Genomic DNA, 55,730 nt, shown 5'->3' with positions numbered 1-55,730 from the left:
TAGCGCCCGGGAACATGCCGGTCGATCGCGCCGTCGATCTGCGCGGCCAACGGCTGCCCGGCGTCGAGCGAGTCCGTGCGAGCGGCCAGCATCGCGGCGGGGGAGCCGGGAACCGTTGCCGGAGAAGGACTTCCCGCTATCAGCATCGGCCGGTCCAGCGCCGCGGCGTAGAGCGACACCGAACTCTCGTCGCCGATCACGCACGATGACGCGGCAACCGCGGCCTGCCACCCGGTTTCAGAGGGAATCACCAGCAGCCCAGCCTGTTTCGCTTCGGCGAGCCACGCGTCGAGCTGCCACGAACTGTGCGCCGCCGCGATGCCCGGATGCAGGATCGCGCACACCGCGGCGGTGTCGACCGGCAGCTCGGCGACGAGCCGGAGCGGAAGGTCGGGATGTTGCCCGAGAACCGACGCCGCACCCCAGGTGGACGCGATCGTCACGAGCCGTTTGCCCCGCCCGGCCAGCGCCGCGCGGTACTCGGCCGCCCGGTGCGCGCCGGCCACGAGCCGGTCCAGGCACGGGTCGCCCACCACCTCCGCCCGCTCGGCCGCCTCCGGGCTCGCCGCCCGGAGCTGGTCGCGCTGCTCGGCGTGCGCGACGGCGATCAGCGCCGGGACCACCTCGCCGTCGTGGACGAGCCGTTCCGGGTTGAGCCCGGCGACGACCGAGCTGCCGGGGTAGTACTTCTGGTGCCCGATCCCGTGCGGCAGCAGGACCACTGGGGCGCGCAGCAGGTGGAGATCGTCGTTCTCGCTGGCCGCGATCGCGAGGTCGAACTCGGTCGCGACCGCCTGCTGCCAGGGGATGACCGCGGCTCCCAGCTGTTCCAGCAGCCGGGGGACGCCCGCCCCGAGGATGGCCGGGCGCTCCCGGTCGAAGGTGAACACCGTCTGGACCCGGTGGTCGCCGCTGAAGAGCGTGAGCACGTCCAGCAGCCGGTTGAGCGTCGTCACGGTCCGCACAACCACCAGGACCCGGCGCTCGAAACCGACGGTCAACCAGTGGTCAAACCCAGGATCCACGGGCACTCTCCGTGACAAAAGTCCGGGGGGGGGGGAAGGTATTTGCCATCAAACTGGGCACATCACCTGGCGAAACACTGGTGAAGCCTACCCGCCGCCCCCGGCCCCCGCGGGACTGCTCGCGACCACCGGCCGTGGTTACGAGGTCTTCGGAGTGGCCCGCATGCCGATGTAGACGCACGGGCTCCCGTCGGCGAGCGCCGAAAACACCACCGGCACCGGGTTCGCGCCGAAGGACTCCCCGCAAGCGGCGAACACCGTGTCGGTCACGGGAACCAGCTCGGCCTCCAACGGCGGCGACAGATCCTTCATCCCGTCCACGAACTCGTACCTGATCCGCGCTTTGCCGTCGTCCGCCCGGCTGATCGTGGTGATCACGCCCTCCCGCGCATAGGTCCCGACCAGCGGCGTGACATCCACCTCGGGCGGGTTGGCCGGCGGCGCGAACGGCTCTGGCATCTCAACGCCAGCCAATTCGGCGAGCAGTTCGCTGAACAGGTCGTGGTAGAGCCGGTCGAAGTCGCCGCCGTTGGTCAGCAGCACGACTGCCACCCCGGCGTGCGGCACGATCCGCAGGAACGAATGCTGGGCGACGGAACTGCCGTCGTGCCCGAAGCCGGCGACGCCGTTCCAGTCGTACAGCGTCCACCCGAGGCTCCAGCCGTCGGCGGAGACGGTCCATTTGTCCGGGCTGTCGATCACCCGGCGCTGCATCAGCTCGACCGCTTCGCTGGAGAGCACCCGGGTGCCGTCGGCCGCGACGCCGCCGTCCAGGTGCATTTTCGCGAAGCGCGCGACATCGCCGGCGGAGATGATGACGCGGCCGTACGGTCCGGCCGAACGCGGCATCAAATCCCAGACCGGCGTCGGCTCCTCGCCGAGATGGCTCATGGCCACCCGGAAGCGCAGCGCTTCCTCGGGAAGCGTCATCGAATGCGTCAGCCCCAGCGGCGCGAACAGCAGGTCTTTCATCGCCTGATCCCACGTCTTGCCGGTGACGACCTCGATGATCCGGCCCAGCACGGCGTACCCGAGGCTGCTGTAGGACAGTCCCGTGCCGGGCGGGCAGTCCAGCGCCACTCCGGCGGCGGCCTCGACGTAGCGGGCGAGGCAGTCGTCGCCGCGACCGGAGTCGTAGGTGAAGTCGCAGGTCAGGCCGCTGGTGTGGCTGAGCAGCTGCCGGACGGTGATCGCCTCGGTGGCGGCCGGGTCCGGCGTCGCGAATTCCGGCAGCAGCTTGACGACCGGGGTGTCGAGGTCGAGCGCGCCCGCGTCGACCAGGTTCAGCACGACGGTGGCGGTGTAGGCCTTCGCCAGCGAGCCGGACAGGAACACCGAGTCGGTGGTGACTTCCACGCCGGTCCCGCGATGCAGGACGCCGCTCGCGAGTTCGCGCACCTGACCGTCGGCCAGCACTGCCAGCGAAGCGCCCGGGACGCCGTGGGCGGAGCGAAGAGTGTCGAGCCGCTGCTGCCAGTGGGCATGGTTGAAGGACATATCAGTTCTCCCCAGTGAAATCCTGCGGGCAGGATGAAATCGCCTGACGGGTTCGCCAGGCGCGTGGTGAAGCCGGATTTACTTGCGGTGCAAGGCTTCGCGCCGAGCCCGCCATTCGACGGCGAGTTCGGGCATCCGCTCGGCGAGGAATCGGGCGAACTCCGCCAGTTCCTCCAGCCTCGCCCTTCGTTCGGCGGGCTGGCCGGCCGTCAGCTCCAGTCCCCGGCGCGCCAGCGCGCCGAGCGAGGCGTACTCGGACTGGTTGTCGAGCAGGTGCAGCCACACGTCCGGAGCGAGCCGCACGCGGTCGACCCGTTCCCCGGCCGTGCGCGTGCGCTGGATCCAGGACCACTCTTCGAGTTCGCTGATCGCGCCGGTGACCGCGCTGCGGCTGGCCCGCAGAGCGGTCGCGAGCTCGGCGATCGTCTGCTGCCGCGGTTCGCACAGCAGCAGCCAGCCGATCACGCGCCCGGTCATCGGCGTCATGCCGTACTGCCGCGCGAAGTGGCGGCCGGCCTCGTCGGCGAACGCGAGTTCCCAGTCCTCGTCCATGCGGCTCAAGTTACCGTAATGACTGAGATAACACAAATCTCCGTCATTTCAGATGTCGTGGCTCCTTGCGCGCCACCCCGGCGAGCATCAGCGACTCGCTGGCCGCGGCGAGGGGGAGTGCCTTCTCGTCCGGGCTGGCCTCCTCCGGATGCCACAGCGGGGTCCAGGTGACGCCGGGATCGAGCAGGGCGAAATCCCCGAACAGCCCGGTGATCTCGGCCCGGCCGCGGTAGAGGAGATCGGTGCCCGCCTCGGCGTACCGCTCCTTGCCGTCGGCGAGCAGCTGCGCGCAGTGCGGCGGGACGCCCTCGTCGGTGACGTGCGACAGCGCGAGATACGACCCGGGCACGAGGAGATCGCGGTACTCCGCGGTCAGGCTCGGCCCGAGGTCCGCGGTGCTTCCGCTGCCGGGCGCGGGCGGCTGCTGGATGTGCAGGACGCAGATGAGCAGCAGCGCGATCGGCTGGTCCAGGTCGATGACGCCCGATTCGGCGAGCAGGGACCACAGCCGCCGCGGGTCGCGCAGATCGGCGTGCAGGGCGACGTGCCGCGCGGGGTCGCCTTTTTCCCGCAGCAGGCTGGCGGAATGCGCGACAGCGACCGGTTCGCAGTCGACGTACGCGACTTTCACCTCGCCCGGCGCGATCTGCTCGGCGATTTCGTGCGCGTGCCCCATTGTGGGGAGGCCGGAACCGAGGTCGACGATTTGCCGGATTCCCTTGCGCACCAGATGCCGGACGACGCGGTGCAGAAAGCGGCGATTGGCCCGTGCGATCGGGCGCACCATCGGATAATCGCGCAGCATGCGCTCGGCGAACTGCCGGTCGATTTCCCAATTGGCGGTGCCGCCGAGGTAATAATCGTAGACGCGGGCCACGCTGGGATGGCTGAGATCGATCCCCGGCGGAGGAAAAGGCTCTTGATCCAGGCCAGTCACAAGCGTCTCCTTGTGGTCGACGGCGCGGGATCAGCGTAGCCGGTCTCCGGGCCGGTCGGCAGCGGGCGTACGGGTGCTGATCAGATCCGCTTCGGCCTCTTCGAGGAGAATAGCCGATTCCTGCTCCGAAAGGGCGACACTCGAAAGGGATTCCCACGATTGCAGATCGGTGTCGTACGTTTCGGTGTCGTTCATGAAAGCCTGGACGCCGTTGGACGTTTCCGCGAACGAACGGTCGAGCTTGCTGTTGACGAACTGCAAAATCGTGAAATCGGGCCCGACGTGCAGCGGGCCGTTTTCGAACGGCACGAACCGGATGGTCGCGGCGGGATGATTCCGGGCCAGATCGAGCAGATGCCGGACCTGGCCGAGCGCGACGTATTTGTTGTCCGTGTGCGCTCGCGTCAGCCGGTGGACCGCGCTTTCGCTGAGGATGAACTTGTACGTCCGCTCCGGATGGTCGTCGAGGAGCTTGGCCCGCAGCTTGCGTTCGTGCACCGCGTTGTTCACGTCGGTGCGGCCGTAGGCCTGGAACTGCTCCATCATGTAGTCCTCGGTCTGCAGCATCCCGCTGATGCGCTCGCCGGTCCACTTCAGGATGATCGCGGCCTCCTGCTCGGCCTCGAACACCGGATGGAACCAGGCCGGGCTGGCCGCGAGACGGCGGGCGTTCCACACCCGGTCGGCGCGGGCGGCCTGGTTGTACTGCCGCATCGGCTCCGCCTCGGCCGGGCCGATCGCGAGGACGTCGATCCATTTGTCGAGCAAATGCGGATGGATCCGGGTCTTGCCCCGTTCCATCTTGCTGATGTTCGGCTGCGTGTAGCCGAGGGCGTCGCCGAGTTCGCCCTGCGTCAGCCCGCGTTCGACGCGGGCGGCGACGAGAATCTTGCCCAGTTCGACGAGCTGGGCCTCGACGGAAAGCCTGCTCACGAGGAGCGAGCCGTCCGATCGGAGGAGGGGACCACACCATTGCCGGGCACGAATGCATAGTAGTCCTAGCTTTACCGGCGGCCAAGGCAGACGGGCTGACCCGCGCCGTGGCCCGGAAGGGGCCGGGAAGGCGATCCGCGCGGGTCAGCGGTCGAACTGCCCCTCGCGCAGCGCGCCGGCGAACGCCGCCCATTCCTGGTTGCCGAAGACGAGCGCGGGGGAACGGCCGATCTTGGAATCCCGCACCGCGACGACGTCGGGATCGCTGAGATTGACTTCGACGCAATCGCCGCCGTTGCCGCCGCACGCCGACGGCCGCTGCCAGGCGGTGTCGTCGAGCGAAGAACTCACGGTGTTCGGATCGTAAGAACTCATGGTTTCGTCCTTGTCAAGCCGATGAACTTTTCCGGAATATTCAACTTCAGGATCAGGGATGGAATATGCCGGGGCAAGGCGCGGACTTGCTTAATCCCGAAATGGACCGTTAGGTTCACCTGTTTGGCGTCGGACCGGTTTTCTCGCGGTGATCGGATCGTGAACTCTGTCCCGTTCCTGGCCGGTATTTGTCCTGTGCGGCGACGTTATTGGCTGGGCGGCAGTTTTCCGGCGATCCGTATCCGGGGCACCCGGGGCCGCGTTGGCTGGACATGTCAGAATATTCTGTCTCGGCCCGGCAGTCATGCATATTCCAGTCGGCAGATGCCGCGAGGCATGCGATGAGCGGGAGTGTCCCGCTGGGGGTTGGCTGAATGCCAATTTCCCCTTCGTTCCGGTTTTCGCGGGAAAATCACTGGTCAGGGCTCTCTGTGGCGGAGGACGGCGCTGCGGTAGCGGGTCTTCGTGATCATTTCTCGGCAAGCACAGGTTACCACTCGTGTGAGTGATGAAAAACCGTTCCCGATGCGCTAGAAATCGCCGCCGTCTGCCGGTTCGAGGAGTGTCCGTGCAATGCCGGAGTCCGCGCGTACGCGGTTTCTCTCGGCTGTTTGTGCAGGTGAGAGCGGGTCGGAACTGGCTGGGACGCGCGCGTACCGGAGTTCGGCCCGAGAGTTCGTTTCGCTGAAGTTCCCGGGACTGCCGGGCAGAACCGGTGGACTGATATTGCGCACGGTAGTTCACCGTGTCTCTTTACCGTTAACCGACAGCTGCGTGCCGCTCGGCGAGACGACCGTCAGTGGGTCTCGAGGTCTCCGCGCAGTCTTCGCCAAGATAAGAACTATCGAACTGGGTCGCGCGCCCGGTGAAAAAGATGTGGCCCCCTGCGGGAACAGGGGGCCACGGGATGTCTGACACCCGCTTCGAGGCTTAGGAGCAGACCGAATGACTCTACCGCTGGAGAACACCGGCCCGCTAGGCGACGACCGCGCCGGACGGGTGGAACGCGTCGAATTCGGCGCGGCCGTCGCACCGGCCCGCGGCGGACGCAGGATCGCCTCCCGCGACGAGATGCTGGCCGCGGCGACGAAAGTCTTCGCCCGCCGCGGTCCGGGACGGCACCGCAAACCGGTCGCGCGGTGCCGGTGGGTGTGCGCGGCGTCCGACGCGCTGGCCTGGCTGACGCCGGCGTTCTGGGCCTGCTTGCAGCTTTTCTTCGCCGCGAGCGTGATCAGCGCGGTGGTGCTGCTGGTCAGCCCGGTGGTCGGGGTGGCGGTCGCCGGGCTGGTGCTGATCTGCAGCACGGTCCTGTTCAACCACGCCCGGCCCAGCCATCGCCGGTAGCGGCTCCGGGGATTTTCCCGTGCCGGCAGCCGATCTCCGCTACAGTGGACCCGTGCCGGAGTTCAAGCTGCCGCTCTACGGAGCCGACCTCGACCGTGGCGACCTCGCTCCCTGAGTCGTCCCGGTTTTTCCTTTCTCCGCCGCCTTTTCACTCTCCAGGGAGCCTTCTCATGCCCGGCGAAAGCCTGCGCGCGTTCATTCATGCCCTGCCCAAAGCCGAACTGCACGTCCACCTTGTCGGATCAGCCAGCGTCGACACCGTTCTCGCCCTCGCCCGCCGCCATCCGGAAGCGGGCGTGCCCGCGGACCGCGCGGAGCTGGAACAGTTCTTCGCGTTCCGCGATTTCGCCCATTTTCTCAAGGTCTACTGGGCCGTGCAGTCGATGCTGAAAGACCGCCACGACATCCGCGCGCTCGTGATCGGCCTCGCCGCCGAACTCGCCCGCCAGAACGTCCGCTACGCCGAAGTGACTGTCACGCCGTACAACCACGTCATCGACGGCATGCCGGGCGACGAACTTCTCTCCGGGCTCGTCGAGGGCCGCGCCGTCGCGAAGGCGGAGCACGGGGTGGAATTGGCTTGGTGCTTCGACATTCCGGGGGAGAAGGGCGTCCGCGCCGGACGGGAGACCGCGGTGTTCGCGCTGCGGGAGCGTCCGGACGGGCTGGTCAGCTTCGGTCTCGGCGGCCCGGAGATCGGTGTTGGCCGAGCGCAGTTCGAGCCGTTTTTCACCGCCGCGCGCGAGGCGGGCTTGCACAGCGTGCCGCACGCCGGGGAAACCAGCGGCCCGGCCACGATCTGGTCGGCCGTGCACGACCTCGGCGCGGAGCGGATCGGCCACGGCACCAGCTGTGCGGCGGACCCGGCGCTGCTGGCTTATCTCGCCGGACACCGGATCCCGCTCGAAGTGTGCCCGACGTCGAACGTCCGGACCCGCCAGGTGCCCTCGATCGCCGCCCACCCGGTCCGGCGCATGCTCGACCACGGTCTCGTCGTCACCCTCAACACCGACGACCCGCCGATGTTCGGCGCGACGCTGGAAGGCGAGTACCTGGCGGTGGCCACGACGCTCGGTTTGCAGGCGGCGGAGGTGGCGGCGCTGGCGAAGAACGCGGTGGAAGCTTCGTTCCTGGACGCGGCGGCCAAGGCGGCGATGCTCGCGGAGATCGAGCTGGCGACCGTCAGCGAAGCGAGCGCGGAGGTTTGACCGCTTGAGGCGGCGAGTCGGGTGCGCGCTGATGCTTCTGGCCGCTGATCTGCCGCAGCAACGTCAACGCTTCCTCTGAGGCCGACCCCGCCGGAGTGGTGCACACGATCAGCACCTGCTCCGGCGACCGGGCCACCGACAGCGTCTGCTGCGTCACCGTCACCCGGCCGACCAGGGGATGCCGCAGTTCGTACGAGTCGGCGTCGCACGGACCGACCCGGTGATCCCGCCACAGCGAGACGAACTCCGGGCTCTTCATCGTCAGCTCGCCGATCAGCTCGGCCAGCAGGGGGTCGTCCGGATGCTTCCCGACGGTGACGCGCAGGTTGCCGACCACCGCGCGGGCCTTGCGTTTCCAGTCGGCGTACAGCTCGCGGCAGTGCGGGTCCAGGAACAGCATCCGGCTCAGGTTGGGACGCTGGGCCAGGTCCAGGTGCCCGGCCAGCAAAGCGTGTCCGAGGGTGTTCCACGCCAGGACGTCCGTCCGGCGGCCGAGCACCAGCGCGGGGACGCCGTCGACCGCGCGGAGGAGGTCGCGCGTTTCGTCGGCGAGCTTCTCCGGGCGTGGACGGCGCGGCTGGGGCGTGCGGCGGGCCGCTTCGGCGAGCCGGTCGAGGTGGGCGCGTTCGTGGGGGTCCAGGTGCAAGGCGCGGGCGATCGCGTCGAGCACCTCGGTCGACGCGCCGCGGGAGAGGCCCTGCTCCAGCCGGGTGTAGTACGAGACGCTGACTCCGGCCAGTTGCGCCAGCTCCTCCCGGCGCAGGCCCGCGACCCGGCGGCGCGGACCGAGGTCTCGGAGCCCGACGTCCGAGGGACGCAGCCGGGCGCGTCGCGCGTGCAGGAAGTCTCCCAGCGGGCCAGCGGTCATGGCTTCCACTATCCGCCGCGTGAGATATCAGTGCCACACCCTGCGCGGGGTAGGAAAACGCGGGAGTGGTCCGGGCGTTCCGGGCCGCTCAGGCTCGGGGGCATGGACGAGATCATTCTGGGCGACGTCACGGTCGCCCGCGTCAAGGAGTTCCGAGGTTCGGTCGAGATGAGCCCGGCCGAGTTCTTCCCGGACAGCCCGGCGGGCTCGTGGGACGAGCATCGCGGCTGGCTGGCCCCCGATTTCTGGGATCCGGAGACCGGCGACTGCCAGTCGGCGATCCAGTCCTGGCTGCTGCGCAGCGAGGGCCGCACGATCCTCGTCGACACCGGCGTCGGCAATCACAAGGACCGGCCGTACGCGCCGCTGTGGAGCCGCCTCGACACCAGCTACCTCGACCACCTCGCCGCCGCTGGTGTATCACCCGAGGACGTTGATGTCGTCGTCAACACTCACTTGCACATCGACCACGTGGGCTGGAATACCAGGCTCGACGGCCGCACCTGGGTGCCGACCTTCCCGAACGCCACGTACCTGATGCCGGCGCGGGACTTCGAATTCTGGAACCCGGCCAATGAAAACGAGTCCGTGTTCGGACGCGGGAACCAGAACGTCTTCGAGGACAGCGTCGTCCCGGTGCACGAGGCGGGCCAGGTCCGGCTGTGGGACGGGACGTATCGGATCGACAAGAATTTGCGTCTCGACCTCGCGCCGGGGCACACGCCCGGTTCGTCCGTGCTGAGGCTGGATTCCGGCGGCGACCGGGCGCTGTTCGTCGGCGACCTGGTGCACACCCCGTTGCAGATCGCGGAGCCGGAGACCAACTCCTGTTTCTGCGAGAACCCGGCCGAGGCCCGGGCGACCCGGCGCGCGCTGCTCGGCCAGGCAGCCGAGGACAACGCGCTCGTCTTCCCGGCGCACTTCCCCGGTTCGGGGGCGGCGGAGGTCGAGCGGGACGGGACGAAGTTCGCGATCACGAAGTGGGCCGGGTTCTCCCGGATCTCCTGAAGGAAGTGATTCTCGTGTCTCCGCAGGAAAATCCGGTGGTCGAGACCGCGGCGGGCGCTGTCCGCGGCCTTCGCGACGCGGCGGGCGAACTGTACCGGGCCGTTCCCTACGCGGCGGCCCCGATCGGCCGCGGCCGGTTCGCTCCGCCCGAGCCGCATCCGGGCTGGCCGGGAGTCCGCGACGGCACCCAGCCGTCGCCGACCGCTCCGCAGCCCGGCCGCGACTTCGGCCGTCTCGACCTGACCCCTTACTTCGGGCCGGGCTGGGTCCCCGGCGAGGAATATCTGACGGTCGACGTTCGTACGCCAGCCGCGGACGCTGGCAACCGTCCGGTCCTGGTTTTCGTGCACGGCGGCGGGTTCGTCACCGGCTCGACCCGCGCCGCGCTTTACGACGGCAGTGCCTTCGCCCGGGACGGAGTCGTCCTCGTGACGGTGAACTACCGTCTCGGCATCCCGGGATTCCTTGCCCTGGAAGGCGCTCCGGACAATCGCGGGCTGCTCGACGTCCTCGCGGCCCTCCGGTGGGTACGTGATTCGATCGCCGCGTTCGGCGGAGATCCGGGGAACGTCACGGTGTTCGGGCAATCCGCGGGAGCCACGCTCACCGGTGCGCTGCTCGCGACGCCGGAGGCCGAGGGGCTGTTCCGGCGCGCGATTGTCCAAAGCGGAAGCGGTACGGGCGCGTTCACTCCGGAGCAGGCGCACCGGGTCACCGCGGCTGCGGCTGCGGCCTTGGGCGTTGAGCCGACTGCAACGGCGTTCGGTGAGATCTCAGACGAGAGGTTCCTGGATACCTTGCCCGCGCTGGCCGGATTGGACCTGAGCACCGCCACCGCGGCGGATCCGCTCGCTGGGCTCAGCCCGTTCAGCTTGGTCCTGCCGGTGCAGCCCGCGGACAGTCTGGTCGGCGGTGTCGACCTGATGATCGGCACGAACACCGAGGAGGGGCGGCTTTACCTGGTGCCGCAGGGAAAACCGGACGACCGCGCCGAGGAGCTGGGCGAGGTGCTGTTCGGGGCCGGCACTGCTCGCATGGCACAGGCGCACGCTGAGATCTCACCGGGCCGCACTTATGTCTATTCGTTCGGCTACCGCTCGACCGCCTTGGACGGACGGCTCGGTGCCGCGCACACCGTCGAGCTGCCGTTCGTCTTCGATCTCGCTGAACGACCCTGGCTGCACGGCGACACCGGACTGCTCGGCCCGGACGCCGCTCCGGCCGGTCTGGCGGAGGAGATGCACGGCGCGTGGGTCGCGTTCGCGAGGACTGGAAACCCGGGCTGGGCGGCGTACGACGAGCAGGCTGAGGTGCACCGTTTCGGCGGCTGACGGTCACCGGGCCGTTCTCGCCTGACGCCGAAGCCCGGCCTGATAGCTCCCCGGGGTCTGGCCGAGGATCGCGGCGAAGGTTTCGATGAAGCTGGTCGGGTTGGCCCAGCCGCAGCGCAGCGCGGTGTCGGTGACCGAACGGCCCTGCCCGAGATGCACCAGTGCGTGCTGGATGCGCAGCTGGGAGCGCCACTGCGAGAAGCTCATCCCCAGTTCGACCCGGAACAGGCGGCTGAGCGTCCGCTCGCTGGCCCCCACCTCCCGGCCGAGTTCGCCGAGCGTGGCGGTCTCGGCCGGGTTGCCGCGCAGGAGAGCGGTGACCGCGCGGAGGCGGTCGTCGGCTGGTTCGGGCAGGTACGTCGGCTGCTCGGGGAGTTCGGTCAGCTCGTCGACCAGCACCCGGAGCAGCCGGTCGCCGGCCTCCGGCGGCAGGATCGCGCCGCCGGTCAGCTTCATGACCGCGGCGCGCAGCAACGCGGAAACGGTGAACACGGTCGGGGTGTCGGGGAGCGCGGAGCACAGCTCGGCGGGCACGTTGAGGATGCTGAGCTCGGTCTCGCCGTAGGCGCGGTGGCCGTGCTCGAAGCGCGGCGGAGTCCACGAGATGCGGTCCGCCGGCGCGACCCAGGTGCCCCGCTCGGTCGTGGTGGCCAGCAGCCCGTTCGCCGCGTACAGCAGTTGTCCCTGCGCGTGCTGATGCGCGGCGACCCCTTCCCCGTGGGCCAGCGACCAGCGGCCCTGGACAGGATCGTCGCCCGACCAGCAGAAGTGGCGGAGTTTCGGCATCAGCTCCGAGGATACCGGCGATCGGCCGGGCAGTCCCGCAGACGATCTTGGCGGGATACCGGTATCCGCTGTCCGGCGGGCGGTGGCAGCGGGTCCTTCGCCGGGCGGACGCTGGTTGAGCAGCGTCTTCGTTTCCGCCCGAGAAGAGGAGGTTCCTTGTGCCGGAAGAACTCCGCACCGCCGACCGTCAGGCGATCACCGATCTGATGACCGGCTGGATCCATCGCGACCGGCAGGACTGGGACGCCCTGGCGAGCCTCTTCCACGAAGACGCGACCCTGACGATCCTGTGGTTCTCCGGTCCGGCCAAGGAGTTCGTCGACGGATCGCGTCAGATGAGCGAAGGACCGTTGCGCAGCAAGCACTTCATCGGCACCCCGGTCATCGAGGCCGTGGGAGACCGCGCCTTCGTGGAGACCAATGCGATGCTCGTCGCCGACCACCGTGAGCTGGGAATCGGCGTGACTGTCCACAATAGATTCCTCGATCGGGTCGACCGCCGCGACGGCGTTTGGCGCATCGCGCGCCGCGATTCCGTCTACGACATGGGCGGCTTCACCTATCCCTATGGAATCCGTCCCGCTGACGGCCTCGATCCGCATCGGCACCCGCGCGAGTACGCCGCACTGGCCTATCTGCTGGAACACAGTGGACACCAGGTGCCCGCTACCTGTCCGACCCGCTTCAGCGCGCGGGAAAAAGAAATCATCGAAGAAGCCCACGCCTGGTTGACGGGAGTCTCCGCATGACCGAGGTCCACCGTCCGCTCCGCGATCCGGTCGTCAACGCCGTCCTCGACAAGCTCGTTGCCGCACAACAATATCCGGCTGACGACCCGCGCTCCGGCCTCGAACGCGACCCGCACGAATACGGCGAATACGGTTTCTCGATCTCTCCGGACCAGGGCGACCTGATCTATCTGTTGTGCCGGGGCATTCGCGCCACCCGGACTGTCGAATTCGCCACCTCGGTCGGCAGGTCGACGCTCTACGCGGCGGCTGCGGTGCGCGACAACGGGGGAGGCACGGTGATCGGCGCGGAGCTGGTCCCGGCCAAGGTCGCCGCGGCCCGCCGAAACCTGGCCGAAGCCGGATTGTCCGACTACGCCGAAATCCGCGAAGGCGACGCCCGGGACACTTTGCGCGATCTCGGCGGCGAGGTCGACTTCGCCCTCATCGACGGGTGGCTGGGCGTTGAACCGTCGCTCGCCCGCGAGGTCATCGAGTTCGTCGCGCCGCAAATCCGGATCGGCGGTTACGTCCTGAACGACAACGCTGAACCCGATTTCCTGGACTATGTCCGCGATCCGGCCAACGGTTTCGTGTCGGTCTCGCTGCCTTTGCACGGTGGCACCGAACTGTGCGTCAAGGTGGCCGAGCGGCAGGCATCCTGAGATGGGCAATCTCAACGGCAAAGTCGCCCTGGTCACCGGTGGCAGCCGGGGCATCGGCCGAGCCATCGCCGAACGACTGGCCCGGGACGGTGCCCTGGTCGCGGTGCACTACGGCAGCAACGAGGCAGCAGCACAAGAAACGGTCGCCGCCATCACCGAGGCTGGCGGACGTGCCTTCCCCGTGCGTGCCGAACTCGGCGTCCCCGATGATGTCTCTACCCTCACCGCTGCTTTGGACGCGGGACTGAACGGGCGCGAGGACATCGACATCCTGGTGCACAACGCCGGTCTCTATGTCCTGCGGCGGCCGATCGAGGTCCTCGCCCCGGAGGAATTCGACAAAATGTTCGCGGTCAACGTCAAAGCGCCGTTCTTCCTGACCCAGAGTCTCGCGCCCCGCCTGCGCGACGGCGGACGGATCATCGCCGTCTCGTCGGTCGCCACCCGGGTCGCCGCACCGGACGGCATCGCCTACCCGATGACCAAAGGCGCGCTGGACGTGTTCAGCCGAACTCTGGCGCAGCACCTGGCTCCCCGTGGCATCACAGTGAATTCCGTCGGAGTCGGCTACACCCGGACTGACATGACTGCGAGGCTGCTTGAGATACCAGAGCACCGGGAGCGCACCATCAGCCGGACCGCGCTCGGCCGCGTCGGCGAGGCCGGGGACATCGCGGACGCAGTCGCCTTCCTGGCCTCCGAGGACGCCCGCTGGATCACCGGGACGAAACTCGACGTCTCCGGCGGGGTCGGCTTGTAGCGGTCACGAATCCGCGGGTCCGAGCTCCAACGGCGCGGCCGACCCGCTGGCGAGCAGCTGCTGGTGGGTGACGGCATGGTCGAGCTGTCTTGCCAGATGCGGGACGTTCGCCGAGGTCAGATAGGTCTCCGCGCCGGCGTCGAGCAGCCGCCGGACCGGGCCGTGATAGCTGACGCCCAGCTCCGCGTCCTCCACCTCGGCGAGGACGACCCGGGCCTTCGGGAACTTCGCCCGGAGACCCCCGATCAGCTGCGGGCTGACTGGCGGCACGAGCAGCACGTCGGCGGTGGCCGGCGCCGAGTGCAGGTCCAGCACGAGGTAGTCGGAGCCGAGTTCGGCGGCCAGCGACGTCCGGGCCGAGGCCGACAGCTTCATCGCGGTGGCGACCACCGTCACGTCGGCACAGCCGGTTCGCGACGGTTCGGGCCGGGAGCTGGTGCTCGCGATCATCGCGACCGGCTTGCCGTCCCTGGTGAGGACCAGGGGTTCGCCCGGCCCGAGGGCGTCGATGAGATCCACGACGTCGCTGGGAAGACGACTGACGTCGATCTGCCGCGCACCCGGCACGGCTCGCTCGCCAGTCATGACCGGGCCGATCTGCCGGACGCCTCACCGGAGCCCGGCGGCTCGAAGCGGACGGCGGGCACAAGCGGTGGCGTCGTCATGGAACTCGATCATCCCACAACCGCGGCACCGCTGTCCGGTCCTCCGCGGGCGCTATGGGTGATGGCGTTTTCTCGCCAGCGCTCCCCGCCCCGCGCTTCCTACGCTCGGCCCGTGCATTCAGATATCACTCCGCGCCTTCGAGGCTCGGTCGTCGGGTTCGTCTCGCTCGCCGCCGCATTGGGCACCGCGGCCATCTACCCGTTGCAGCCCGCGATCGCCGAGGTCGGCGGTGCGCTCGGCGCCTCGCTCGGCTCGGTCGGCGTCGCACTGGCCTGCGGGCCGGTCGGCTACCTGTGCGGGCTCGCGCTGCTGGTGCCGCTCGTCGACCTGTTCCCGCCGCGATACGTCTTGGCCGCGCAGTTCGCTGCGCTCGCCGCCGCGCTGGGGGCGAACGCGATCGTCGGCCAGGTGTGGTTGCTCGGCCTGGTGCTCGGCGTCCTCGGCGCGTGCTCGTCGGTCGGCGCCGGATTGAGTTCGGTGACCGCCCGGCTGGCGAGCCCGGACCGGCGAGCTACCGCACTCGGGATCGTCACCGCTGGTATCTCAGCGGGGATCCTCGCGGGCCGCATCGTCGGCGGCTGGCTGGCCGACTTGATCGGCTGGCGCGCGATGCTGGGCGTTTTCGCCGCCAGCTGCGCGGTGGTCGCGGTCGCGGTGCTGCTCGTGCTTCCTTCGGTGACCGGTTCGAACAACCGCGGCTACCTCGCCACACTGCGCTCGATTCCCGGGCTGTACCTGCGTTATCCGGCTCTCCGGCTCGCGGCGGTCCGCGGCACGCTCTGGTTCTTCGCGTTCTGTGCGGTGTGGTCCGGGATCGCGGTCGCCCTGTCGAAGCCGCCCTTCTCGTATTCCGCCGAACGCATCGGGCTGTACGCTTTCGCTGGAATACTCGGCATCTTCGCCACCCGGATCGCGGGCGCGTGGACCGATCGCGTGGGCGCCCGCCGGGTCATCCTCTGCGGTCTTGGCCTCGCTGGTCTTGCCAGCGCGGTACTTGCCGTCGCTCTGCCGAGCACTGTTTCGACGCTGCTCTGCCTGGCATTGTTCGACGCGGGTCTTTTCGCTGCCCAGGTCGCGAATCAGAGCACGGTTCTGGCGATCGAGCCAAGCGCGCCGGCACGGTTCAACAGTGCCTACATGATGGTGTATTTCGCTGGAGGAAGCCTCGGAACCGCATTCGGCGCGACGGCGACCGAGCGGATCGGCTGGCCGCTGACGGCGTTCGTCACCGCGGCAGTGATCGTGGGCGCGGCTGTCGTCACCTTGCTCGCTCGCTCCCAGAACACGAGTGCCGGACATCTCCCGGAGGACGCGGAATCGGTTGCGGCGCGGAGTTAGGAACGCACCCCGCGCGCGGCACGTCTGATAGCCGTATCCGCCGTCCGCGCCTGGGAAGGACCCCTTGATGAACGACGACTCGCCCGAGCAGGTCAACGGCTGGGAACTCTCCCGGCACGATCGGGTCGAGGCTTACCGCAAACGTCTGGCCAACAATGTCACGGTCGCCGCGACCTGGGACGACGGTCTCGGAACCGGCCGGGTGGAGGCCTACGTCGAACCGGCCGGGAGCGGACGAACCTTGAGCCGGAGCCGCAAGGACTTCCGCGACAAAGAGGCGTTCTGGACCGCTGCGCACTCCGTAGCCGAGATGGCCGCGAATCTGCCGTCACTGGGCCAGGGACACGAAAGCCCCGCCGAGACAGTGCTGTTCGGGGACGTCGCGGGGACCGTCGAAGCGGAGCCAGGCAGCGCCGGAGTTCCGGAAGCGGAGCTGACGTTCACACTGCTCGACGGCCGCAGCGTGACCCTGCGCTTGACCGACGAGCAGGCGTTCGACCTGTGCCGCCGCATCGAGCGGCTCGAGGACCATGTGTGGTCCGAAGAAAGGGAGGAAGCCGAGCCCGCTGCGGGTCCCCAGACCGTCGCCGAGGTGCCGGACGCGAGCGAGATCCAGTCGGGTCCGGACACCGGCCACGACGTGGTCAGCCTCCTGGACACGCGGTTCGGGGTCACCGAGGACTGCCTCATGGCCCACGTCGACTGGTCGGCTGTGATCGTCGTCGGCGAATCCGCCGTCAGCTCCTTGATCGAGCGGGGCGACGAGCTGATCGCTGCGGTGCGGCCGCGCTGGCAGCCCGCGGTCGTCGACCGGCCGGGGGAGCGGTGGGTCGTGCTGCGCCGCGCGCTGAACTGACGCTTTAACGCCCCGGGCGCAGATAGGTCAGCGTGTGGTGGGAGACCTGCCGCCCGGCCTGGTCGGTGACTGTCGCGGTGCCGTAGATCGTCCGGCGTCCGGTCCGGGTCAAGGACGATTCGCAGGTCAGGTCCGACCTCGCGGCGCCGAGGAACGCGGTGGTCATGTTGACGGTGACGGCCGGTTCGTCGGGGCCGACGGCGGAGAGGATCGCGATCCAGCAGGTGACGTCGGCGAGCGTCATGGCGCAGCCGCCCTGCAACACGTCGCCGGGGCGGAAAAACTCCGGCCGGGCCGGCAAGGAAAGCGTCGCGACCCCCTCCCCGACGGAGTCCACCGTGAAACCCCACCACGGCCCGAACGGGCTGTTGTCGATGATCTCCTGAGCCCGCACCGTATCCATTCCCAGAAACCTAACATGATTAGGTATGTGCATGCGGAGAACGAACGAGGAGCGGTCCCGGACCACCCGCCACGACCTCGTCACGGCCGCGCGCCGGCTTTTCGCCGAAGAGGGTTACGCGGGCGCCTCGCTGGCCCAGATCGCCGCCGAGGCGGGAACCACCACCGGCGCGGTTTATCACCACTGGGAGAACAAGCAGGAGCTGTTCCACGCCGTCGTCGAGCAGGTGCACGCCGATCTGCATCGGGTGCTGCGCTCTCGGTCCGGCGGCACGGGAACGCCGTCCGACCGGCTCAAGGCGTCCGGCTCGCTCTTTCTCCGGCGGTGCGCGGACCCGGCCGTGGGACGGATTCTTCTGGTCGACGGCCCGTCCGTGCTGGGTCAGGAAAGGTGGCGGGCCCTGGACGAACAGTGGTGGCGCGAGCCGACCGTCGCGCTGCTGCGCGAGGCAGGCAGCTCCGGAGGCGGTCTCGAAGAACTAGCGATCGCTTTGCTGGGATCGCTCACCGCACTGGGGCAGGAGATCGCCGCCGATCCGCGTCCGGCGCGGATCCGCCGATGCCAGCTGGTCTATCGAACGCTGGTAGATGCGGTATCAGCTCAGGCTGATTGAGATATCACGAAGCGGCGAGAAGAAGCGCGGCCTGCACCGCCTCCTCGATATGCGCGTCCACTGTCCTGCCGTGCCGCAGTGCGTTCTCGGCCAGCTTTTCCAGTCCTCCGAACAGGATCAGCGCGCGGACCCGCGACAGCGGAACACCTCCGGACTCGCGGAACGCGGTGCCGGCCGAGATGGCGCGGGCGACGTCGACGTACGCCTCGTGGTTCAGATCGGCGGAGATCGGGGCGTCCAGCAGCGGGACGTCGCGGATGTAGCTGAGCATGACAGCGGGCCGGGCGTCGACCACTCCGAGCCAGGCCGTGACGAGCTGGCGGAGTTGCGTGTGCCAGGGCGCGGTGCGGTCGACGGCAGCGGACACCTGCGCGGTTCCCGTTTCGGCCGCTTCCGCGAGCAAGGCGAGCAGGCACGCTTCCTTGGAATCGAAATGCTCGTAGAAGCCGCGGCGGGAGGTGTGCGCCCGGCCGACGAGGTCGCCGATCGTGATCTTCGGGAACCGTTTTTCCGCCAGCAGCGACTCCAGCGCGCCGGTGAAGCGGCTCCGGTAGGCGCCGGGACGCTCAACGGGCGTTTCCGGCTCAGCAGCGCGTGACACCGCGCGGGTCCTTCCTGTCCGCGGTTGTCCCGCGATTCTACCAGTCCGGAGCGGCCGGTATTCCGGAACGGAGGCCGGATATTCGCCGAATTCCCGGAGGAAAGAGAACGGTGGCATTCGGCGGTGTCGCTTGGTCTGGGTGGCAGCAAACGATGCGACGCTCCGGGATCGGCTACGCCATCTCAGTGACGTCACGGAAAGACGTTTGTCCGATTGCGGGTACGTTCGGTAGTGTTTGTTTCAGCGTCGGATTGGGGAGTCGAGCGCTAGGGGGATTCAGGTGTTTTCACCGCTTTTTTTCGCGCCGCGCAGGAGATCGCGCGCTCGCGGCGGTCTGTGACAGGGCAGCTTTCACCGCGGTTCAACGGCTTTGCGGCGGCTGCGCGCGTTCGCGGGTTCCCCGATCGGCCGCGTGCCCGACGGAATGGTTCGGCGCACGGCGTTCCGGCGGCGTCGGGGCCGAGGGGGCTGGTCCCGTCCGGCATTGCCGTGCGCCGGAGGTAAACCTGAGTGGTTTTCGTTTCGGGGGCGCTCGGGGGAAAAGAATGGGAAATCATGAAAATGGGGGCTGCGTCTCTGAAGATCGCCGGGGTGGCTTCGGTCGCGGTCGTCCTGCCCGCGGGAATTTTTTCGGCCGCGAATGCCGCGCCGTCCGGAGGCGGCGGTACGCCTCGGCTGGGCCCGCACCTGCTTTGCGCAATACCACCCCAACGCGTGATCATGGCCTGACGTCGCGGGCATGGTCACCACGATGCGGTGCCGGGCCAACGGAGTCCCGGCACCGCGTCTCCACCGCAGCGAGCACGCGTCAGCGGCGAGAGCGAGCTAGCCGTGCTCGGGCAAGCCGATCATCGTGGCGACGCACGGCGAGGCAATGGCTGAACGATGTTCTCCGGTGGCGGATCGTTCCGGACTTCGGGCGGAGCCAGCACCGGCCGGAGCGCTGCCGGTTGCGCTGAAGCACAGCCAGGCTCGTCGATAGGCGGCAGAATCTCCGCCGGATCCGCGCACACGCCGCGGATCACGTCCGCGACCCGGAGCAGCAACCCGAGCCGCGGGTGATGCGGCGGCCAGGCGATCCCGATCTCCCTCGGCGAGACGATCTCGCTCAGCGAGAACCGCGTGACACCGGGATGGCGTTGTCCCAGCGCGAGCTGCGGCACGATCGAATACCCGACGTCAGCGGCGACGAGCGGTTCGACGACGTGGATCTTGTCCGTGCCGAAGACCCAGTTCGGTTCGATGCCCTGCCGGCGGAGTTCGGCGGCGACCTCGAGCTGTTCGCTGGTCAGGCACACCATGGGCAGGCCGCGCAGGTCCGCCGGGCGGACCCGGGGCACGGCGGCGAGCGGCGCTCCCCTCGGCGCGAGGAGGATGAACGGATCGCTGAACAGGCCAAGGCCGTGCGCTTCCCCGCTCTGCAGCGGAAAGATGACGAACGCGATGTCGATTTCCCCGAAGCGCAGCAGTTCCTGCAGGCGGACGTCGTCGTCGACCTCGACGGGTTTGATCCGGCAGGGCAGGTGCTGGGTGCGCGTCGCGGCCAGCACCAGCGGCATCACCCGCACCGCGACGCTGGAGAACACGCCGATCCGGACGGTCGGTTCGCGGCCGTCCCGCATGTCCTGCACGTGTCTCGTCGCGGTGCGGAGGATGACCTGCACCTGTTCGGCGGCGTTGACCAGGACGATCCCGGCCTCGGTGAGCCGCACCTGGCGTTGTCCGGACATCCGGCGGACCAGCACGACGCCGAGCCGGCGTTCGAGCGAGGCGATGCGCTGGCTGACCGCGGGCTGGCTGCAGCCGAGCGCCACCGCCGCGGCCGCGAAGGAGCGTTCGTTGGCGACCGCGTAGAGCGCTCTCAGCTGCAACAGGGTGAGACGGCCGCCGTCGGACCAGATGGCGTCCAGCACAACCCGGCCGAGCCGGTTCCGTCGTTCCGCGCCGATCATGTGCCGACCTCCTTGCCGGGGGTGGTGCCGCGCGCCGGAAGCTCAGAATCCCGGCGGAGATAAGGGAAACGGGCTCATCGGGTTCCTCCGGCGAGGCAGAACGCGGCGGCGAGATCGATCGTGCTGGCCAGGTCGGCGAGATCGGCCACTTCGCCGGAGCTGTGCATGTGCCGGAGTGGGATGTTGATGACGCCGCACCGGATCCCAGCGGCGACAGCTGCCATGGCATCGGCGTCCGAACCGCTTTCGTCGCCGTAAGCCTCGATGGTGTAAGGGATTCCGAGTTCTTTGGCCAGCTTGCGCAAGCTGCGCGCCATGGGTTCGTCGGTGACGGCTCCGCGGCCGATCGCCGGGCCGGAGCCGAGCCGGTGGTCGCCGGTCTTGTGCTCGATGCCGTCCTCCGGGATGTCGCTGGCGAACGTGGTGTCGATCGCGAGCGCGAAATTCGGTTCCGTCGCGTACACGGCTCCCATCGCGCCGTGGTAGCTCGTTTCCTCGCGCACGCTGGCGACGACGGAGATCTCGGCGGTGACCGACGCCGCGGCCGCCGCGCGAGCCGCTTCGAGGACGGCCAGCGCACCGAGCCGGTTGTCCAAGGCGGGTGCGGCGATCCGGCCGTTGCGCAGGCTGACCGGGGACGCGCCGAGCACCACCGGGTCGCCGACCGTGATCACCGATTGCGCGTCGGCTCGGCTGGTGGCTCCGATGTCGATCCACAGATCGGCCAGTTTCGGCGTCGAATCCCCGTTGTTCAGATGCGGCGGCGCGGTTCCGATCACGCCCGGCACCCGGCCGTCTTCGGCGAGGACCACGACGTGCTGGCCGTACAGGATCGCGGCGTCCCAGCAGCCGATGCTCACCGCCCACAGCCGTCCGGCGTCGTCGATGTGGCTGACGCTGAGCCCGATCTCGTCGATGTGCCCGATCAGGGTGATCCGCGGGGAGCCGCCCGGATTCACCACCGCGTGCCCGCTGCCGAGCGGATCGACGTGCACTTCCGCGAATTCCTTCGCCAGGTCGGTCCAGGCGCGCACCGGTTCGTCCTCGTAGCCGGACGGCCCGCGCGCGGCGAGCAGCGGAAGGAGACGCTGGCGCAACGTGGCGGCGTCCGGGGCGTATCGCGGGGAACCGTCGGGGTTCGGCATGCCACTCCTTTGCGGAACACGGGTTTTCCGGGCGGGTCAGCGCAGCCAGGCGACGCCGGGCAGGAACCCGTACTGGGCGCTGAACCGGTAATTGCCGAGCCGCGCCGAGGTGAAATCGATCCATTTCGGCACGTACATGGAGACCCACGGGGCCTGGTCGGTGACGGCGCGGTCCACCTCGGACCACAGCGCGTTCGCCGCGTCCGGGTCGGTGTTGGCGAGCCGCAGGGCTTCGGTCATCCGGGCGTCGACGGCCGGATCGCAGAAGCCGCCGACGTTCGGGCTCGCGTCCGAATTCGGCACGAACGCGGCACAGGACGTCAGCACCTTCAGGAAATCGCTCGGCGCCGGATAGTCCTGGGACCAGTCGGTCAAGGCGACTTCGACGTGGTTTCCGGAATTCTGGACGAAGGGGTATTGCAACCCTTCGTCCATCGGTTTCAGGGTCGCCCGGTAACCCAAATCGGTCAGCAGCGTCTGCATGTATTCGCCCATCGCGACATGCATCCGGTTGTTGCCCGGCACCACCGAAACCGCGGCCCCGGCGGTGCCGGATTCCGCGATCAGCCGTTTCGCTTTCGCCAGGTCAGGACCGCGCCACGGGCCGAGCCCGTTCGGTGCCGGATCGCGCGTCCACGGGCAATACTGCTGGTAGCCGGGGATTTTCGGCACCAGCACCTGGCAGGTCGGGATGGCCAGTCCCGGACCGCCCGCCTGCAGCACGGCCGAATTGCGGTCGAACGCGTAATTGAGCGCCTGCCGGGCCTTGAGATTGTCGAACGGCGGGATCCGGGTGTTCAGCGCCCAGTACCAGACGTGCCCGAGCTGGTCGAGATGCAATTGCTCCGGATGGTCGACGCTGATTTCGTTCAGCCGGTCCGGCGGCGGCTGGTCGACCGCGAGATCGGCCTGGCCGTTGATCACCGCGGTGATCTGGTCGGTCGGTTCGAGGCCGAATTTCTGCACGATCTGGTCCGGATACCCTTCCGGGGCGGCCAGCGGCGACCAGGAACGGAAATACGGATTGCGTTTCAGCACGACCCGGTCGGTCGGATCGTAGCTCGCCCAGTAGTACGGCCCGGTCGAGCGCAGTTTGGACACGTCGGAGCCGACGTCGGCGGGCGGGGTGTCCGCGGGCAGGATCGACGCGAGCGGCTGGCCGAGCTGCTGGGGGAGTTCGGGATCCGGTTCGGTGAGGGTGAACGTGATCTTGCGGGTCGCGTCGTCGATCGCGATTCCGGCCGACAGATCGCAGGTTTCCGGGGTGTCGAGGCATTCCTTCGCGCCGGCGAGCACGTCGAACTGCGAGGACGTCGTCGGCCCGTGCACCTTGAACATCCGCTCGAAGGACGCTTTGACGTCCTTCGGCCGGACCTCGCGGCCGTCGCTGAACCGGATCCCGGACCGCAGGGTGAAAGTCCACTTGAGACCGCCGACGGTGGGTTTCGGGATTTCGGTGACGAGATCCGGGGCCACGTGCTGGCCGGTTTCCGGCCCGGATTTGGTGAACGCGGTGAGCCCGTCGTAGGTCGCGGTGAAAAGCGTCCAGGACGAGGTCGAGAAGTTGACCAGCGGATCGGCGGTGCCGACGTTGCCGGACGACAGCAATACCTCCACGCCGCCCTGATGTCCGCGGTCGCCGGGCGCGACCGACGCCAGGTCCAGCGTGTCGTCCACCGCGCAGCCGCTCGCGGCGAGGAGCACCAGGGCCGCGAGCACGGCCGGTTCGCGTCTCATCGCGCCGTCCCCTCGCCGTCGACCGGAGGCAGGATCTCCGCCGGCCGGGCGCAGACCCGCTGGATGACGTCGATGACGCCGCGAATGAACGCCAGTCTCGGGTGGTAGCGCCGCCAGGCGATGCCGACGGTGCGCGCCGGGACGGTGCCGGCGAGAGAAATCCTTCGCACGCCAGGGGTTCGGCCGCCGAGGGTGAGCCGGGGCACGGCGCCGTAGCCGAGGCCGGCGGCGACCATCGCCTCGACGGCGTGGTTGGTTTCCATTTCCAGCACCCAGTTCAGCTCCGCGCTCGCCGCCGCGGCCCACGCTTCCATCGGGTCCCGCTGGCCGCGCAGGCCGATCAGCGGCAGACCGGCGAGCCGGCCGGGTTCGACCGGCTCGACCGGTGCGCTGTCGGCGGGCGCGAGCAGCACGAACGGGTCGGCGAGGAGTTCGGCGGTGAGCAGCGTGGGGTCGGCGATCGGCAGTTTCACGAAGGCGAGGTCGACGTCCCCGTTGCGCACCAGCCGGGACACCTCGGTTTGCTGGTCCAGTTCCACCAGTTCGATCCGGTAGTCGACCGGCTGCCGCCGCAGCGCGGCCATCATCGGCGGGATCACCCGCTCGCTCGCGCTGGTGAACAACCCGATCCGGACGGTCGCGTTCAGGCCCTTGCGGATCGTTTCCACCTGGCTGACCGCGGCCGAGAGGATCCCGCCGACCTGTTCCGCGGCGGCGACCAGGGTGTCGCCCGCTTCGGTGAGCGACACCCGGCGCTGCTGCCGGGACCGGTGCACCAGGAGGACCCCCAGCCCGCGTTCCAGGCTCGCGACCCGCTGGCTCACCGCCGACTGCGTGCAGCCGAGCGCGGTCGCGGCCCCGGCGAACGAACCGGTCGCGGAGATCGCGATCAACGCCGCGAGTTGCGGGAGCGTCGGACGGGCGGACTGGTCGGTCTCGGCGCTAGTCATCGCGAGCGGCCTCCGGTCCGGCCGGTGTCGTCTGGACGGCCGGCTCAAGCGGATGGTGACAGGCGACTTCGTGGCCGACTGTGTCCCGGTTCAGCGCCGGTTCCGCGGTACGGCAGACGCTGGTGGCGCGCGGGCAGCGCGGGTGGAACCGGCAGCCGCTCGGCGGGTTGAGCGGGCTCGGCACGTCCCCGGCCAGCGTGGTTTCCCGCCAGTCCGAACCCGCCGCCGGATCCGGGATCGGCACCGAGGCGAGCAGCGCCGCGGTGTAGGGATGCCGGGGCGCGGCAAAGATCTCACCGGCCGGGGCCTGTTCGACGATCCGGCCCAGATACATCACCGCGACCCGGTCGGAGGTGTGCCGGACGACGCCGAGATCGTGCGCGATGAAAACGTAGGTGAGGCCGAACCGGTCCTTGAGATCGTCGAACAGGTTCAAGATCTGCGCCTGGACCGAGACGTCGAGCGCGGACACCGGCTCGTCGGCGACGACGACGCGCGGCCGCAGCGCCAGCGCCCGCGCGATCACCGCGCGCTGCCGCTGGCCGCCGGACAGCTCGTGCGGGAACCGGTCGCCCAGTTCGGCGGAAAGCCCGGTCAGGACAAGGAGTTCGGCGATGTCCGCGCGGGTCGCCGGCAGGCGGTGCACGCGCAGCGGTTCGGCGACCGAATCGCCGATCCGGCGGCGGGGGTTCAGGCTGGCGTACGGGTCCTGGAAGATCATCTGCACCGAACGGCGGACCGGACGTAGCCCGCGCCGGCCGGTCCGGCTGATATCTCTGCCGTCGAAACTGATGGAACCGCTGCTCGGCTGGTACAGCCGGACGAGACAGCGGCCGAGGGTGGACTTGCCGCAGCCGGATTCCCCGACGAGACCGAGCGTTTCGCCGCGCCGTACGGACAGCGAGACCCCGTCGACGGCGCGCAGCCTGCCGGGACGGCCCAGCCGGTTTCGCCGTACTGGGAACCATTTGACCAGGTCTGTGGTGCTGAGCAGCTCAGGCATCAGGCGGTTCTCTTTTCGTCCGGGACCGGCGTGTGCCGCAGCAGGCAGGCGTCGAAATGCTCCAGGGCCGACGGCAGGAGAGCAGGCCGCTGCCGGACGCATCGCGCTTCCGCGTCGGGGCAGCGCGGTGCGAACGCGCAGCCGGGTCCGAGGTCGGCTGCCAGCGGCGGCAGCCCCTTGATGGAGGGCAGCCGGGCGGGCCGGGGCGCGTCCAGCCGGGGAATCGAGCCGAGCAGCCCGACGGTGTAGGGATGCCGCGGCCGGGCGAACAACTGCGCGGTCGGCGCCTGCTCGACGATCCGCCCGGCGTACATCACCTGCACCCGCGACGCGATCCCGGCGAGCACGCCGAGGTCGTGCGTGATCAGCACGACGCTGGTGCCGGTGCGGGCGCTCAGGTCCCGGATGAGGCGCAGGATCTGGGCCTGCACCGAGACGTCCAGCGCGGTGGTCGGCTCGTCGGCGATCAGGACGCCGGGGTCGCAGGACAGCGCCATCGCGATCATCACCCGCTGCCGCATGCCGCCGGAGAACTGGTGCGGATAATCCCGCGCCCGGGCGTCCGGGCTGGGGATGCCGACGAGGTCGAGCAATTCCACCGCGCGGCGGAGAGCGGCTCGTTTGCCGCTCCGCCGGTGCTGGCGTATCTGTTCGGCGATCTGCCATCCCACGCGGTGCACCGGGTTCAGCGACGTCATCGGGTCCTGGAAGATCATCGCGATCCGGTCGCCCCGGTAGGCGCGCAACCTCTTCGCGGGCAGGGCGAGGAGGTCCTGGCCGTCGAACAGCACCCGGCCGCTGACGATCGCGTCGCCCTCGCGGAGCAGGCCGAGCAGCGCGAGCATGGCGACCGTCTTGCCGGACCCGGATTCGCCTGCCACGCCGAGGGTTTCGCCTTCGGCCAGTTCGAACGACACGTCGTCCACCACCCGCACCAAGCCGTCCGGCGTGCGGAACTCCACGGTCAGGCCTTCTGCGGACAGGGTCGTCATCGCACTCGGATCCTTGGGTCGAGGGCCGCGTAGCCGAGGTCGACCAGGAGGTTCACCAGCACGACGGTGAACGCGCCGTACAGCGTCACCGTCATCAGCACCGGCAGGTCGAACCGGCTGAGCGAGTGGAAGGTGAGATTGCCGACCCCGGGCAGGCCGAACACCTGCTCGGTGAGCACCGCGGCCCCGCCGAGCATGGCCCCGAGGTCGAGGCCGAACAGGCTGACGAACGGGATCAGCGAATTCCGCAGCACGTGCCGGAACAGCACCCGGGATTCGGAAAGCCCTTTCGCCCGCGCGGTGAGCACGAAATCCGACCGGTCCGCCTCGATCAGGTCGGCCCGCAGCACGCGCGCGTACAGCCCGGCGGTGCCGATCGCCAGTGTGATCCACGGGAACAGCAGCTGGCCGAACCATTTCAGCGGATCGACGTTGATCGGCGTGTAGCCCAGTTCCGGCAGCCAGCTGAACACGCTGGTGTGCAAGGAGCCTTGGGTGAGCAGGTTGACCACGCCGCCCAGCCAGAACACCGGCAGCGACATGCCGACCAGGCCGAGGCCCATCAGCAGCGGATCCACCGCCCGGCCGCGGAAGACCGCGGCGAGCGTGCCCGCCCCGAGCGCGAGCAGCAGCCAGATCACCGCGGCCCCGCCGACGAGCGACAGAGTGACCGGGATCGTCTTGGCCACGCGGGAAAGCACCGGGCCGCGATCGGTGTAGGACACCAGATCCCGGTCTATGACCAGGCGCTTCATCATCTCGAAATACTGCGCCGGCAACGGTTTGTCGAGGCCGAAATCGGCCCGGATCTGCGCGATCACCTGCGGGGTCGCCTGTTTGCCCGCGATCTGCCGCGCCGGGTCGACGCCCGGGGTTTTGAAGAAGATCAAGAACACCAGGACGCTCACCGCGAGCAGCACCCCGGCCGCGGAGAACACCCGGCGCGCCACGTAGCCGATCACCGGGCACGCATCCGCGGCCCGGCCTTCGGGTCGAAGGCGTCCCGGATCGCGTCGCCGAGGATGTTCAGCACGCACACGGTGAGCGCGAGCAGCGCGCCGGGCACGATCGCCATCAGCGGCCGGTTGCGCAGCAATTGCGTGCCGTCCTCGATGATCGTGCCCCAGCTGGCGGCGGGCGGGTGCACGCCGATGCCGAGAAACGACAGGCCGGACTCCAGCAGCATCGCGGTCGCCGCCATCAGCGGGAACAGCACGAGCACCCGGGACAGCACGTTCGGCAGGATCTCCCGGCGGATGATCCGGCCGTGCCCGGCGCCGTAGGAGGTGGCCGCGCCGACGTAGTCCGCGGCGCGCACGGACAGCACCGCCCCGCGCACCGGTCTCGCGACATAAGGCACATACACCACACCGATAATCAGGACCGGCAAGGCGAGACTGCCGGAACCGACCCGGACGAAACCGAGGCTGATCCCGGACGCGAAGCTGATCGCGGAAATCGAAATCGCCAGCATCAGCACCGGAAAAGCCCACACGACGTCCAGGATCCTGGACAGCAGGCCGTCCACGACGCCGCCGACGTACCCGGCGATCAGCCCGACCACCAGGCCTCCGGCGCAGGCGAGGAGGCCGGCGAGCACTCCGATCACGAGGGTGTTCCGGCCGCCGTACAGGATCCGAGCGGCGACGTCCCGGCCGGAGCCGTCCGCGCCGAGCAGGAAATGCGCCTGGCCGGTCGGCCCGATCGGCAGCACTCCGACACCCTGGGACGCCGGTTGCAGCAGCGGCACCGCGGTCCCGTCGTCGAGCACGGTGGTGCCGACCGGGTCGGCCACGAACGGATCGGTGCCGGAGATCTGGCTGGCGTACAGCGGCGCGAGCAGGCACAGCACGACGATCAGGGCGAGGATTCCCGCCGACACCAGTACCCGGGAGTTCGTGAGCAAAGCCCGGAGTCCGCGGCGCCACGGCCCGCCGGCGGACTCCGGTCCCGCTCGCGTGCCGAAGGCGCCCGGCCGCGCAGGATGGGGCTCGGTCACCTGGCCACCCCCTCGGGTTTGCCGTCCTGTCGGCAAAAGCTAGAGAAGGTTCAGGTTTTTCGGCAAGAAGACCGGCATCGCATTCGATAAGTCGGCCTAATGTGTTTTCTCAGGAACCGTTGTGCGGTCCCGCTCGTGCCGCGCACGGGGCGGCTGCCGCGATGCCCGCCAGGCAACGCGCACCGCCCCCGCCGCGGAGAGAAAACCTCAGCGGGCTGACCTGTGCGGGCCCGCCCGGAACACTTTCCGGTAAGCGCCGGGCGTGACGCCGACGACCTGGCCGAACTGGGAACGGAAGTTGCTCGTCGTAGGGAATCCGGTCTGGGCGGCGATCCGGTCGACGGTGTAATCGGTGGTTTCGAGCAGTTCCTGCGCTTGCCGGAGGCGCACCCCGGCCACCCACTGCATCGGGCTTTGCCCGGTTTCTTCCTTGAACCGCCTGGTCAGCGTGCGCACACTCAGCCCAGCCGCGTCGGCGAGGTCCGCGAGCGCGAGGTCCCGGTACGCGTTTTCCTCGATCCACGGCAGGATCCGGCCGAGCGTCGTCGGGCGGCTCGGCGCGCGGTTGCGGACGATGTATTGCGCCTGCCCGCCGGGCCGGTGCAATGGCGCGACAGCGAGGCGGGCGGCATCGGCCGCGACGGCGGTTCCGTAATCGGTCTGGACGATGTGCAGGCACAGATCGATTCCGGCCACCGCGCCCGCGGAGGTGAGGATTTTCCCGTTGTCGGTGTAAAGCACGTCTGGATTCACGCGGACGGCCGGATATTTTCGCGCGAATTCGCCGGCGGCGAGCCAATGCGTGGTCGCGTCCCTGCCGTCGAGCAATCCCGCTTCGGCGAGCGTGAACGCTCCGACGCAGATCGACGCGATTCGCGTGCCGCGGCCGGCGGCCGCCCGCAAAGCTTTCAGGACGGCCGGCGGCGACGGCCGCAGCGGGTTGTTCCGTCCGGGCACCACGACGAGGTCGGCGCGCTGGAGCGCGTCCAGGCCCTCGTCGACCGCCAGCCGCAGCGGGCCTGCCTCGACCTCGCGCTCCGGACCGGCGACGACGGTCCGGTACCCCGGGCGGCCGTCCGGGAGCCGGACCCGCCCGAAGGTCTCGATCGGCGTGGCCAGATCGAAGGGGATCGCGTCCGGGATCGCGAGCACCGCTGCGGTGTACATCCCTGCAGGATAAGGCATCGGCCGTTGGCCAGATATGAGCGGAAGCTGTCTAGATAGCCACTGTGAAGATCACCGCCGATGGTTTTCGATGGACGAAAGCGTCCAGCGAAAGGAACCTCCCATGCTCCGGGCCCAGTTCGTGCTCTTCGACGGGTTCGACCCGCTCGACGTCATCGCTCCGTTCGAGGTGCTGTCGGCCGGAAACGGCTTCCTCGGCGGCAAGCTCGCCGTGGAACTCGCAAGCGCGCACGGCCCCGGCGTCGTGCGCTCCGGCACTCCCGGGCTCGCCCTGACCGCGACCGCCGCGTTCGACCCGGACGCACCCGGCTACGTTTTCGTCCCCGGCGCGTCGGGTCCGGTGGACGGCGATCCGGACGACGGCGTCGAAACCATCCCGGTCCTGTTGTCGCGCTTCGCGTCCGGGGACGCGATGCCGCTGATGCGCCGGGCGTTCGACAACCCGGACAGCACGGTCGTGACCGTCTGCGGGGGTTCGCTCGCGCTGGCGATGGCCGGTCTGCTCGACGGCCGGACCGCGACCACCCATGTGCTCGGCTTCGACCTGCTCGACGCGACCGGGGCGAACGCCGTCCGGGCCCGCGTCGTGGACGACGGCGACTTGATCAGCGGCGGCGGCGTGACGTCGGGTCTCGACGTGGCTCTCTACGTGCTGGAGCGCGATTTCGGTTCGCACCCCGCGCATGCCGTCGAGGAGCTTTTCGAATACGAACGCCGCGGCACCACCTGGAAAGCTCTGGCCGCGCAATCCTGAAGGGAAATACGTGCACACCATTGTCGGTACCTGGTTGCTGCGGATGAAAACTCCGATCGGCACCATAAAAGCTACTTACACCTTCGAGGAAACGGGCGGCGTGCTCCAGGGAAGCGCGAGCGGCGCCGGGGAAACCACGCCGCTGGCCGACCTCACGGCCTCCGGGGACCGGTTCACCTGGCGGCAGCGCATCACCCGGCCCATGCGGCTCAACCTCGACTACGACGTGACCGTCGACGGCGATTCCCTTTCCGGGGAATCCCGCGCCGGACGGCTTCCGCGCACCAGCGTGACCGGGGAGCGGATCGGCGCGTGAATGGTTTCCTGCTGTCGGTCCATGTTCTGGCGGCCATTCTCGCCATCGGCCCGGTCGCCGTCGCCGCGAGCATGTTCCCGAGCGCCGCCCGGTTGGCCTCCGACGACCCGAAGAAGGCCGTGACCCTGCGGATTCTGCACCGCACGACTCGGGTTTACGCGGTGATCGGGATCCTGGTCCCGGTCTTCGGCTTGGCGACCGGCGCGCGGATCGGCGTGCTGGGGGATGCCTGGCTGGTCGTTTCGATGACCCTGACCGTCGCCGCGGCCGGGGTGCTGATCGCTTTTATCGTGCCCGGGCAGAGACGCGTCATCGACGCGCTCGGCTCGGACCGGCCGGTGGCCGTTCGCCTGGGAATGACCACCGGGATTTTCAATCTGCTCTGGGCGGTGGTCGTGGTGCTGATGATTTACCGCCCCGGTTCGACGACGGGAGTCGGGTTGTGAGTCCTCGGCGGATTCTGGAAATCATCGGCACGGTGGAATTGGCGACGCTGGTGCTGATGCTGGGGAATGTGGCGACCGTGCACCAGCCGGAGGTCTCGCGGGTGCTGGGCCCGGTGCACGGACTGGCTTACACGGTGACGTTGATCGCCGCTGTGCTGGTGATGGGCGGCAAGCATCGGGTGTGGCTGCTGGCGCTGATTCCGGGAATCGGCGGGCTTTTGGCGTCGCGGGCCGCCCGGGCTGCCTGGGCCGCCCGCCGGGAGGAGCCTAATCCGCGTCGCGAAGATCAGGCATATCCCTGAGCTGCCTCCGTGAAGTGATACCGAGCTTCCGAAAGATATTACGCAGGTGGGCATCCACCGTCCGAGGACTGAGGAACAGCCGCGTGGCCACTTCCTTCGAGGTCGCCCCCGCGGCGACCTCGCGCGCGATGTGCATTTCCTGCATGGTCAACCGGTCGTAGGTATGCGATGAGCGGCTGCGCGCCACCTCTCCGGTAGCGCGCAGCTCATCGGCGGCTCGCCGGGTGAACGCTTCCATCCCGATCTTCGACAGCTGCTCGTGCGCGGCACGCAACTGTTCGCGCGCCTCCCGACGACGACCTGCGCGGCGCAGCCATTCCCCGTACCGCAACTGTGCCCGCGCGACCTGCACGGAAGCCGGGCTGTCAGCCAAGTACGAGAGCGCCGCGACGTAGTCGTCCTCCGCGCCGCTGACCATCGCCCGCGCACTCGCCGCGACGCCGAGCGCGAAGTTGGTGCCAGCCGGTTCCGTGCGCTCGAGCAACGCTTCCAACGCAGACTGGGCGACGGCGTCCTCGCCGCACCGAACGGCGGCTTCGATCTGCTCAGGCAGCGCGATGCCGGTAAGAAAGAGGTCGCCGCTCGCCACCGCGTTTGTCGCGGCGGTCAAGGCGGCCGGGTAGTCGCCGAGGCCGTTGTACAGCACGGCCGTCGCCCAGTGGGTGTTCGCGACCAGTTGGCCGGTGTGCCGGCCCGTAGCCTCGGCGAGCAAGTCCAGCACTTCCTGCCGCCGCCCGCGCATCGCCGCGAGATGTGCCCGCGGGTAGAGCTGCGGCAGATCGCCGAGAGCGTCGGCGATCGCTTCCTCCTCGGCGATCGCGGCCATCGCCTGTCCGAAGTTCCCGGTGAACACCGCGTGCAGTGCCGCCTGCGACAGGCCGAGCCGGACGGTCATCGGCGCTCCCGTCGACTGCCCGGTCCGCACCAGCCATTCGACGATCGTCCGGTGCAGGTCGAGGTCCCACAGTTCGCCCGCGAGCACGGTGGCCAGCGCGGGCGTGCGGGTCCAGCCCGCATCGCCGCCGGTGAGTGCCTGCCGGATGGCCGGCACCCCGGCGCGGTGTCCCTCGGCGGTCAAACGCACGAGTGCGGACAGGAGATCCGGCGGGCCTGCCGGGGGCGCGGCGTCGAGCACCCGGTCCAGCACTCCCGCGGCTCTTCCGACGACAAGCCCCATCTCCAGCGCTGCCACCAAGAACTCGCGCGACCGTTCCGGATCGCTGGCGGCGAGCTGCTGCGCGGCCCGCAGGATGAGTTCCGGACCGCGAACCGCGCCGTCCGCGCCTTGGACGAAGGCGATCTGCCCGCGCAGCAGGTCGACGCCGGCGTGCTGGGGGACGTCCAAGGTTGCGGTGTCGATACTGGCCAGAAGGTCGGCCGCAGCGTCGGTCCGGCCTGCCGCGAGTGTTGCTCGCGCGGCCGCGAGGGTGCGTTCGACCTGCTTGCCGGGGTCGAGCGACAGCGCGGCGGCGCGTTCGAGGAACGCGGCAGCGGCTGCGACACCGCCGCGGGCTTGGGCGCGGGACGCCGAGAGTTCCAGCTCCGCGGCGACCTCTTCGTCCGGCCCGGCGGTGGCCTGCGCGCGATGCCAAGCCCGCCGGTCGCCAGCGGTGTCCGGGTCGGTGGCGTCGGCCAGCGCCCGGTGCGCGGCCCGCCGCTGTTTCGGCTCAGCCGCGCGGTAAGCGGCTGAGCGAGCCAGCGGATGACAGAAGCGCACCCGCGTGTCGAAGACGATCAGCCCGGACGCCTCGGCGGCAGCGGTCGCGGCGGGCACCTCGAGATCCAGCTTCCGCGCTGCCGCCCACAACAGGCCAGGGTCGCCGGTCGGATCGGCGCTCGCGAGGATCAGCAGCTGCCGCGCGTCCGGCGGCAATTCCGCCATCCTGGCGCGGAAACTCCGCTCGATCCGGTTCGTGACCGGCGACGGGGCCGGAAGCGCGAAACCACCCGCTTTCGGCAGTTCGATCAGGGCCAGCGGGTTGCCTCGGGCCTCGGCGAGCAGGCGATCGCGCACCCGCTCGTCCAGCGTCACGGTCTTCTCCTCGGCCAGCAGAACGCGTGCCTGCGCGTCGCTCAGCCCGCCGACAGCCATCCCGGGCAGCTCGTCCAGCCCCGGGACCGGCTCCTGGTCACGGGCGGCGAACACCATCGCGATCGGTTCGGCCGAGATGCGCCTGGCCAGGAAGGTCAACGCGCGCGCCGAAGCGGCGTCCAGCCACTGCGCGTCGTCGATCACGCACAGCAGCGGACGTTCCGCCGCGGCGGCGGCCAGCAGTTCGAGCGCGGCGAGGCCGACGCGAAACGGGTCCGGGGCGCCGTCGGCCAGCCCGAAAGCGACCAGGAGCGAGTCGCGATAGAGCGTGTCGAGGTGGGCCAGGACGGGAACGCACAGCTGGTGCAGTGCCGCGAACGGCAGCTCGCCCTCGAACTCCGACCCGGACGCCCGGACGAGCTGAAACCCCTCCGCCGCCTGTTCGACGTGCTCCAGCAGGGCGCTCTTGCCGATGCCCGCTTCGCCGCGGAGGACGAGCACCCCGCCCTCGCCCCGCTTCGCCGCCCGGATCAGGGCGAGGAGCCGATCGACCTCGTCGTGCCGGCCGACGAGAGGGCGGGAGGGCATGGTGGACATGATCCGAACCTTAGGACAGGGGTAGGCGAAGTAGGTGATAGTCACCGACGCGAGCGGGGGTGTGCCCGGGCGATGGTGGGGGAAGGCCGAACAGACACCGCACAGGTCGGCCTGATGACGCTCAGCCACGGAGAGGACACTCTGCAATGGACCACCCGGCAATGGACACAGTGCTCGTCACCGGCGCTACCGGCACGGTCGGTTCCGCCTTGATTCCCGCCTTGCAAGCGCGTGGCGCCGCCGTCCGCGCCATGACCCGGGGCCGTTCCGTCGAAGGCGTCGAGACTGTCGTCGCCGACCTGCATGACCCGACCTCGGTCGCCGCGGCGCTGAAGGGGGTCGACGCCGTCTTCCTCAACAGCCCCTCGGCGCCCGACGCCGCCGCGCTCCAGATCCAGTTCGCCGACCTGGCTCGCGACGCCGGGGTCACCCGGTTCGTGCTGCTCTCCCAATACGCGGCCCGCGCGGGGTCTCCGGTGCGCTTTCTGCGCTGGCACGCGGAAGTCGAAGCTCACGTCGAGAAAATCGGCCTCGACTACACCGTGCTCCGGCCCAACCTCTACCTGCAGGCGTTGCGCAGCTTCTCCGCCACCATCGCGCAAGGGTTCTTCGCGGCGCCCATCGGCGACGCGGCCGTCAGCGCGATCGATACCAGAGATATCTCAGCTGCCGCCGCTGCCGTACTGACCAGCACCGGACACACCGGCCGCACCTACACCCTCACCGGTCCGCGCGCCGTGACCCACGCTCAGATCGCCGAGGCGCTTTCCGCTGCCACCGGCCGGGAAATCGCCTTCCGCGACGTGCCCGCGGACCAGTTCGCCGCCGCGCTGACCGGCTTGCTTCCGCCGTGGCAGATCGAGGGGCTCATCGAGGATTACGCCCACTACGCCCGCGGCGAGGCCGCCGAGGTGCACACGTCGGTAGCCGACCTCACCGGACGCCCCGCTCGCGACGTCACCGAATTCGCTCGCGACTACGCCGACGCGTTCGTGGTGCGCTGAAAGGGAGAGGCAGTTCGACGCGGTTCCGTCAAGGTGCGCGTCATCGGTCCCGATTTCGGCGGGAAGCACGATTGCGGTGCCGCTGCGGCGCTCGGGACGCACCGGCAGCGCCGCCTCTGGCAAACGCGACAGTTGTGGCGTTAATCGCTCGCGCCCGGCCGGTTCGCCTGGTAAACTGACGTCAACTGCTGCCGTTCATCGGAGAAGGACTTTGCTCTTCTGAGGTTCAGAGACACCGCGACCCGGGGTTTTCCGCCCGTCGCGAGCCTGGCCTTGGATGACGGCAGCCGCCTCCTCGCGCGGTTGTGCTGAGCCGCCGGTGCCGCGGTGTCTCCACGTTCTTGTCCACTGCGAACGGGGAGTCACGCCTATGTCTTCATCCATTGTTTCTTCGTCCATTGTGTGCTCGGACCTGAGCTTCGCCTGGCCGGACGGGGAGGTCGTCTTCGACCGGTTGACCCTGGCGATCGGGGAGGGCCGCACCGGGCTGATCGGGCTGAACGGTTCGGGGAAATCCACCCTGCTCAAACTGATCGCCGGCGAGCTGCGGCCTGCCTCGGGCTCGATCAGCGTGTCCGGCGAACTCGGCTACCTGCCGCAAAACCTGATCCTCGCCTCCGAACGCCGCGTGGACGAGGTGCTCGGGCTGGCCGGGGTCCGGGCCGCGCTCGCCGCGATCGAACGCGGGGAGGCCGACGAACGTCATTTCGCCACCGTTGGCGACCAGTGGGACGTCGAGGAACGCACCCGCGCGACGCTCGATCAGCTCGGCCTCGCGCACGTCGCCCTGGACGCGCGGGCGGGGGAGCTGTCGGGCGGCGAACTGATCCTGCTCGGCCTGGCCGCGCAGTTCCTCCGGCGGCCGGACGTGCTCGTGCTCGACGAACCGACCAACAACCTGGACCGGCGGGCCCGGCAACGGGTCGGCGAGGCGGTCCGGGCCTGGAAAGGCGTGCTGGTCCTGGTATCTCACGATCGCGAGTTGCTGCGGCACGTCGACCGGATCGGCGAGCTCCGGGCCGGGGAGGTGACCTTCTACGGCGGCGATCTGGACGACTACGAGGCGGCGGTCGCCGTCGAACAGGAGGCGGCCGAGCGGACGGTGCGCGCTGCCGAGTCGGATCTCAAACGGCAGAAACGGGAGCTGGCCGAGGCGCGGGTGAAACTGGACCGGCGGGCCCGCTACGGCCGGAAACAGTGGGAAAACAAGCGCGAGCCCAAGGTCCGGATGCGCAAACGGCAGGAGGACGCGGAAATCGCGGCGGGCAAGCACCGCACCATGCACGTCGGCAAGGTGACGGAGGCGCAAGACCGGCTGAAGGAGGCCGAGGACGCGGTCCGCGCCGACGCCGAGATCCGGATCGATCTGCCGGAAACCTCGGTGCCGTCCGGGAAGGAAGTGCTCACTCTGTCCGATGTGGAGCTTCGGAACGGGCTCGCGGTGAACCTCGCGCTGCGCGGGCCGGAGCGGATCGCGCTGGTCGGGCCGAACGGTTCCGGCAAAACCACGTTGCTGCGAACGATCACCGGGGCGATCGAGCCGCGAGCCGGGACGGTCAAGGTCCCGGTGCCGGTGCGCTGGTTGCCGCAACGGCTCGATCTGCTGGACGACACGTTGTCCGCCGCGCAGAACGTGGCGCGGGCGGCTCCTGCCGCGTCGGACAACGAGATCCGCGCTCAGCTCGCGCGGTTCCTGTTGCGCGGCAGCCGGGCGGACCAGCCAGCCGGAAGCCTTTCCGGCGGAGAACGTTTCCGGGCAACGCTGGCGACGTTGCTCCTGGCGGAACCGGCGCCGCAACTGCTGTTGCTGGACGAGCCCACCAACAACCTGGACCTGGCCAGCGTGCGGCAACTGTCGCAAGCACTGAAGTCTTACGCCGGTGCTCTCATCGTGGCCAGCCATGATGTCCCGTTCCTGCGCACTATCGGGGCAACGAGATGGGTGCAGCTCGGGTCCACTGTGGAGGAAATCGAGCCGGGGTAGCGGTCAGCGGAGTGCTGTGAGGAGCGTGACCGCAGCCGCCGCGATCAGCGCGGCGGCGAACCCCGTTCCGTCACTGAGGTTGGCGATCGTGCTGAACACGGCGACACCACCGCCCGCGCCGATGGCGAAACCCGCTTCCTGGGTCGCCCCGGCCGCCCCGGCGTGCTCGACGGTCGCAGCTTCGAACAACGCGGTGGTCGCCAACGTGCCGATCGCGCCGTAGCCGAAGCCGACCAGCGCGACAGGAAACACTGTGTGGCTCAACGGAATCGCCGCTAGTCCGACAGCTTGAAGAGCCAGCGCGATGGACGTCGACGTCCGGCTGCGCAGCCAGTTCAGGCTGAACGGCGCGACCACTCCGCCGACCGCGGTGGCCACGGCCTGGGGCGCGAGCGCGAAACCGGCCTCGATGGGCGTACGCCCTTGCGCGTGCTGAAGTTCGAGGCTGACGAGATAGAGGCAGGCAGCGGCCGTCGCGGCGGAAACCACGATCCGCGCGAACGCCGACGCGAAACCCGGCCGCAGAAAGAGCCGGACTTCCAGCAGCGGTTCCCGGAGCCGAAGTTGCCTGCGCACGAACACTATCCCGGCGACCGCGCCCGTTGCGGCGAACACCGCCCCGCGCAACGGTGCGGTGGTAGTTTCCTGTAGCCCGTAGACGATCCCGCCGATCGCCACCACTGACCACGGCAGACTCGGGATGTCCCACCCGGCAGCAGTCTGGCCGGCGGTTTCGGGCAGCAACCACATCGCCAGCGCCATCGTGAGCACCGCGAGCGGTACCAGCGCGAGGAAAACCCAGCGCCAGCCAGGACCGTCCGTCAGCAATCCGCCGACGACCGGTCCCAGCGCGTTGCCCGCTCCCAGCACCGTGACCCACATTCCGTTGGCGAAGGCGAGATCCCGCCCGGAAAAGAGCGACCCGATCGTGCCGACGACCCCGGCCAGAATCAGCGCGCCGGCCACCCCGAGCACACCGCGGCACACAATGAGCAAAGCCGCACTGGTGGCGGCCGCGGCCACCGCGTTGAACACGGCCAGTGCGCTCAATCCCAGCAGCAGCAAGCGTTTCCGCCCGTACCGGTCGCCAGCCCGAGCCGCTCCGATCATCGCGACGGCCAGCGCGAGCGGGTACCCGTCGACGATCCACGCCCGCGCCGGCGCGGGCACCTGGAGTTCGGAAGCGATTCGCGGCAGCGCGGTGGTGACCATGCCGAGGGCGAGACTTCCGCCGAGTACCCCGGCCAGCAAGGGAATCAGAACGAGCCCGCGCCGCGGCCCCACCCGGGTGAACGCCATGCGACGATCGTGTCCGGACACCCCCAGCATCGACAAGTACGGACTTTGCCGTCCAGTACTGACCGATTGGATAGTGAGGAGGCCGGATGCGCCCGCAAACGGAAAAGGCCGTACGCGCGTGGCGGACGACCTGTGCCGCCGAAATCACGACGATGGTGCTGGGCGGGGCGTGGAAGCCGAGCATCCTGCACGCGCTGGCCGAACACGGCGTGCTCCGCTTCGGCGAACTGTCGCGTCAGCTGCCGGATCTCACCGACCGTGTCCTGACCCGTCAACTACGCGAACTGGAAGCCGACGGCCTGCTGCGCCGGGTGGTATACCCGCAGGTGCCGCCGAAGGTCGAATACAGCCTGACGGAGCTGGGCGAGAACGCGCAGGAGGTGCTGAACGCGATGGCGGAGTGGGGCCGGTCCTACGCCGAGGACCGGAAACCCGGCCGTCATGGCACCGAGTGACATCGGCGCGCTATGGTGATGTCACCTGATGACATCACGGAGGTTCGGCATGGCGACGGCGAAGCGCATCCAGTATCACCAGTACGGCGGCCCGGAGACGATGCGGCTGGAAGATTTCGAACCGGCCCGCCCCGGTGACGGTGAGGTGCTGGTCAGAGTGCGAGCCGCGGCCGCCAATCCGATGGACTGGGGGATTCGCAACGGAAACCTGGAACCGGTGACCGGCCAGCGCTTCCCGCGCGGGTTGGGGCACGACTTCGCGGGGGTCGTCGAGGCGGTCGGCCGGGGTGTCACGCGGCTCAGCGTTGGCGACGAAGTGTGCGGCGGGGCGCAGATCATCGATTCCGGGGCATTCGCCGAGGTGGTTGTCGCGGAGGCGAAAGGCGTGGTGAAAAAGCCCGCGGGTCTTTCTTTCGAGGAGGCCGCCGCACTCCCGACGGTCGGTCTCACCGCCTTTCAAGCTCTGATTCGTGCTGGAGGGCTGCGATCCGGGCAGAGCGTTTTTGTGCACGGCTGCCTCGGCGGAGTGGGCCGGTCTGCAGTCCAGATCGCGTTGGAGCACAACGCTTTGGTGGGCGGCAGTTGTCGCCCTGTCACGGCCAGGGACGCGCGTGATCTCGGAGTGGAACCGATTGTCGAGTTCGATTTCGATCCGGAACCGCTCAGTGGACGGTTCGATATCGTCCTCGACACCGCTGGCACTCTTCCGTTCGAAGCTGCGCGAACGCTGGTGAAGCCTGGCGGCCGCATTCTCGACATCAATCCCACGTCGGAGAAGTTCGCGCGAAGTGTCCAGCCGGGGCCTTTTCAGGTCGTGATCGCCCAGCCGGTTACGGAGGATCTCGAGGAAGTCGCGCGAGCCGCCGAGCGGGGCGCGTTGCGGTTGCCGGTCGCCCGGGCGGTCCCGCTTTCCGGCGCGATCGCGGCGCTTGCCGAGCTTGAACGCGACGGCACGCCCAAGGGCGGAAAGCTCGTCATCGTGCCTTGATCCTTCCTTGGCGCAGAGTGCGTCCACCGGCTCGGTGCCACGCCAGCCGTCGACAGTGCTGGTCACGCCTCGTTCTCCCGTGCTGCTCAGCCTCAGCGATCCGAAGAGGGTTGACGTTGCTAGTTGTTTCAGTGCAGACTGAAATAACTAGCAACAAGGAGGGGCAGTCATGCATCCTGAACAGGTGAGCTTCACCAGCCTCGGCACCCGGTGCGCCGGCGATCTGTACCTGCCGGACGTCGAAGGCCCGGTTCCTGGCCTGGTGCTGGGGCACAGCGGGGTGATGGTCAAGGAAGCGCTGGCCGTGTTCGCGCCGTACTTCGTGCGCGCCGGGTTCGCGGTGCTCGCGATTGATTACCGGACGGTCGGCGGCAGCGAGGGGGAGCCGCGCGGCCAGGACTATCCGGAACGGCAGGCGGAGGACTTCCGCAGCGCGATCTCGTATCTGCAGCAGCGGCCGGAGATCGACGCGGAACGGATCGGGCTGTGGGGAGTCAGCATCGGCGGCTCGGTCGCGGTGCAGGCCGCCGTGCTCGACCGGCGTGCGAAGTGTGTCGTGGTGCAGAGCCCCAGCGTGTGGAACGGATGGCGGTATCTGGAACGGCTCGTCGGCTGGGCCGGGGTGCGCGCGGTGCGCGATCAGCTCGACGAGGACTGGCAGCGCCGGTACGAGGGCGAGGCCAGCGCCAGGGTCCCGCATCTGCGGCTCGGGGACAGCGTGCAGGACGCGCCGGACATCGCCGCGGAGATGTTTCCCGCGTACCGCAACGAAAAAACGCTCGACTCGACCGAGCATCTGCTCACCTTCGCGCCGGAAGAGCTGATCCACCGGCTGGCCCCGACGCCGCTGCTGATGATCGCGAACGGCGGCTGGGATCCCTACCACGTGCTCGAGGAGGCGCAGAGCGCGTTCGCCAAGGCAGGCGAGCCGAAACGGCTTGAGGTGCTGCCCTACGACGTGCTCGGCCTCTACACCGGACCCGGCCTCGACGAAGCGATGGCACTGGCCGTGGACTGGTTCGACCAGCACCTTCGCCGGGCCTCGCAGGCAGGCGTCACCCCGGTGCCTCCCCGAGGGGCGGGGGCCGTCATGACAGAGTGACGGGTCCGGAGAGCAGGTCGAGGAGGACGCGGGATGTCCAATCAGGACAAGCAGGCCGAGGTGCTGCAGTGGGTCGAGCGGGTGGCGACGTTTTGCGTAGAGGAATGGGCGCTCCCGCCGATCACCGGGCGCATCCTCGGCCTGCTGATGATCTGCGATCCGCCTGAGCAGTCCGCGGGCCAGATCGCCGACACGATCCAGGCCAGCCGCGCCTCGCTGACGTCGAACATGCGCTTCCTGACCACTATCGGGCTCATCCGCAAGGTCCGCGTCCCCGGCGACCGCACCACTTACTACCGCATCGAAGACGATGCCTGGCACAAGGTCGTCCAGCGCAAGCTGGACAGCCTCGCCGCCTTCGGCGACATCGCCGACGAGGGCGCGAAACTCGCCGGGGGCGGGCCGAACACCGAACGCATCCGCGCCGCGCAGCGGTCCCTGACCTGGCTGCGCGACCTCGCCGCGCGCAATCCCCTGAAAACGTAAGGACTTTCCGTGTCACGCTTGCGTCTCGACCTGGATCCGCTCCGGGAGACCCTGCTGCTCACCCTCTACGCGAGGGCCCTGGACTCCCAGTCGCCGCGCCCTATCCTCGGCGACGTGCGCTCGGCCCGCGTCGCCGAGGAGATCGACTACGATTTCGCCCGGCTGAAGCTCAAGCCCAGCCTCGTCTGCGGCACCGCCCTGCGGGCCAAGAAACTCGACGAGGCGGTCCGGGCGTTCGTGGCCCTCCACCCGGACGCGGTCGTGCTCGACCTCGGCTGCGGTCTCGACACCCGGATGCTCCGCTGCGCCCCGCCCGGCGGCGTCGACTGGTACGACGTCGACTTCCCGGACGTCGTCGCCCTGCGATCCCAATTCCTCCCGGAGACATCTCAGTGCGTGGGCGCTGACCTGACCACCTCGGGCTGGCTCGACCCGCTGCCGCGCGACCGGCCGGCCATGATCGTCGCCGAGGGCGTGCTGCCTTTCCTGCCGGGCGACGCGTTCCAGCGGATGGCGCGGCAGCTGACCGCGCATTTCGGCACGGGGGAGCTGGCGCTCAACGGCTACACCCGGTTCGCCGCCTGGTCGATGAAGTACCACCCGACGATCAAGGCCATCGGGATCAGCGCCGCGCAGGGGTTCGACGACGCGCGCGAGCCGGAGAAGTGGCAGGCCGGTCTGACTCTCGTCGACGAGCAATTGCTGACCCGCGCTCCCGAGGTCGGCGATTTTCCGCAGCCGCTGCGGGCGGTGACCCGGATGATGGGGTGCAGCACCGCGCTGTCCCGGCAGGGCACCCGGGTGCTCCGGTACCGGTTCTAGCCTCGTCTGGGCGAACAGTGTTCGGCGAACGAACGCTCACCGCTTCGAGATAGGGTGAGCCGGTGGACCCCAAGGAACGGCGCGCGGCCCGGCACCAGCCGGCGAAACCCGGAACCAGCCCCAAACCCCGGCGGCGCACGGTGCCGATCACCGTCGAGCAGGTCGTCGACGCCGCGTTGGAGATCATCGCCGCCGAGGGGTACGAGGCGCTGTCCATGCGCCGCGTGGCCGACGCGCTGAATACCGGTCCCGCCTCGCTGTACGCGCACGTGGTCAACAAGACCGATCTCGACGAGCTGCTCGTCGCGCGGCTGAGCGCGAAAATCGCCCTGCCGGAGCCGGACGGCGAGAACTGGCGCGAGCAGATCCGCGACGTGTGCGTCCAGCTGCGCGATCTGTACCTCGCCTACCCCGGGATCTCCAGCGCCGCGTTCGCGGTCGCGCCCACCGGCCTCGACACCGCGCGGCTCAACGAAGGGATGCTGGCGATCCTGCTGAACGGCGGCGTCCCGGCGCAGGCCGCCGCTTGGGGGGTCGACGCCCTGCTGCTCTACGTCGCCGCCTACTGCCTTGAGACGTCGATCGTGCATCGGCGGGTGGAGGAGAAGGACGCGGTGTGGGTCGTCGGGCGGGACGAGATGCAGCGCCGGCTCGCTTCGTTGCCCGCGGAGGAATTTCCTTATACCGCACGTCATGCGGTCGAGATCACTGCCGGCGAGGGGCATGATCGGTTCGACTTCGCGCTCGACGTGCTGATCGACGGTCTGGCGCGCCGGTAGTCGACGGCCTGCTCGGCTAGCCCCGTCCGCGCGATCGCGGGCGGGGCTCATTTCGTTCGTCGGTGGGCGGGCGGCTTGACCGCCGCCGATAGGCCCCTGACCAGCTGAGATATCAACCTTCCTGCCCTGCGTGCCTCTCTGGGACCCCCCCTTCGGCGGCCTGGCGTTCGTTGACAAGAACACTGTTCGTTGATAGAACGGCGTTCGTGGACAACCTGACAGACCGGCCGGTGGCGACGACCTCCCACGGTCGGGTTCGCGGCACGACCGAGGGCGCCGTCGCGGTCTTCCGCGGCGTTCCCTTCGCCGCGCCGCCCGTGGGCGACTTGCGCTTCGCTGCACCTCAGCCGCCCCGCGCCTGGGAGAACGTCCTCGACGCCTCGGGCTTCGGGCCGATCCCGGCCCAGGCGGAAGTGCCCTCGTCTGTCCTGGCGCCGCCGCCGAGCCCACCCGACGACGGGCGCGGCTGTCTCACCGCGAACGTCTGGACCGTCGATCTCTCCGGCGACCGGCCGGTCATGGTGTGGGTTCACGGCGGCGGCTACCTCGCCGGAAGCTCGGCTGATCCGGTGTACGACGGGGCGGTCCTCGCCGAAGAGGGTGTCGTCGTGGTGACCTTCAACTACCGCGTCGGTGTCGAAGGCTTCGGGCAGATCATCGGTGCCCCGGCGAACCGCGGTCTGCTGGACCAGGTCGCGGCGCTCGAATGGGTCCGGGACAACGCGGCCGCGTTCGGCGGAGATCCGGACCAGGTCACGGTCTTCGGCCAATCCGCAGGCGGGGGCGGGGTGGCCGCGTTGCTCGCGATGCCGCGCGCGGCGGGTGTGGGAACCGAAGCCACCGTCGAGGGCCTTCGTAAGATCTCACCGGCCGCACTTGTCACGGCAGTCGACGCGCTTGATATGCGTGAGTACGCCGAACGCTGGGCCGCATTCGCGTACGCGGTGGCACCGTTCTCACCGGTCGTTGACGGCGACATTCTTCCTGCCACGCCTTGGCAAGCCCTGCGAGACGGTGCTTCCCGAGACGTCGAACTGATCGTCGGGCACACCCGCGACGAGTTCCGGAAGATGCTCGCCGGACGCGGAATGCTCGGGCGAGTCACCGCGGAAATGGCGAAGGAAGCACTCGCCGCGTTAGCGCCGGACGCCGAGGCTTACCGCGCGGCCTTCCCGGAAGCGACGCCTGAGCAGCTCTTCGAAACGCTCCATTCCGACTGGCTGTTCCGCATGCCCTTGGCGAACCTCGCCCGGGACCACGCCGGCCGCTCGTACCTGTACGAGTTCGTTCTCGAAGCGCCCGGGTCCGGCGGTGCGCTGGGTGCCTGCCACGGTGCCGACGTCGCGCTGACCTTCGGCAACCTGGCGGGGCCGCTGGTCGAGAAAATGCTTGGGCCGCAACCGAATGCCGAACTCGCCGCGGTCTCGGCGGCGATGAGAGCGGCGTGGACCGCCTTCGCGCGCGGCGAAGGTCCCGGCTGGCGCGCGTTCGACGACGAGGAGACGACCTGGGTGATCGGCGCCGGCCCGATCGTGCGGCCTTATCCCGAACAGCTGTCCGCGAACTTGTGGGCAGGTCACGAATTCCCCGTCCTGCCTCTTCAATCCCCGGCCTCGGGCCGGAAAGGGAGCACCTCATGAAATCCGTCCGGTTCAGCAGCTTCGGCGGCCCGGAAGTCCTCGAGATCGCGGACGTCCCGGACCCGCACCCGGGTCCCGGCGAGGTCCGGATCTCCGTGCGCGCGGCCGGGATCAACGCGAGCGACTGGAAGAAACGCCAGGGCCTGATGGACCAGGAACTCCCGCAGACCATGGGCTACGAAGCGGCGGGCGTGGTGGACGAACTCGGCGAGGGCGTCACGGACGTCGAGATCGGCGACCGGGTGTACGGATTCGCTGCTTCCGTTGGCGCGCAAGCAGAATTGACCGTGCTGTTCTGCTACGAGCCCATCCCGCCGTCGCTGAGTTTCGCCGAGGCCGCCGCCCTGCCAGCCGCAGCCGAGACCGCCGCGCGTGCGCTTGACCAGCTCGGTGTCGGGAGCGGCGCTATGGTGCTTGTGAACGGTGCTTCCGGCAGTGTCGGCAGCGCCGCGGTTCAGCTTGCCGTAGCCCGCGGAGCACGTGTGATCGGCACGGGAAGCGCTGCCACACATGACTTTCTGCGCTCCCTCTGTGCCGAACCCGTCGCCTACGGCCCTGGTATGTCAGACCGGGTGCGCGCGCTCGCGCCGGACGGAGTCGACTTGGCGCTGGACGTCGCCGGAAGCGGTGTCCTGCCGGAGCTGATCCAGCTCACCGGCGGCCCCGAGCACGTCATCACCATCGCCGACTTCGCCGGTGCCGAGCAGTACGGCGTGCGGTTCAGCCGCGGCGACGGCGGACACGCGCTCTACGTGATATCTCAGCTCGGCGAGCTGATCGAAGCCGGCAAGTTCACCCTGCCCGTCGGGCAGACGTTCCCGCTGACCGAAGTCGCCGAAGCGCACCGGGTCGGCGAATCGGGCCGCGTACGGGGAAAGCTCGTGCTGCTTCCCGGCTGACGGGCCCCTCTCCCTCAATCGAGAGAACTTCATGAATCCTGATCTCTCGCCGACCGGCACCGTCCCGTCGGCCCCTTCCAGCGCGCCCGGAAACGCCGTGCGCCACAAGCATCGCTGGCTGGCGCTCGTCGTGCTGAGCCTCGCCCAGCTGATGGACATCCTCGACTCCACCATCGTCAACATCGCCCTTCCGAGCGTGCAGCACGACCTCGGTTTCCCCGCCGATTACCGGCAATGGGTGCTGACCGGCTACGCACTCGCGTTCGGCAGCCTCCTGCTCCTCGGCGGCCGGCTTTCCGACTACTTCGGCCGGAAGCGGTTGTTCCTCATCGGTGTCGGCGGTTTCGCGCTCGCGTCGGCGGTCGGCGGCGCCGCCGGGAACTTCGCGACCCTGCTGGCCGCGAGAATCGGCCAAGGCGTGTTCGCCGCGCTGCTCGCGCCAGCCGTGTTGTCCTTGCTGTCCATCACTTTCGCCGACGATCCGAAGGAACGCGGCCGCGCGTTCGGGATCTTCGGCGCGATCTCCGGCGCGGGCGGAGCGGTGGGCTTGCTGCTGGGCGGCGTTCTCACGCAAGGACTTTCGTGGCGGTGGTGTCTCTACGTCAACCTGATCATCGCCGCCGTCGCCTTCGTCGGCGGGCTGATTCTCCTCCGCGACGGCGATCGGCCCCAGCGGGTCCGGCTCGACGTCGCGGGCACGGCCGCCGTGGTGCTCGGCCTGATCGGAATCGTCTTCGGCCTCGGCACCGCGGAACGGAACGGCTGGCACGACCTCCGGACGTTCGGGCCGGTGCTCGCGGGCGTCGTGCTCATCGCCGCCTTCGTGGTCATCGAACGCCGCGCCGCCCATCCGCTGCTGCCGCTGCGGGTGGTCCTCGACCGGGTGCGCGGAGCGGCGTACCTGACCTTGGCCATCACCGGGACCGGGATGTTCGCGGTGTTCCTGTTCCTCACCTTCTACCTCGCGAACACGCTGGGGTTCAGCCCGCTGCAGACCGGGGCGGCGTTTCTCCCGATGATCGGCCTGGTGATGGCGGGTGCGATGTTCTCCGGTGCGGTGCTCCTGCCGCGCTGGGGGCCTCAGCCGCTCGTCCCGCTGGGATGTCTCCTCGCCGCTGTTGGCATGGTTCTGCTGACCGGAATCGGGGCGGACTCGAGCTACGCGGCGAACATCCTGCCCGCGCTGCTGGTCACCGGAGCGGGCTTCGGGTTCATCTTCGGCCCGGTGCAGAACGCCGCGACCAGCGGCGTCCGGCAGCACGACGCCGGGGTGGCGTCCGCACTGGTGACGACGGCCCAGCAGATCGGCGGGTCCATCGGCACCGCGGTGTTCAGCTCGATCGCGACGTCCGCGATCGGCGGATACCTGGCCGCGCACCCCTCGACCGCGACCCGGCCGGAGACTGTCGCCGAGGCGGCCTTCTCCGGATACCACCTGGTGTTCTGGATCGCGGCGGCGGTTTTCCTCAGCGGGGCGGCAGTGGCCGCACTCCTGTTCCGGCGCGGGCCGTTGCCCGCTGGCCCGCAGCCTGCTGAGATGTGAACGCTAGCCTGGTCGTATGGCAGAGACCCGAACTGGAGGCCGTACCGCCCGGAACGGTGGGTCCCGGAGGGTTACGTGTGCGTGCGGATCGACGTGCGCGGCACCGGCGGCAGCGAAGGGGCAATCGACTTCTTCTCGCAGCGGGAGGCGCAAGACCTCTACGAGGCGATCGAATGGGCCGGCGTCCAGGACTGGAGCAACGGCAACGTCGGCATGCTCGGCATTTCGTACCTCGCGACCAATCAATGGCTGGCCGCCGCGCTTTCCCCGCCGCATCTCAAAGCCATCTGCCCCTGGGAAGGCGCGTCCGACTATTTCCGCGAATACACCCACCACGGCGGGATCCCGACGGAATTCATGCCCAGCTGGGCTCCGAACCAGGTGCTGCGCGTCCAGCACGGCCGCGAAGCCTCGCCGGTCAACCCGAACACCGGCCGCCGGGTCTCCGGGAAACCCGTGCGCACCGGGGAAGAACTGGCGGCGGCTGCGATCCGGATCTCCGACGTCCTGCTCGAACGGCCGGTCGTAGACAACGGCCGCGAGGTGCGGGGCAGCGGTGCGTACTGGCACGAACTCCCGGGCGACCGCGACCGAGCCGTGTACGACGGACGGACTACTTTGCACAGCAAGGAAAACCAGCGTCCTCAGCTGCTGCTGCCTCGAATTCCGGAGGCCTGACCGCGCACACTTCGCGAACCGGTGTCATCCACCGAACCCGCGGAACCGCCGGTTTTCGCGAAGCACCAGACGCCGCCCTCGCGCTGGGCGGCGTCTGGTCGCGGAGACGCCTGGACAGGGCATCGCGTGCGGTTCTACCGTAAGGAGTTCCAAATCTGGGGGTGGGGTCATGATCCGACGCTCCATCGGAGTGCTCGGCGTGCTGGGGCTGGCCGGGATCGGGCTGGCGGCGCCTGCTTCGGCCACGTCGCAGCTGACTCTCGAGCCGAACTCGGGTGCGCCCGGCGATCCGGTGACGATGAGCTGGCAGTGCAGCAAGGAAGACGGCCCGGTGCGTCAGCTGTGGTCCAACGTGCTCACTGGTTTCCCGGCCAACCCGAACACCTACGTCGGCACGGCACAGGCGACCGTGCGGCCGGACGTGACTCCCCAGGGGAACGGGAATTACTGGGTGTCGCTGGACTGTCAGCACTCCTATTCGATCCTGCCGTTCACCGTCCGCTGAGCCGAGCGGCCTAGACTCGGCCGCATGACAGGGCACCGGCTTCTCGCTTTCCTCCGCGAGCTGTCGGCGACCACCACATGGACGGTGGTCGCCGACGACGCTTCGGTGAGATGGCAGCTCGCCGGGTTGACGTGGCAGGCCACGGTGATCGTCGATCCGCGGCGCTGGCTCGGGCTGGAGTTCGCGGCACAGGATCCGGAGACCGGCAAACGCGTCACCTACGACATCGACACCGATCTGTACGACATCTCGCAGGACAGCCAGCGCGAGTTCGCGGCGGAGATCGAACGCGACATCGTCGAGTTTCTCGGCAACCTGCGGAGCGGCTCGATGCTGCGCGGAACTGACGAGGCGAAGCCGGTGCTCGTCTTTCCGCTCGACGGCTCCTGGGTCCGCGTCGTCCGGGGGCGTTTCTGGACCAGCGCGTCCACGCACGCCGACGTCGCCAAGGCGCGGGAGCGCGGCGACTACGTCGTGGTGCGGTGACGGCGCTGCTGGTATTTCACCGGGCTGCCGTCGCGGCCGCGGGCCGTCGTCCGGGAAACGACAGCGGCAGTCGTAAAATGGTTCTCGCGCGACAGCCCCGATTCCCGCTATCATTTCCGGGCTGACGTCGGCCTGTCGGGGGTCTGGCCCAGAAGGAGGTCGTAATCCCCGTCCTTGGTCAATCCGGCTGGAAAGCGGCGAAATGCGGTGCGGCCGAAAGAATGAACTGCCGTGCTCCGAACGGCCGCGCCCACGACCGAGTCGGGTTAATCCCTTTTTTCTGTGTTGTGCCGAGCATGGAGTGGGTGAGCAGCTGTTATGAGAAAAGCTATTGTCGCGGCGTTGTGTGTTCTCGGTCTGGTGGCGACGAGCGCTTCCGCGAGCGCCGATCCGGCGCCGTCGAGCACCGTGAGCATCACGCCTACGACCGTCGCGCCAGGGGCGGCCTTGACCTTCTCGGCGACCCTGTCGAACGCGGACGCCGACCCGTTGAAAGGCGGGAAGCTGGGCTTGGACGTGGCGAACGGCGCGATCAATCAGCTCCTGGACGTCAGCACTTGCGCGCTGTGCTACCAGGCCGGGAACACCATTCGCTACGACGTGGGCGACGTCCCGCTCAACGGCAGCAAAACCTTCACCTTCTCGATCGGGGTTTCCGCCAACGCGCAGCCCGGCCAGTATGTGATTGAACACCAGTTCGTCGGCGACAATTACTCCTACGAGACCTTGGAAGGGCCGACGGTCACCGTCTCCCGGTAGCGAGCGGGAGCACTCCGCCCAGCGCAAAGTCCGCGCGGGGAACCCTGAGGAAATCCGATTCCCTCAGGGTTCCCCGCACGGACGTCGACCACAACAGCGGTCAACCGCGGAATTACGCCGCGGTGCCCTCGATGTGCGCCTTCAGCAGTTCCAGTCCGGGCTGGATGCGCGCCGAGTCCTCGACCGGGTGCGGACCGGCCGGTTCGGTGGGCGGGACCAGACGCTCGAACAGGCGGCAGAACAGGGTCGTCCCGTCGCCGAGGTCGAAGGTGGTGAAGGTGGCGATCGCGTGCATCGCCGGCGCGAGGGTTCCGTCGTCGAGCACGTCGCGGCCGACCACTGTCCAGAGCTTGCCCGGGACGCGTGCGACGACGGTGTACAGCTTCGGCTTTTCGTTCAGGTCCGGCACGATGGTTTCGAGCAGCTCGTCGCCGAGTTCCGCCGGGACGTCCGCGGTGCCGCGCCGCACCTCGGTCCCGGTCGCCATCGGCAGCCACTTCGGCAGGTTCGACCAGGTGGTGACCCAGTCGTACACCTCCTGTGCCGGGCGGTTGACCACGATGCGGTTTTCGACGAAGCGGATGTTCAGGTTGTCCGGGATCTGCGGAACGTACAGTGCGGTGGTCATGCTTTTTCTCCTTTTCGGGGTTATTTGGAAGAATGCTGTCCGGTCATGAGCGCGCCGAGGTCGTCCGGTTCGAGGAACGACGGCGGCGGGGGCGGGCCCCAGCTGAACAGGCCTTGCGCGCCTTCGAAAACCTCCGGCGTCCAGATCTCGTCCTCGGGGATGCAGTCCATGTCGGCGTAGTACTCGCTGAAGTTCCCCGCCGGGTCTTTGAGATACCAGAAGAAATTGGAACCCGCGTGATGGCGGCCGAGGCCCCAGATGTGCCGCTCGGGGCGTCCCTTGAGCATCGCGGCGGCGCCGCGGCCGACGTCGTCGATGTCGTCGACCTGCCACGACGTGTGGTGCAGGAAGTTCACCGGAGCCGCGAGCGCCAGCACGTTGTGGTGATCGACCGAGCAGCGCAGGAACGCGCCTTTGTGCCCGATGTAGTCGCTGACCTTGAACCCGAGTGCTTCGGTGAAGAACCGCATGGTGGCGTCGAGATCAGTGGTGCCCACCACGCAGTGCCCGAGTTTTTTCGGCCGGATCGGGCTGTCGCGCAGCACGCCGGGCGCGCGGCCGAACCGCTCGATGCGGCCAGGCCCGTTGTACGGCGTGGCCAGGACCGGCTCCTGCACGATCCGCGGCGAAATCTCGACCCGGACGGTGAAACCGGAGACCGGTTCGATCGCGCAGACGGCGGTGCCGGTCTCAGTGCTGACTACGCCGAGCCGGTTCAGCCGCGCCGCGGTCCGTGCGATGTCGTCGGCGTCGTCGACCCCGACGCCGAGTTCGAGCAGCTGCCGGTAAGGCGCGTGCCGGACGCGCAGCTGTTCGCCGCCTTCGAGGGTGGTGAAGGACCCGTCGCCGACGTGCGTGAGCCCGAACTCGGCGTAGTAGGCAATGGTTTCCTCGACGTTCGGGACGCCCATCGTGACGCGGGTCAGCCGGTGCATTCCCATGTCAGTCCTCCCGCGCGGCGAAGAAGGTCTGCCGCATTTCGCCGAGGCCTTCGATCCAGCTGACCAGTTCTTCCCCGGCCCGCAGGAACCGTTGCGGCGTACGGCCGACGCCGACTCCGGCCGGGGTTCCGGTGAAGACGAGGTCGCCCGGGTACAGGGTGATCGTCTGCGAGAGTGCGGAAATCAGCTTCCCGACCGGGTAGATCAGTTCGCGAGTGCGGCCGTCCTGCACGGTCTCGCCGTCGACCGCGCACCCGAGCGCGAGGTCGTCGCGGTCCGCCAGCTCGTCCGGCGTGACCAGCCACGGCCCGACCGGCGCGAAGTTCGGGAAAGACTTGCCGAGGCTGAATTGCGGGGCCGGGCCGGCCAGCTGCGAGACGCGCTCGGAGAGGTCCTGCCCGATCGTCACCCCGGCAAGGTGGTCCCACGCTTCGGATTCCTCGACGCGATGGGCCGTTCGTCCGACGACCGCGACGAGTTCCACCTCCCAGTCGACGTTGCCGCCCGGCGGCAGGACGACCTCGGTGTCGGGACCGGCCAGCGCGGAAACGAATTTGGTGAAGACCGGAGGAAGGCCGTCGGGCGCGGCGAAACCGGACTCCGCGGCATGGTCGTCGTAGTTGAGCCCGATCGCGACGATCTGCTGCGGGGCGGGGGAGGGCGGGCTCAGCTGGGCGCGGGTGAAGACGACGTCGGGTTCGGCGGTGAGGTTCTTCGCCCACGCCTGGAATTCGGTCCAGTTCCGGTAGACGGAGCCGAGGCCGAAGAGGCCGCCCGACGCCTTGGCGACGTCGATTCCCTTGTCCTCGGCGGTCAGCAGGACGGCCCGGCCGTCCACATTGGCCAGTTTCACGGTTGTCTCTTTCCTAGAAGCAGAGCGTCAGGTTGGTCCGGACTCGAAGCGGGAGACTGACGACGAGGTCGTTCCCCTCGGTCCGGGTGCGCAGGCCGGGCGATCCCGTCCCGGCTGAATCGGCGGCGAGCACGTCGTCGCGGAACAGCGTCCACGGCCGGTCGGCGTTGCCGATCCGCAGCGTCACGTCGGACTGTTTCCCGGCCACCGGCCGCAAGGTCAGTGCCAGCAACGACTTTTCCCGGTCGTACCAGGCGCGGAGAAGTTCGGCCGTTCCCTCGATCCCGGTCACGGCGGGTTCCCGGAAGTGTTCTGCTGTCCACGGGTGGTGATACATCTTCCACAGCCCGTCGGCGACGTTCAGCCGGGCATAGCCGAGCATCGCGTTGCCGGTCAGCCGGTCCATGAAGATCATGTTGCCGTTCTCGTCGAACGACCGGTCCTCGCGCGGATAGAACAGGCCCCCGTTCTCCCAGGTCGGATTCAGGTAAGCGTCGGCGTAGCCGAGGAGGCCGCGCAGGTTCTCGTGGTCGCCGACCTCGGCCATGCAGGCCGCGACGTAGCCGAAAGCCGGGGCGCGCCAGGCGAAATCCAGGTCGCGGGTGAACTCCGGTTCCCGGCCGGCGTGCCGGGCCGTGCGGGCTTCCAGCGCCGCGGTCGGTTCGGCGAGGGTGACCAGGCCGTCCGGGGTGCGCCGGATCTCGTCGCGGATCTGGTCCGGGTAGAGCCGGTGCACGAGGTCGCGGCTCCAGGCGTTCAGGTTCAGCGCCGTCCAGGCGTTGCCGCCGCCTTCCAGGGGCATTTCCGGGCGGTTCTGCTCGACCAGCCAGAGCCGCCAGTACTCGCCGTACTCGTTGAGGATGCCCCGTTCGTCCCACGCCGCCTGGTAGGCCTGGGTGACCTCCTCGGCGACCGACGTGCCTTTGCGCAGGTCGAGGAACCGGAAGCCGAGGATCGGGAACTGGTTGCAGACGAGGAAAAGGCAGTTGGGTTCGCAGACGATGCCGTACCAGCCCTGTTCGGCCATCTGCCAGTACAGGTTGTCGGCGAGCGAGCTGAGCGAGTACTCGTAGATCTCGGCGCCCAGTCCTTGGAACAACGGGTCCCAGCGGAAGGAAAGCGCCCCTTCGCGGTCGTATTGGTCGCTGTCGAACAGCATGCTGTGCATGCCGAGCATCGCGAAGAACCGGCCGCTGTACATGATGTTTTCTTTGACGACCGGGTCGCGCCAGCCTTCGCGCAACTGCGTGATGTCCGGGTTGTTGCGCCGGCTTCCCCGGCTGGTCTCGCGCCAATACGCCCACACTTCCGGAAGCTGCATTTTCCGGATGATCTCTTCGAATGTCGGACGGAACGCACCGGGTGCGGCGGGAAGGTGGTGGAAATGCGCGAAACCCAGCGTGTAGGCCATTTGGGTCAGCTGGTAGCGGTAGGCGTCGGTCCATTCCTGGCCCCACAGCATGCTGCCCATGTTCGCCCATTCGTTGTCCTGCTGGGCGATCAGATTGCGCACATGCTGGACGTGGCCTGCTTGTTTGTCGTCGAGCGCGGGATACCCCGAGATGTCCGGGGCCGTCAGCGTCACCGCGTCTCCAAAAAGGACTCGAGCGCGGCGGCGATGTCCTTGCTGTCCACCGGATCCACGAAGTGGGTGAGGTATTCGCCCGCCGGGCCCATGAGGTAGGTGAACGCGCTGTGCGGCGTCCGGTAGCCGTCGGGGTCGTCGACGCGCCGGGAGTGCACGTGGTAGGCCTTCTTCGCCGACTCGATTTCCGCGGCGGGCCCGGTGAGCCCGGTGATCCGCGGATGGTTCGCCTTCAGAAAAGTGCGCATAACCTCCGGGGTGTCGCGTTCCGGATCGACCGTGACATAAAGGGCCTGCACGCGATCCGCGAGATCGCCGAGTCGGTCGAGTGCCTGGTCGATCCGGGCCAACGCGGGCGGGCAGAAAGTCCGGCAATGCGTGAAACCGAAAAAGACGAGGAGGTATTTGCCGAAATAGGAAAGCTCGGTGACCGGAGTGCCGGAATCGTCGATCAGCCGGAAACTTCCGCCGACTGTCGGAACCGGGCGCGTAATTGTCGCGGAACCGGATCCGGGAGGGGTGCAGCAGGAGGAATTCATTTCCATGACTCACACGCTAGAAGGCGTGGTCATGCCCGTCCAATGCCGCGTTGGCGCTTGGCTATGCCGGTTGGGTATAGCCGCTGACGGCCGCCCGGATCTCGGCCGCCACCTCGTCCAGTTTCCGCACCATGAGCAGCATCGTCGGGGTGAGCTGCCTGCCCGCGGGCAGCGTGACGCCGACCGATTCCACGATGCCGAGGTCGATCGGCAGCGCGGCCAGCTCCGGTTCGGTCTCGGCGACCAGCTGCGGCATCACGACCAGGGTGTCGGTCTCCAGCGCGATGGCGCGCACGGCGAGGAACGAACCGCATTCGATGCGGTTGGCCGGGGTCGAGAGGCCGCGGCTCAGGAGGTGCTCCTCCAGCTGCCGCCGCTGCGGGTTGTCGGCGGGCGGCATCGACCAGAGTTCGCCGGTCAGGTCGGCGATCGTGAGCCCCGGCCGCCGGTGCGCGGGATGCTGGCGGCGCGCCACCACGCGAGCGGGCTCGTAGTAGAGGTGGTGCTGGCGCAGCCGGTCGTTGTTCGCCGGTTCGAGCGTGCCGACGACCAGGTCGACGTCGCCCGCGAGCAGCGCCTCGTGCAGCGCGTCCGGGCCGGCGTGCCGGATGACGACGGTCAGATCGGGGGCGACGGCTTTCACCCGCGCGACCGCGCGGGGCAGCAGCACGCTCGCCCCGGCGAAGAAGGCGCCGATCGTGACGGTGCCGGCGTGGCCGTCGACCAGCTCTTCGAGATGCCGCCCGGCCTGGCGGAGTTCGGCGAGCACCGCCCTGGCGTGGTCGACGAAGACCTCGCCGAACAGCGTCGCGGTCATCCCGCGCGGGCTGCGCTCGAACAGTTCGACCTTGAGGATCGACTCGAGTTCGCGCAGCCCGCGGGTCAGCACCGGCTGGGTCACGTGCAGCCGTTCGCCCGCGGCGACCAGCGAGCCCTGTTCGGCGATCGCCACGACGTACCGCAGATGCCGCAGCTTGAGCCTGCCGTCGGCGAGATCGGTCATCGGGAACGCTCGGCTGGTCGCATGCGACCGATTGTGCCGGTCCGCTCAGTGGTGGCCGCCCACCGGCACGACGAAACTGACGGTTTTGCTGTCCATGACCTTGTGCGTCGGGTCGGCCAGCCCGATCCACACCTTGTGCGGGCCGGGCGACAGCGCCTGGATGATCAGCGGTTCGCCGCTGCCGTCGGCCCAGTGCCACGGCGCGTCGTCGACCGTGACGTGGATGTGGCCGATGCGCGGGGAGACGTCGAGCGCGGCCGGGCCGTAGACCGGGACGATACGCAGGTTTTCCGCCCGGTAGCGCAGAACGACGAGCCCCTTCGCGAGCTGTTCCGGCAGCGGGGCGTCGACGACGAGCGAGGGCGGTGGCTGGGTGGCCAGCGGCACGACGGGGGCGGACGGCCAGCTCGCTGCGGTGGCGGGCGGCGGGGCTGCCGCCGGGGCGGGGGCGGTCGCCGGGGTCGCGGAGGCGGAGCACGCGGTCGCCAGCAGGGCGACCGAGCCGAGGACAGCGGTGCGGAGGAAATGAGGCATAGAACGAAAGTTAGGTCGGCGATGATGATCTTCGCGTCTGTCGGATGACCTCATCGCTGTACGTCACCGGTCAGTCGGGCTCGGTGAGGTTCACGGCTGAAGGCGGGCTGGTCCATCGCGAAGATGGGGCCGAATGGACCGAAGTTCTCCTGTGGCACAGGAACAGCTGAACCTCGTCGCGCCGGACGCTTGTGCCCGGTGCGACGAGGTTCAGGGAAGTGGGGGGGGCGGGCGGGGGGGGGGGGGGGCGCGGGGCCACGCCCGCGGCCTCATTAAAAAAAACAGAACACCCCACAAAAAACACAACGCTCTAA

Annotated in this window: 57 protein-coding genes and 1 pseudogene (1 of these 58 cut by a window edge); 29 read left to right on the top strand and 29 right to left on the bottom strand. The window is 68.9% G+C overall.

Features of this window, described 5'->3' with window-relative positions; translation table 11 throughout:
• From ACWGIC_RS24060 to ACWGIC_RS24035, 6 genes are all read right to left on the bottom strand, one after another.
• Positions 1-1,025: the 5' portion of a hypothetical protein gene (locus ACWGIC_RS24060; RefSeq protein ID WP_452078195.1), read on the bottom strand. Its footprint begins 556 nt before the window's first position; the window shows 1,025 of its 1,581 coding nt (coding positions 1-1,025); its start codon is at positions 1,023-1,025; its stop codon lies off the left edge, out of view.
• 138 nt (positions 1,026-1,163) lie between these two features.
• Positions 1,164-2,522: a serine hydrolase domain-containing protein gene (locus ACWGIC_RS24055; RefSeq protein ID WP_452078194.1), complete on the bottom strand. Its 1,359-nt coding sequence runs from the start codon at positions 2,520-2,522 to the stop codon at positions 1,164-1,166.
• A 78-nt stretch (positions 2,523-2,600) separates the two neighbouring features.
• Complete coding sequence (locus ACWGIC_RS24050) at positions 2,601-3,074, bottom strand: GbsR/MarR family transcriptional regulator (RefSeq protein ID WP_452078193.1); 474 nt, start codon at positions 3,072-3,074, stop codon at positions 2,601-2,603.
• A gap of 43 nt (positions 3,075-3,117) precedes the next feature.
• Positions 3,118-4,011 carry an SAM-dependent methyltransferase gene (locus tag ACWGIC_RS24045; protein WP_452078192.1) on the bottom strand — a complete coding sequence of 298 codons (894 nt, stop codon included), beginning with the start codon at positions 4,009-4,011 and terminating at the stop codon, positions 3,118-3,120.
• A gap of 30 nt (positions 4,012-4,041) precedes the next feature.
• On the bottom strand, positions 4,042-4,944 hold the full coding sequence (locus ACWGIC_RS24040; protein WP_452078191.1) for a Scr1 family TA system antitoxin-like transcriptional regulator: 903 nt from the start codon (positions 4,942-4,944) through the stop codon (positions 4,042-4,044).
• Positions 4,945-5,088: 144 nt separating this feature from the next.
• Positions 5,089-5,319 carry a DUF397 domain-containing protein gene (locus ACWGIC_RS24035; RefSeq protein ID WP_452078190.1) on the bottom strand — a complete coding sequence of 77 codons (231 nt, stop codon included), beginning with the start codon at positions 5,317-5,319 and terminating at the stop codon, positions 5,089-5,091.
• Between the two features lie 945 nt (positions 5,320-6,264).
• Between ACWGIC_RS24035 and ACWGIC_RS24030 the strand changes: the two genes are divergently transcribed.
• Together ACWGIC_RS24030 and add are read left to right on the top strand one after the other, a co-directional pair.
• Positions 6,265-6,663: a hypothetical protein gene (locus tag ACWGIC_RS24030; protein WP_452078189.1), complete on the top strand. Its 399-nt coding sequence runs from the start codon at positions 6,265-6,267 to the stop codon at positions 6,661-6,663.
• Between the two features lie 170 nt (positions 6,664-6,833).
• Positions 6,834-7,871, top strand: coding sequence for an adenosine deaminase (gene add / locus ACWGIC_RS24025; RefSeq protein ID WP_452078188.1), 1,038 nt, complete (start codon positions 6,834-6,836; stop codon positions 7,869-7,871).
• Here add and ACWGIC_RS24020 read toward each other — a convergent pair.
• Positions 7,846-8,739 carry a helix-turn-helix domain-containing protein gene (locus ACWGIC_RS24020; RefSeq protein ID WP_452078187.1) on the bottom strand — a complete coding sequence of 298 codons (894 nt, stop codon included), beginning with the start codon at positions 8,737-8,739 and terminating at the stop codon, positions 7,846-7,848. The genes add and ACWGIC_RS24020 overlap by 26 nt on opposite strands.
• A 102-nt stretch (positions 8,740-8,841) precedes the next feature.
• Here ACWGIC_RS24020 and ACWGIC_RS24015 point away from each other — a divergent pair, with 102 nt between their 5' ends.
• On the top strand, positions 8,842-9,747 hold the full coding sequence (locus ACWGIC_RS24015; protein WP_452078186.1) for an MBL fold metallo-hydrolase: 906 nt from the start codon (positions 8,842-8,844) through the stop codon (positions 9,745-9,747).
• Between the two features lie 14 nt (positions 9,748-9,761).
• Positions 9,762-11,078, top strand: coding sequence for a carboxylesterase/lipase family protein (locus ACWGIC_RS24010; RefSeq protein ID WP_452078185.1), 1,317 nt, complete (start codon positions 9,762-9,764; stop codon positions 11,076-11,078).
• 3 nt (positions 11,079-11,081) lie between these two features.
• Here ACWGIC_RS24010 and ACWGIC_RS24005 read toward each other — a convergent pair whose 3' ends face one another.
• Positions 11,082-11,864, bottom strand: coding sequence for an AraC family transcriptional regulator (locus tag ACWGIC_RS24005; RefSeq protein ID WP_452078184.1), 783 nt, complete (start codon positions 11,862-11,864; stop codon positions 11,082-11,084).
• Positions 11,865-12,022: 158 nt separating this feature from the next.
• Between ACWGIC_RS24005 and ACWGIC_RS24000 the strand changes: the two genes are divergently transcribed.
• Genes ACWGIC_RS24000 through ACWGIC_RS23990 form a run of 3 tightly spaced genes read left to right on the top strand, consistent with a single transcriptional unit; the run spans position 12,023 to position 14,017 of the window.
• Positions 12,023-12,613 carry a nuclear transport factor 2 family protein gene (locus tag ACWGIC_RS24000; protein WP_452078183.1) on the top strand — a complete coding sequence of 197 codons (591 nt, stop codon included), beginning with the start codon at positions 12,023-12,025 and terminating at the stop codon, positions 12,611-12,613.
• Complete coding sequence (locus ACWGIC_RS23995; RefSeq protein WP_452078182.1) at positions 12,610-13,257, top strand: O-methyltransferase; 648 nt, start codon at positions 12,610-12,612, stop codon at positions 13,255-13,257. Before ACWGIC_RS24000 ends, ACWGIC_RS23995 begins: the two co-directional genes overlap by 4 nt.
• 1 nt (position 13,258) lies before the next feature.
• Positions 13,259-14,017, top strand: a complete 759-nt coding sequence (locus ACWGIC_RS23990; protein WP_452078181.1) for an SDR family NAD(P)-dependent oxidoreductase — start codon at positions 13,259-13,261, stop codon at positions 14,015-14,017.
• 3 nt (positions 14,018-14,020) lie between these two features.
• Here ACWGIC_RS23990 and ACWGIC_RS23985 read toward each other — a convergent pair whose 3' ends face one another.
• A complete protein-coding gene (locus ACWGIC_RS23985) occupies positions 14,021-14,602 on the bottom strand; it encodes a hypothetical protein (protein ID WP_452078180.1) in 582 nt (193 codons plus the stop codon).
• 192 nt (positions 14,603-14,794) lie between these two features.
• On the opposite strand from ACWGIC_RS23985, the gene ACWGIC_RS23980 reads away from it, so the two are divergent.
• Both ACWGIC_RS23980 and ACWGIC_RS23975 read left to right on the top strand, forming a co-directional pair.
• Positions 14,795-16,021, top strand: a complete 1,227-nt coding sequence (locus ACWGIC_RS23980) for an MFS transporter (RefSeq protein ID WP_452078179.1) — start codon at positions 14,795-14,797, stop codon at positions 16,019-16,021.
• Between the two features lie 67 nt (positions 16,022-16,088).
• A complete protein-coding gene (locus ACWGIC_RS23975) occupies positions 16,089-16,877 on the top strand; it encodes a hypothetical protein (RefSeq protein WP_452078178.1) in 789 nt (262 codons plus the stop codon).
• Positions 16,878-16,881: 4 nt separating this feature from the next.
• Here the strand turns inward: ACWGIC_RS23975 and ACWGIC_RS23970 are convergent, their stop codons facing one another.
• Positions 16,882-17,280 (bottom strand): PaaI family thioesterase, encoded by a 399-nt coding sequence (locus ACWGIC_RS23970; RefSeq protein ID WP_452078177.1) that lies wholly within the window; start codon positions 17,278-17,280, stop codon positions 16,882-16,884.
• Positions 17,281-17,311: 31 nt separating this feature from the next.
• Here ACWGIC_RS23970 and ACWGIC_RS23965 point away from each other — a divergent pair, with 31 nt between their 5' ends.
• Entirely contained in the window at positions 17,312-17,893 is a 582-nt protein-coding gene (locus ACWGIC_RS23965; protein ID WP_452078176.1) for a TetR/AcrR family transcriptional regulator, read from the top strand.
• 4 nt (positions 17,894-17,897) lie between these two features.
• On the opposite strand, the gene ACWGIC_RS23960 is transcribed toward ACWGIC_RS23965, so the two are convergent.
• From ACWGIC_RS23960 to ACWGIC_RS23915, 10 genes are all read right to left on the bottom strand, one after another.
• Entirely contained in the window at positions 17,898-18,494 is a 597-nt protein-coding gene (locus tag ACWGIC_RS23960; protein ID WP_452078175.1) for a TetR/AcrR family transcriptional regulator, read from the bottom strand.
• An 848-nt stretch (positions 18,495-19,342) separates the two neighbouring features.
• Complete coding sequence (locus tag ACWGIC_RS23955; RefSeq protein ID WP_452078174.1) at positions 19,343-20,446, bottom strand: LysR family transcriptional regulator; 1,104 nt, start codon at positions 20,444-20,446, stop codon at positions 19,343-19,345.
• Between the two features lie 74 nt (positions 20,447-20,520).
• On the bottom strand, positions 20,521-21,591 hold the full coding sequence (locus ACWGIC_RS23950) for a hypothetical protein (protein ID WP_452078173.1): 1,071 nt from the start codon (positions 21,589-21,591) through the stop codon (positions 20,521-20,523).
• A 36-nt stretch (positions 21,592-21,627) separates the two neighbouring features.
• Positions 21,628-23,328 (bottom strand): ABC transporter substrate-binding protein, encoded by a 1,701-nt coding sequence (locus ACWGIC_RS23945; RefSeq protein WP_452078172.1) that lies wholly within the window; start codon positions 23,326-23,328, stop codon positions 21,628-21,630.
• Entirely contained in the window at positions 23,325-24,278 is a 954-nt protein-coding gene (locus tag ACWGIC_RS23940; RefSeq protein WP_452078171.1) for a LysR family transcriptional regulator, read from the bottom strand. The genes ACWGIC_RS23945 and ACWGIC_RS23940 overlap by 4 nt, the downstream gene beginning before the upstream one ends.
• Complete coding sequence (locus tag ACWGIC_RS23935) at positions 24,271-25,281, bottom strand: ABC transporter ATP-binding protein (RefSeq protein ID WP_452078170.1); 1,011 nt, start codon at positions 25,279-25,281, stop codon at positions 24,271-24,273. The genes ACWGIC_RS23940 and ACWGIC_RS23935 overlap by 8 nt, the downstream gene beginning before the upstream one ends.
• Positions 25,281-26,273, bottom strand: a complete 993-nt coding sequence (locus tag ACWGIC_RS23930) for an ABC transporter ATP-binding protein (protein WP_452078169.1) — start codon at positions 26,271-26,273, stop codon at positions 25,281-25,283. The genes ACWGIC_RS23935 and ACWGIC_RS23930 overlap by 1 nt, the downstream gene beginning before the upstream one ends.
• Positions 26,270-27,235: an ABC transporter permease gene (locus ACWGIC_RS23925; RefSeq protein ID WP_452078168.1), complete on the bottom strand. Its 966-nt coding sequence runs from the start codon at positions 27,233-27,235 to the stop codon at positions 26,270-26,272. Before ACWGIC_RS23925 ends, ACWGIC_RS23930 begins: the two co-directional genes overlap by 4 nt.
• Entirely contained in the window at positions 27,232-28,272 is a 1,041-nt protein-coding gene (locus ACWGIC_RS23920) for an ABC transporter permease (RefSeq protein WP_452078167.1), read from the bottom strand. Before ACWGIC_RS23920 ends, ACWGIC_RS23925 begins: the two co-directional genes overlap by 4 nt.
• Positions 28,273-28,479: 207 nt before the next feature.
• The gene (locus ACWGIC_RS23915) at positions 28,480-29,439 is read right to left on the bottom strand and encodes a GlxA family transcriptional regulator (protein WP_452078166.1); all 960 of its coding nucleotides are present in this window, start codon (positions 29,437-29,439) and stop codon (positions 28,480-28,482) included.
• Positions 29,440-29,560: 121 nt separating this feature from the next.
• Between ACWGIC_RS23915 and ACWGIC_RS23910 the strand changes: the two genes are divergently transcribed.
• From ACWGIC_RS23910 to ACWGIC_RS23895, 4 genes are read left to right on the top strand one after another with little or no spacing between them, the layout of a single operon-like run.
• Entirely contained in the window at positions 29,561-30,211 is a 651-nt protein-coding gene (locus ACWGIC_RS23910; RefSeq protein ID WP_452078165.1) for a DJ-1/PfpI family protein, read from the top strand.
• Positions 30,212-30,254: 43 nt separating this feature from the next.
• Complete coding sequence (locus ACWGIC_RS23905; protein WP_452078164.1) at positions 30,255-30,527, top strand: hypothetical protein; 273 nt, start codon at positions 30,255-30,257, stop codon at positions 30,525-30,527.
• Complete coding sequence (locus ACWGIC_RS23900; RefSeq protein WP_452078163.1) at positions 30,524-30,973, top strand: hypothetical protein; 450 nt, start codon at positions 30,524-30,526, stop codon at positions 30,971-30,973. The genes ACWGIC_RS23905 and ACWGIC_RS23900 overlap by 4 nt, the downstream gene beginning before the upstream one ends.
• Entirely contained in the window at positions 30,970-31,275 is a 306-nt protein-coding gene (locus tag ACWGIC_RS23895; protein WP_452078162.1) for a hypothetical protein, read from the top strand. Before ACWGIC_RS23900 ends, ACWGIC_RS23895 begins: the two co-directional genes overlap by 4 nt.
• On the opposite strand, the gene ACWGIC_RS23890 is transcribed toward ACWGIC_RS23895, so the two are convergent.
• The gene (locus ACWGIC_RS23890; protein ID WP_452078161.1) at positions 31,241-33,904 is read right to left on the bottom strand and encodes an AAA family ATPase; all 2,664 of its coding nucleotides are present in this window, start codon (positions 33,902-33,904) and stop codon (positions 31,241-31,243) included. The genes ACWGIC_RS23895 and ACWGIC_RS23890 overlap by 35 nt on opposite strands.
• A gap of 146 nt (positions 33,905-34,050) precedes the next feature.
• Between ACWGIC_RS23890 and ACWGIC_RS23885 the strand changes: the two genes are divergently transcribed.
• Together ACWGIC_RS23885 and ACWGIC_RS23880 are read left to right on the top strand one after the other, a co-directional pair.
• Positions 34,051-34,908 (top strand): SDR family oxidoreductase, encoded by an 858-nt coding sequence (locus ACWGIC_RS23885; protein WP_452078160.1) that lies wholly within the window; start codon positions 34,051-34,053, stop codon positions 34,906-34,908.
• Positions 34,909-35,278: 370 nt separating this feature from the next.
• Positions 35,279-36,892, top strand: coding sequence for an ABC-F family ATP-binding cassette domain-containing protein (locus ACWGIC_RS23880; protein WP_452078159.1), 1,614 nt, complete (start codon positions 35,279-35,281; stop codon positions 36,890-36,892).
• A 3-nt stretch (positions 36,893-36,895) separates the two neighbouring features.
• On the opposite strand, the gene ACWGIC_RS23875 is transcribed toward ACWGIC_RS23880, so the two are convergent.
• Positions 36,896-38,191: an MFS transporter gene (locus ACWGIC_RS23875; RefSeq protein WP_452078158.1), complete on the bottom strand. Its 1,296-nt coding sequence runs from the start codon at positions 38,189-38,191 to the stop codon at positions 36,896-36,898.
• Positions 38,192-38,277: 86 nt separating this feature from the next.
• Here ACWGIC_RS23875 and ACWGIC_RS23870 point away from each other — a divergent pair, with 86 nt between their 5' ends.
• The 13 genes and pseudogenes from ACWGIC_RS23870 (at position 38,278) to ACWGIC_RS23810 (ending at position 49,333) form a co-directional block, all read left to right on the top strand.
• Positions 38,278-38,646 carry a winged helix-turn-helix transcriptional regulator gene (locus tag ACWGIC_RS23870; protein WP_452078157.1) on the top strand — a complete coding sequence of 123 codons (369 nt, stop codon included), beginning with the start codon at positions 38,278-38,280 and terminating at the stop codon, positions 38,644-38,646.
• 49 nt (positions 38,647-38,695) lie between these two features.
• Positions 38,696-39,634, top strand: a complete 939-nt coding sequence (locus ACWGIC_RS23865; protein WP_452078156.1) for an NADP-dependent oxidoreductase — start codon at positions 38,696-38,698, stop codon at positions 39,632-39,634.
• 169 nt (positions 39,635-39,803) lie between these two features.
• Positions 39,804-40,736 carry an alpha/beta hydrolase gene (locus ACWGIC_RS23860; protein ID WP_452078155.1) on the top strand — a complete coding sequence of 311 codons (933 nt, stop codon included), beginning with the start codon at positions 39,804-39,806 and terminating at the stop codon, positions 40,734-40,736.
• Between the two features lie 33 nt (positions 40,737-40,769).
• Positions 40,770-41,222 (top strand): GbsR/MarR family transcriptional regulator, encoded by a 453-nt coding sequence (locus ACWGIC_RS23855; RefSeq protein ID WP_452078154.1) that lies wholly within the window; start codon positions 40,770-40,772, stop codon positions 41,220-41,222.
• Positions 41,223-41,231: 9 nt separating this feature from the next.
• Positions 41,232-42,044: a class I SAM-dependent methyltransferase gene (locus tag ACWGIC_RS23850; RefSeq protein ID WP_452078153.1), complete on the top strand. Its 813-nt coding sequence runs from the start codon at positions 41,232-41,234 to the stop codon at positions 42,042-42,044.
• 62 nt (positions 42,045-42,106) lie between these two features.
• Positions 42,107-42,823, top strand: a complete 717-nt coding sequence (locus ACWGIC_RS23845; protein WP_452078152.1) for a TetR/AcrR family transcriptional regulator C-terminal domain-containing protein — start codon at positions 42,107-42,109, stop codon at positions 42,821-42,823.
• 206 nt (positions 42,824-43,029) lie between these two features.
• A complete protein-coding gene (locus ACWGIC_RS23840) occupies positions 43,030-44,463 on the top strand; it encodes a carboxylesterase/lipase family protein (RefSeq protein WP_452078151.1) in 1,434 nt (477 codons plus the stop codon).
• A complete protein-coding gene (locus ACWGIC_RS23835) occupies positions 44,460-45,362 on the top strand; it encodes an NADP-dependent oxidoreductase (RefSeq protein WP_452078150.1) in 903 nt (300 codons plus the stop codon). Before ACWGIC_RS23840 ends, ACWGIC_RS23835 begins: the two co-directional genes overlap by 4 nt.
• Positions 45,363-45,393: 31 nt before the next feature.
• Positions 45,394-46,905, top strand: a complete 1,512-nt coding sequence (locus tag ACWGIC_RS23830; RefSeq protein ID WP_452078149.1) for an MFS transporter — start codon at positions 45,394-45,396, stop codon at positions 46,903-46,905.
• 42 nt (positions 46,906-46,947) lie between these two features.
• A pseudogene (locus ACWGIC_RS23825) lies at positions 46,948-47,583 on the top strand (CocE/NonD family hydrolase); the annotation flags it as partial.
• 169 nt (positions 47,584-47,752) lie between these two features.
• Positions 47,753-48,088 carry a hypothetical protein gene (locus ACWGIC_RS23820; RefSeq protein ID WP_452078148.1) on the top strand — a complete coding sequence of 112 codons (336 nt, stop codon included), beginning with the start codon at positions 47,753-47,755 and terminating at the stop codon, positions 48,086-48,088.
• A gap of 24 nt (positions 48,089-48,112) precedes the next feature.
• Entirely contained in the window at positions 48,113-48,574 is a 462-nt protein-coding gene (locus ACWGIC_RS23815; RefSeq protein ID WP_452078147.1) for a hypothetical protein, read from the top strand.
• Positions 48,575-48,892: 318 nt separating this feature from the next.
• Positions 48,893-49,333 carry a hypothetical protein gene (locus ACWGIC_RS23810; protein ID WP_452078146.1) on the top strand — a complete coding sequence of 147 codons (441 nt, stop codon included), beginning with the start codon at positions 48,893-48,895 and terminating at the stop codon, positions 49,331-49,333.
• 112 nt (positions 49,334-49,445) lie between these two features.
• Here ACWGIC_RS23810 and ACWGIC_RS23805 read toward each other — a convergent pair whose 3' ends face one another.
• Genes ACWGIC_RS23805 through ACWGIC_RS23775 form a run of 7 tightly spaced genes read right to left on the bottom strand, consistent with a single transcriptional unit; the run spans position 49,446 to position 55,416 of the window.
• Complete coding sequence (locus ACWGIC_RS23805) at positions 49,446-49,961, bottom strand: SRPBCC family protein (RefSeq protein ID WP_452078145.1); 516 nt, start codon at positions 49,959-49,961, stop codon at positions 49,446-49,448.
• A gap of 20 nt (positions 49,962-49,981) precedes the next feature.
• The gene (locus tag ACWGIC_RS23800) at positions 49,982-50,902 is read right to left on the bottom strand and encodes a VOC family protein (protein WP_452078144.1); all 921 of its coding nucleotides are present in this window, start codon (positions 50,900-50,902) and stop codon (positions 49,982-49,984) included.
• 1 nt (position 50,903) lies between these two features.
• The gene (locus ACWGIC_RS23795) at positions 50,904-51,755 is read right to left on the bottom strand and encodes a fumarylacetoacetate hydrolase family protein (RefSeq protein WP_452078143.1); all 852 of its coding nucleotides are present in this window, start codon (positions 51,753-51,755) and stop codon (positions 50,904-50,906) included.
• Between the two features lie 13 nt (positions 51,756-51,768).
• Complete coding sequence (locus ACWGIC_RS23790; protein WP_452078142.1) at positions 51,769-53,340, bottom strand: linalool dehydratase/isomerase domain-containing protein; 1,572 nt, start codon at positions 53,338-53,340, stop codon at positions 51,769-51,771.
• Positions 53,337-53,885, bottom strand: a complete 549-nt coding sequence (locus tag ACWGIC_RS23785; RefSeq protein ID WP_452078141.1) for an SCO family protein — start codon at positions 53,883-53,885, stop codon at positions 53,337-53,339. The genes ACWGIC_RS23790 and ACWGIC_RS23785 overlap by 4 nt, the downstream gene beginning before the upstream one ends.
• 55 nt (positions 53,886-53,940) lie before the next feature.
• Positions 53,941-54,882, bottom strand: coding sequence for a LysR substrate-binding domain-containing protein (locus ACWGIC_RS23780; protein WP_452078140.1), 942 nt, complete (start codon positions 54,880-54,882; stop codon positions 53,941-53,943).
• Positions 54,883-54,927: 45 nt separating this feature from the next.
• Entirely contained in the window at positions 54,928-55,416 is a 489-nt protein-coding gene (locus ACWGIC_RS23775; RefSeq protein ID WP_452078139.1) for a DUF6130 family protein, read from the bottom strand.
• Between the last annotated feature and the right edge of the window lie 314 nt (positions 55,417-55,730).

The organism is Amycolatopsis sp. NPDC054798, from assembly GCF_053611505.1.
The sequence above is the reverse complement of the archived record's forward strand: the minus strand, read 5'-3'. Positions and strand labels throughout refer to the sequence as shown.

Coding starts and splice junctions, on each gene's coding strand:
- ACWGIC_RS23810 (WP_452078146.1), top strand. CDS start 48,893: ATGAGAAAAGCTATTGTCGCGGCGTTGTGTGTTCTCGGTCTGGTGGCG.
- ACWGIC_RS23780 (WP_452078140.1), bottom strand. CDS start 54,882: ATGACCGATCTCGCCGACGGCAGGCTCAAGCTGCGGCATCTGCGGTAC.
- ACWGIC_RS23830 (WP_452078149.1), top strand. CDS start 45,394: ATGAATCCTGATCTCTCGCCGACCGGCACCGTCCCGTCGGCCCCTTCC.
- ACWGIC_RS24015 (WP_452078186.1), top strand. CDS start 8,842: ATGGACGAGATCATTCTGGGCGACGTCACGGTCGCCCGCGTCAAGGAG.
- ACWGIC_RS23865 (WP_452078156.1), top strand. CDS start 38,696: ATGGCGACGGCGAAGCGCATCCAGTATCACCAGTACGGCGGCCCGGAG.
- ACWGIC_RS23905 (WP_452078164.1), top strand. CDS start 30,255: ATGAAAACTCCGATCGGCACCATAAAAGCTACTTACACCTTCGAGGAA.
- ACWGIC_RS23815 (WP_452078147.1), top strand. CDS start 48,113: ATGACAGGGCACCGGCTTCTCGCTTTCCTCCGCGAGCTGTCGGCGACC.
- ACWGIC_RS24005 (WP_452078184.1), bottom strand. CDS start 11,864: ATGCCGAAACTCCGCCACTTCTGCTGGTCGGGCGACGATCCTGTCCAG.
- ACWGIC_RS23970 (WP_452078177.1), bottom strand. CDS start 17,280: ATGGATACGGTGCGGGCTCAGGAGATCATCGACAACAGCCCGTTCGGG.
- ACWGIC_RS23820 (WP_452078148.1), top strand. CDS start 47,753: ATGATCCGACGCTCCATCGGAGTGCTCGGCGTGCTGGGGCTGGCCGGG.
- ACWGIC_RS24050 (WP_452078193.1), bottom strand. CDS start 3,074: ATGGACGAGGACTGGGAACTCGCGTTCGCCGACGAGGCCGGCCGCCAC.
- ACWGIC_RS23855 (WP_452078154.1), top strand. CDS start 40,770: ATGTCCAATCAGGACAAGCAGGCCGAGGTGCTGCAGTGGGTCGAGCGG.
- ACWGIC_RS23870 (WP_452078157.1), top strand. CDS start 38,278: ATGCGCCCGCAAACGGAAAAGGCCGTACGCGCGTGGCGGACGACCTGT.
- ACWGIC_RS23890 (WP_452078161.1), bottom strand. CDS start 33,904: ATGTCCACCATGCCCTCCCGCCCTCTCGTCGGCCGGCACGACGAGGTC.
- ACWGIC_RS23935 (WP_452078170.1), bottom strand. CDS start 25,281: ATGCCTGAGCTGCTCAGCACCACAGACCTGGTCAAATGGTTCCCAGTA.
- ACWGIC_RS23990 (WP_452078181.1), top strand. CDS start 13,259: ATGGGCAATCTCAACGGCAAAGTCGCCCTGGTCACCGGTGGCAGCCGG.
- ACWGIC_RS23835 (WP_452078150.1), top strand. CDS start 44,460: ATGAAATCCGTCCGGTTCAGCAGCTTCGGCGGCCCGGAAGTCCTCGAG.
- add (WP_452078188.1), top strand. CDS start 6,834: ATGCCCGGCGAAAGCCTGCGCGCGTTCATTCATGCCCTGCCCAAAGCC.
- ACWGIC_RS23955 (WP_452078174.1), bottom strand. CDS start 20,446: ATGATCGGCGCGGAACGACGGAACCGGCTCGGCCGGGTTGTGCTGGAC.
- ACWGIC_RS23995 (WP_452078182.1), top strand. CDS start 12,610: ATGACCGAGGTCCACCGTCCGCTCCGCGATCCGGTCGTCAACGCCGTC.
- ACWGIC_RS23940 (WP_452078171.1), bottom strand. CDS start 24,278: ATGACTAGCGCCGAGACCGACCAGTCCGCCCGTCCGACGCTCCCGCAA.
- ACWGIC_RS24035 (WP_452078190.1), bottom strand. CDS start 5,319: ATGAGTTCTTACGATCCGAACACCGTGAGTTCTTCGCTCGACGACACC.
- ACWGIC_RS23775 (WP_452078139.1), bottom strand. CDS start 55,416: ATGCCTCATTTCCTCCGCACCGCTGTCCTCGGCTCGGTCGCCCTGCTG.
- ACWGIC_RS23965 (WP_452078176.1), top strand. CDS start 17,312: ATGCGGAGAACGAACGAGGAGCGGTCCCGGACCACCCGCCACGACCTC.
- ACWGIC_RS23800 (WP_452078144.1), bottom strand. CDS start 50,902: ATGGGAATGCACCGGCTGACCCGCGTCACGATGGGCGTCCCGAACGTC.
- ACWGIC_RS23785 (WP_452078141.1), bottom strand. CDS start 53,885: ATGGAAATGAATTCCTCCTGCTGCACCCCTCCCGGATCCGGTTCCGCG.
- ACWGIC_RS23875 (WP_452078158.1), bottom strand. CDS start 38,191: ATGGCGTTCACCCGGGTGGGGCCGCGGCGCGGGCTCGTTCTGATTCCC.
- ACWGIC_RS23915 (WP_452078166.1), bottom strand. CDS start 29,439: ATGTACACCGCAGCGGTGCTCGCGATCCCGGACGCGATCCCCTTCGAT.
- ACWGIC_RS23975 (WP_452078178.1), top strand. CDS start 16,089: ATGAACGACGACTCGCCCGAGCAGGTCAACGGCTGGGAACTCTCCCGG.
- ACWGIC_RS23950 (WP_452078173.1), bottom strand. CDS start 21,591: ATGCCGAACCCCGACGGTTCCCCGCGATACGCCCCGGACGCCGCCACG.
- ACWGIC_RS23945 (WP_452078172.1), bottom strand. CDS start 23,328: ATGAGACGCGAACCGGCCGTGCTCGCGGCCCTGGTGCTCCTCGCCGCG.
- ACWGIC_RS23910 (WP_452078165.1), top strand. CDS start 29,561: ATGCTCCGGGCCCAGTTCGTGCTCTTCGACGGGTTCGACCCGCTCGAC.
- ACWGIC_RS24030 (WP_452078189.1), top strand. CDS start 6,265: ATGACTCTACCGCTGGAGAACACCGGCCCGCTAGGCGACGACCGCGCC.
- ACWGIC_RS24055 (WP_452078194.1), bottom strand. CDS start 2,522: ATGTCCTTCAACCATGCCCACTGGCAGCAGCGGCTCGACACTCTTCGC.
- ACWGIC_RS23880 (WP_452078159.1), top strand. CDS start 35,279: ATGTCTTCATCCATTGTTTCTTCGTCCATTGTGTGCTCGGACCTGAGC.
- ACWGIC_RS23805 (WP_452078145.1), bottom strand. CDS start 49,961: ATGACCACCGCACTGTACGTTCCGCAGATCCCGGACAACCTGAACATC.
- ACWGIC_RS23860 (WP_452078155.1), top strand. CDS start 39,804: ATGCATCCTGAACAGGTGAGCTTCACCAGCCTCGGCACCCGGTGCGCC.
- ACWGIC_RS24020 (WP_452078187.1), bottom strand. CDS start 8,739: ATGACCGCTGGCCCGCTGGGAGACTTCCTGCACGCGCGACGCGCCCGG.
- ACWGIC_RS23930 (WP_452078169.1), bottom strand. CDS start 26,273: ATGACGACCCTGTCCGCAGAAGGCCTGACCGTGGAGTTCCGCACGCCG.
- ACWGIC_RS23885 (WP_452078160.1), top strand. CDS start 34,051: ATGGACCACCCGGCAATGGACACAGTGCTCGTCACCGGCGCTACCGGC.
- ACWGIC_RS23985 (WP_452078180.1), bottom strand. CDS start 14,602: ATGACTGGCGAGCGAGCCGTGCCGGGTGCGCGGCAGATCGACGTCAGT.